Source organism: Citrobacter sp. Cpo069 (assembly GCF_030332785.1).
Taxonomy (GTDB): Bacteria; Pseudomonadota; Gammaproteobacteria; order Enterobacterales; family Enterobacteriaceae; genus Citrobacter; species Citrobacter portucalensis.
Genome location: NZ_JAOWHD010000059.1, coordinates 1 through 57,671, shown reverse-complemented (window position 1 = coordinate 57,671; position 57,671 = coordinate 1). Strand labels below are relative to the sequence as shown.

The following is a 57,671-nucleotide window of genomic DNA, read 5'->3' as shown; positions in this document are numbered from 1 at the left end:
TATCTGCCAGCGATTTACTTAACCGTGCGGGAATTTATTTTATGCAGGATGCCGCCACCGGTTCGGACGGGAGTTGGCGTCCGTTAATGGAAGAGGCGTATCGGGCGCTGGCGCAGTCAAAAAGTGCATGGGATGCCTGGCGGGATATGAAGCCGCAGTCGGATCCGGATCTAACGGAGAGCTATCAGCGTTTTTATAGCGGTATTCAGGAGCAGGCGGATGGGCTGACGCAGTCAGGTTCCATTGATGCGTTTTTTGCCGTACCCGTGCAGGCCTTTCAGACAGACTTTAACGGTAATTACGCGCGCTTTCAGCAGGACAGTGGGCGACATGCGGAAGCTGGGCGTCAGCAGCTGTTGACCAGTCTTGAGCGTTTACAGAATCTATTTTTGTTTTTTCCTCTGGTGCTGGTGGTTATCGCCTTTCTGGTCTGGCGTAGTATGTTCCGTTGGGTGATTATGCCGCTGCGACGGCTGATCGATCATATCGATATTTTAGCGGCGGGTGATCTTTCTCGGCCAGCCCCGCAGGTGAGTCAGTTTAATCGGGAAGTGACGCAATTAAGTTCGCGTATTGCTGCAATGCAGCAGGGGCTCTGCGCGCTGGTGCGGCAGGTGAATGATGCCACCACCGCAATGGTAGGAAATATCAACGAACTTGCGCAGAACAATAAACAACTATACCAGCAGTCGGCAAAACAAAGTGAAGAGTTGAGCACTGTGACATCGCATATTTCGGTTCTGGAAACGCATGTTGAGGATAACAGTGGCTTTGCTGAACTGGCGAATCAACGCGCAGTGCAGGCGCGTGATATTGCGGCAGGTGGAGACCGAATGATGGCGACGGTAAATGCGTCAATGCAGGCGATTGTGACTCGCTCGTCTGAAATGCGAGGGATTACAACGCTTATCGACAACATTGCATTTCAGACAAATATCCTGGCTCTCAACGCCGCAATCGAGGCAGCACATGCCGGGGAGCAAGGGCGCGGGTTTGCCGTAGTTGCGAAAGAAGTTGGGCTGCTGGCGCGGAAAAGCGGTCAGTCTACGCAAAACATTCAGACACTGATTAAACACTCCTTACAGGGCATTGAAGAGGGCTTTCACGCGGTTAACGGACTGGATAAGAATTTGCAGCAGGTTATCGCACTGGTGGAAAACCTCGGCGCGTTACTGAACGACATTTCGACTGCAACGTTAAATCAGGGGAACAGTATTCATCAGTTAACCCGTCAGCTCCATGTCCTGAACGGCGAAGCCCGACAAACCAGTGATCTGGTGAATGCTGCATCTGATTCTTCCTTACAGCTTCACCATGAATCTAACCAGCTTATGCAGGCCGTGGCCAGATTCCGCCTTCCGGCCTGACGCTGCGTATCCAGCTCTGTTATACTCGCAGGCCTTTCATACCTGCGAGCAAGGAGCATGTTGTGGCCAGGGCCATGGACAATTCAATTTTAGAGACCATTGTGCAGCAGGTTCGTCCGCTGATTGGTCAGGGTAAAGTCGCTGACTACATTCCGGCATTAGCCTCCGTCGACGGTTCAAAACTGGGTATTGCTATCTGTACCGTTGATGGACAGCACTATCAGGCGGGAGATGCGCAAGAACGTTTTTCTATTCAGTCGATTTCAAAGGTGCTCAGTCTGGTCGTGGCGATGCGTCACTATCAGGAAGAGGAGATCTGGCAGCGCGTCGGCAAAGATCCTTCCGGTCATCCTTTTAACTCCCTGGTGCAGCTGGAAATGGAGCAGGGTATCCCTCGCAACCCCTTTATTAATGCCGGGGCGCTGGTGGTTTGCGATATGCTGCAAGGGCGTCTAAGCGCACCGCGTCAACGGATGCTGGAAGTGGTGCGGGCATTAAGCGGCGTTTCGGATATCGCCTATGATGCGACGGTCGCGCGATCGGAGTTTGAGCACTCGGCGCGTAACGCCGCTATTGCATGGTTGATGAAATCCTTCGGCAATTTTCACCATGACGTGCCCACCGTTTTGCAGAACTACTTTCACTACTGCGCGCTGAAAATGAGCTGTGTGGAACTGGCGCGGACTTTTGTCTTTTTGGCAAATCAAGGGCATGCATTTCATCTTGCTGAGCCTGTGGTCACTCCGATGCAGGCCCGGCAGATCAATGCGCTGATGGCGACCAGCGGCATGTATCAGAACGCAGGGGAATTTGCCTGGCGGGTCGGGCTTCCGGCGAAATCTGGCGTGGGTGGCGGCATCGTGGCGATCGTGCCACACGAGATGGCGATTGCTGTCTGGAGTCCGGAACTGGATCCGGCGGGAAATTCACTGGCCGGTATCGCCGTGCTGGAGCAATTAACACAACAGCTGGGGCGCTCGGTTTACTGATGAAAACGCTCGATCCTCTTTTTGCCCGGCTGGCGAAATCAACGTTTCGCTCGCGGTTTCGTCTTGGTCAGAAAGAAAGGCAGTATTGTCTGGATAAAGGGGCGCCAGTTATCGAACAACATGCTGCGGATTTTATAGCTAAACGACTGGCACCTGCGTTTCCCGCCAATGATGGAAAACAGACTCCTATGCGTGGTCACCCGGTATTTATTGCTCAACATGCTACGGCGACGTGCTGTCGAGGGTGTCTGGCGAAATGGCATGATATACCTCAGGGTGTAGCGCTAAACGATGAACAGCAACGTTACGTTGTCACGGTTATTTACCACTGGCTAGTGCTCCAAATGAACAAGCCATAGATAACATTATCCTATGATATGCCCCCTTGTGTTGTTTAATTGTTAAAAGCAGTATGAAGGGGTCAATCTAAGGAGAAACCATGGCTTCCGGCAAACCCTGCTTTGTGCTGAGCGCGGCACAGATTCTGTCGCGAATCGACGAGCTCAGCGATGTTCTTGAACAGTGCGTCAATGACGGCGCCTCCATCAGTTTTATGCTGCCCTTTAATCGCGAAAAATCAGAGCCTTTCTGGATGAAGGTCGCGCAAAGTGTTTCTCGCGGAGAACGGATCGTTCTTGGTACGCAGAATGCGCTGGGGGTGCTTGTCGGTACCGTCCAACTCATTATCGATCAACCCGAAAATCAACCTCATCATGCTGATGTCGCCAAACTGCTGGTTCACCCCTCAGCGCGACGCGGTGGCCTGGCCCGTGAATTGATGAACGAACTGGAAAGTTGCGCGCGTCAACAAGGTAAAACGCTGCTGGTGCTTGATACGGCGACGGGCAGTGGTGCGGAGTTGTTCTACCACAATTGTGGGTGGAAAAAGGTAGGGGTGATACCTGACTATGCCCAAATGCCCGATGGTATGCTGACCGGAACCACACTTTTCTATAAAACGCTCTAATTTGTCGCCGGGGATTGATCAAAACAGGGTTTCAATGTATTAAAGTTTGCTAACCTATTGGACCAATTCAATCAGGTTGTATGACTAATCATAAAGGGAACCCATTGTGCAAACACTAAATCGTCGCGATTTCCCCGGTGCTCAGTATCCTGAACGTATTATTCAGTTTGGTGAAGGAAACTTCCTGCGCGCCTTTGTAGACTGGCAGGTAGATCTGCTGAACGAACATACCGATCTGAACGCTGGTGTGGTCATTGTTCGTCCTATCGAAAGTTCCTTCCCGCCATCGCTGAGTACGCAGGATGGCCTCTATACCACTATCATTCGTGGTTTGAATGAGAAGGGCGAGGCCGTCAGTGATGCCCGTCTAATTCGTTCAGTTAACCGTGAAATCAGCGTCTATAGCGAATACGATGAGTTCCTGAAGCTGGCGCATAATCCTGATATGCGTTTTGTGTTCTCTAACACCACGGAAGCAGGTATCAGTTACCACGCGGGCGATAAGTTTGACGACGCGCCAGCAGTTAGTTATCCGGCTAAACTGACGCGTCTGCTGTTCGAACGCTTCAGCTATTTTAACGGCGCATTGGATAAAGGCTGGATTATCATCCCTTGCGAACTGATTGATTATAACGGTGATGCACTGCGTGAACTGGTTCTGCGCTACGCTCAGGAGTGGGCGCTACCGGAAGCATTTATTCAGTGGTTGGATCAAGCCAACGCATTTTGTTCCACGCTGGTGGACCGCATTGTTACCGGTTATCCGCGTGACGAAGTAGCGCAACTTGAAGCTGAGCTTGGCTATCATGATGCATTCCTGGATACGGCTGAACACTTCTATCTGTTTGTCATTCAGGGGCCAAAGTCATTAGCCGCCGAACTAGGTCTGGATAAGTATCCGCTGAATGTCCTGATCGTGGATGACATCAAACCGTACAAAGAGCGCAAAGTGGCGATTCTCAACGGTGCTCACACCGCGCTGGTCCCTGTTGCCTGGCAGGCAGGGTTGGACACCGTGGGCGAGGCGATGAATGACGCTGAGATTTGTGCTTTCGTGGAGAAAGCGATCTATGAAGAGATCATTCCGGTACTGGATTTACCACGTGATGAGTTAGCTTCTTTCGCCAGCGCGGTAACCGGTCGATTCTGCAACCCGTATATAAAACATCAGCTGCTGTCGATTGCCCTGAATGGCATGACCAAGTTCCGCACCCGTATATTGCCGCAACTGCTGGCAGGGCAACAGGCCAGCGGTAAGCTGCCGGCGCGTTTGACGTTTGCACTTGCCGCGTTAATTGCTTTTTATCGTGGAGAGCGCAACGGTGAGTCTTATCCGGTTCAGGATGATGCGCACTGGATAGAACGTTTTCAACAGCTGTGGTCCCAGCATCGCGATCGCCAGATAAGTACCGAAGCGTTGGTCAAATCTGTACTGGGTGTCAAAGAACACTGGGAACAAGATCTGACGCAGGTTTCTGGACTGGTGGAACAGGTCTCTGCCGATCTGGATACCATTCTGGCAAAAGGTATGCGTGAAGCCGTTAAGCCACTGTGCTAAGACGACTACCGATAACCCGGCTCAGGCCGGGTTTTTTCTGGATATACATTAGTTACAACATACTGTGTGGTTTATATCATAAACCAGGTCTGTGACTTAGGTGCGGCTTCATTTTAAGCAGGGCCAAAGTTGTTGGGATAATGTTGCGATTAACTTGCAACATTGATCGCTATCGCGTCTAATGTGACGGATTTCACATTTTCCCGAAGATAACCATGATCGTTCGTCCCCAACAACACTGGCTGCGCCTGATATTCGTCTGGCATGGTTCCGTATTATCTAAAATATTTTCACGACTGCTGCTGAACTTCCTGCTCTCCATCGCCGTTATCATCATGTTGCCCTGGTATACGATGTTGGGTATCAAATTTACCCTGGCACCGTTCAGTATTCTGGGCGTGGCGATTGCTATCTTTTTAGGTTTTCGCAATAACGCCTGCTATTCACGTTATGTCGAAGCCCGACACCTGTGGGGGCAGTTGATGATTGCTTCCCGGTCACTACTTCGCGAGGTGAAAACCACCTTACCGGATGACGCCGAACTGGGGCAGTTTGTTCGTCTGCAAATCGCATTTGCCCACTGTTTACGCATGACATTACGTCGAAACCCACAGGCAGAGCCGTTGGCGAAATATCTCAGCGAGAAAGATCTGCAGACGGTATTTGCCGCACAATCGCCAGCAAACCGAATTTTGTTGCTGATGGGGGAGTGGTTGGCCGTGCGCAGACGTGATAGGCAGCTGTCCGATATATTATTTCATAGTTTAAACAACAGATTAAATGATATGTCGGCAGTACTGGCAGGTTGTGAGCGAATCGCGAATACACCCGTTCCGTTTGCTTATACTTTGATCCTTCATCGCACTGTTTATCTGTTTTGTATCATGCTGCCATTCGCGTTGGTGGTGGATCTTCACTACATGACGCCGTTTATTTCGGTGCTGATTTCCTATACTTTTATCTCGCTTGATGCGCTTGCGGAAGAGCTTGAAGATCCGTTTGGTACTGAGAACAATGACCTGCCGCTGGATGCGATTTGCAATGCAATCGAAATCGATTTACTGCAAATGAACGATGAAACCAATGTGCCAGCAAAACATATGCCGGATAAACATTACCAACTAACTTAGTTTCGTTCTGTTTCCCACCATGCTGGCCGCATATCAGAAAACGAATGAAACTCCGGCGCCAGATCTTCATCATTAGGATCGTCAAAAGCGCCGGCTAAAAGCGCAATGACCGGAGCGTCATCGATGGCGCCCACGGAACTACCGCACTGAGGGCAAAAAGCCCGACTGGTGGTTTCAGATGAGCGCCAGGTTGTCGGTTTTCCGGCTTTTCCCGTCCATTCTACATTTTCTGCATCAAACTCAATCCAGACGACGGTCGGGGCCCCCGTATGTTTCCGGCATATATCGCATGAGCAGGTATGGGAATTATTAGGACTGCTGGCAGTGAAGCGGATCGAGCCACACAGACACCCACCAATGTAGACTTTAGACATAACAACTCCCGTCAGAAACATGTGGCAAGACACTAGCAGATGCCAGACATAGTCACTAGATCCTTATGATAAAAAGGCGAGGGCGCGCATACTCGGTAGCCCAGTCCTGTGATCTGTCTGATGATAAACGCTTAACTATTGCGTCTGGCAACAATAAACAACCGCGGAAATGCCAGCAAAATATTGCCGTTTTCCTGCAACGGATATTGATCCTGAAGCAGTTCATGGTAGCGAGCCAGGTAATGACGCTGCTCGCTTTCGCTCAAATCCTGCAACCAGGGGCGTAGTCCCGTTGAGCTTACCCAGTCGATAATCGCCTGATGCGAATCCATAATGTGATAATACGTTGTACGCCAGATATCTACATCACAACCCGCTTCGGTCAAAATATCATAGTAGGCGTGAACGCCAGGAAGCGGAGCACGCCCCCGGTCGGGGTAATCTTGTTCATAAGCCACTTCGCGCATCAGTACATGCGTGGGCTCCAGCCAGTTATCCGGCATTTGCACGGCCAGAACACCGTTGTGACTCAGTTGTGAGACCAAATGTGGGAATAATTCATAGTGATCGGGCACCCACTGTAACGACGCATTTGCATAAAGCAGATCCACGGGATGCTCGGGCTGAAACTGGCTAATATCCGCTTCGATAAAATAGCAGTCAGGTAATGCGTTGCGCGCTTCATTCAGCATAGCAGGTGAAGAATCGACACCTGTTGTCTTTGCCGTGGGCCAGCGCTGATGCAGCAATGCCGTACTGTTTCCCGGACCACAACCAAGATCAACAACTGAGCGGACATTTTCTAACGCCACACGGCTGAGTAATTCTGCTGCGGGTCTTGAACGTTCAGTTGCATATTGCAGATAAAGCGAAGGGTTCCAGTCGGCCATGTATAAATCTCCAGTATGAGAGGAAAAGTCGGAAAAGGACGTTATAAGACCTTGCCGATGAGCCACTTATTTTAGAAGATTATATGAAAATGAATGATAAGGGCAGGAATATGCTGGAAACATCAAGGTTGATATTACGACAGTGGGAGGCTAAAGACCGAGCCCCTTTTGCTGCACTCAATGCCGATTCTGACGTGATGCGTTTTTTCCCCGCGCCGCTACAGAAAGCTGAAAGCGATAACCTGGCCGATAGATTTAGTGAAGGTATTGCAGAACGCGGCTGGGGATTTTGGGCCGTAGAGCTAAAAGAAACACACCAGTTTGTGGGCTGTGTGGGGTTGCATCCACAACCTGATAAATTTTATTTTTCACCCTGTACCGAAATTGGCTGGCGGCTTGCTAAAGCATACTGGCACCAGGGGCTGGCGTTAGAAGCCGCGCAAGCGAGTCTTGCATTTGCTTTTGACGTACTGGCGCTAAATGAAGTCGTTTCATTTACTTCTGTGCTGAATAAACCGTCAGAGAATCTGATGATACGACTTGGTATGAATAAAACAGAAGAGTTTACGCATCCCGCGTTGCCGCCAGATCATCGATTGGCACAACATGTTCTGTATCGTCTTTGCCGATAATTAATCAGTCTATTTTGCTCCTTTTCTCATATCAGAGAAAATAACTAAGCCAATTCCAGCCAAAATAATGATGCTTGCGAGAAGGATTCTGACGGTGAGCGTTTCGCCCAAAAATATGATCCCACCGAGAGTGGCCAGACAAGGTACGCTGAGTTGAATAGTACTGGCCGTTGTGGACCTGAGTAAGGGGAGCAATGAATACCAGAGCAGATATGCACCTCCCGATGTAATTGCACCAGAAAGCACGCCCAGAACTAATCCATATATATCAATATGAAGATGAGAGCGGAAGAACAGAGGAATAATCAATGCGACCGGGATTGCCAGGATGAAATTCCCCCCGGTAGAGGCAGCAGCATCCGTGATTTTTTTCCCTGTGATACTGTAGAACGCCCAGGCTAACCCAGCAATAACCATCATTATTGCAGCATACAGGGAAGGGCGTTCTGCACCAGGAAGCAGCAATATGGCTATTCCAGCCAATGCTCCGAGTATTCCTGTTATTTTTAAAATTACGAGCTTTTCTCCCTGAGCTATCCCCCATACTGTCATGACGAGCTGAACGGTACCAAAGAGCAGCAGGGCACCAGCGCCGGTGCTGAGAGAAACATAGGCAATGGAGAATGAAAAAACATAGATGCAAAGTAGCAGGGCATTTAACCACTTGAATTCAAATTTTCTGCTGTCAGATGTTATCGCAATAAATAAAAAAAGGGCAATTGCGCCACTTATCAACCGGAGGCTGCTGAATGAAATAGCATCAGCATGCATCCCCTTCAACGCGAGTCGGCAAAGTACGGAGTTGCCGGCAAATGCGACCATTGCGATGATGATTCTGATGAGCAAGATAACGTCCTTTAGTCGATACGATAATTAGTAAAAGATGCAGGTGTTGTCTTTAAAAACAGGTGTGTTGATTAACATAATTGCCAACATCAACGACTCTATTCGTGTTGGGATCGACATTAAGAACGACAAAACGCATTTGTGGGCAGAACAGCTCTGCACTTTTCTTGCTGCATTCAGTTTGTAGCCATCGATGCTCACCCTGTTCGGTTACAACCGTGTTCACGTTTCCGTATTCGCTGCACACAAAACCTTTTTCAGTTGCTCTTTGCCTTGCTGCCTCCAGGCTCAGACCAATAACATTCAGCTCATCGACCTCTTTGGCATGTGTGCTGTCGGAAACACGGGTTAATGTGCAGCTCGTCAGCGTAGAGGTAAATAGTAGCAAGAGCATGAAGCGTAGGATGGTTTTGCTTTTTTTGTTTCGCATTGTCCGATATGTACTCAATTTTATTATCGTATTTCTGAAAGTAAGTGAAGTCACCGGGTTCAGTATATAACGAACGATTACATACCATTGCTAAAAAATCACAGATGTGCGGCTTTATATTTTTAAATGAAAGCTTCCAAAGCCAAAATCTCATGACGTAATAATTGAGACTATGTACTTTTGGTCAGAGGTATGCGTTTCAAATTAGCGACGATGAAGATAAGAGCCTTCCCAGAGACATGTCATCTTTCACATCAAATGAAGATCTCATTCTCACTAACATTGCGTAAGTGAAAGGCTGGTCTATGCTAAAAAAAGCAATCAAATTTGCGTTGGCTTTTTGAATAATAACGATAATTCTCGCGTTTTCGGTGGCGAATATGAACAGGATTGTGATCGCTTTTTTAATGTGCTTTCTTTCCTCTTTGGTTGTTAACACATATGCGGCGGAACCTCGTCAGGAACCCACCGAAAAGGAACGCGCGCGAACGGTTTATATTTTTCATCAACCGATTGTCATGCTCCAGGCGAAATTCGGCCTTACCACGCCAGAAGAGCGGGTGCTGCGCATCCGCAATACGCTACGAAATTTCACTGAAGCCGATGTTCGCGAACCGTTACAGGTTGTGTCGGTCACGCGTTATAACCAGCCGGGAAGGCTTATCGTGATGAACGGTAAACCGGTGATGTTGCTGACACAAGGCGATCTCGACGAAGGAGACGATCTTACGCTCGACCAGGCGGCGCAGCGCGTACTGGCGCGCATGGAGGCGCAGCGGTCTGCATTGAACGATCAGTATAACAGCGGCTGGCTGGCGCTGTCGGCGGTGAAAACGGTGGCTGGTCTGGTGGGACTGGTGCTGTTTTGGTTCGGTGCATACCGTTCCTGGCGTTGGGTCAGACGTGTTTATCGTCGTCGCATTTTTGAGAACAAAAGCTGGATCCCCCAGAGTTGGCGGCGTTTTATCGGCGCTATCGAGACACGCCTGTACGCACTGTTGATGATCCTGCTGGGTATCGTTGCACTTTACGTTTGGCTGGGTTGGGTCTTTAGCCTGTTTCCCTGGACGCGCGTCTGGGGAGAGTCCCTCGGTGACTGGTCTGTACGCGTAGTGCGTGATATTGCATTGTCGATTGTCTCAGCGTTACCTGGCTTGATGATCGTCCTGATCATTTTTCTCATCACGGCGTTCATCCTGAAGTTGCTTAAAGTGGTTCTCAACCAGGTGGAAGCAGGGCGTTTGCAGTTGCCTGGAATTCACCCTGAAACCGTGGGCGCAACCCGGAAGTTGATCTCTGTGGTGGTGTGGCTCTTTGCGCTATCTGCAGCCTATCCCTTTTTGCCCGGTGCCAATTCACTGGCGTTTAAAGGTATCAGCGTTTTCTTTGGCCTGATGCTCACGCTGGGGTCGGCCGGGGTGATGAACCACGCAATGAGTGGACTGGTTTTGATCTATTCGCGCGCGCTGCGCAAAGGCGACATGATTCGGGTAGCGGACAACGAGGGATTGGTAAGCGAAATTGGTATGCTCGCGACCAAAATTATCACTCGTGAAAATTACGTGGTCACCGTGCCAAATGCGGTAGTGGTTAGTGGAAAAATTACTAACCTTAGCGCGCAAAGCACCAACGGCGGCGTCAACCTGACGGTCGGCGTTACCATTGGCTACGACACGCCCTGGCGCCAGGTCCACGCAATGCTGGAGTTGGCAGCCAAGCGTGCCAAAGGAATCGATCTTTCACAGCCGCCATTGGTGCGTCAGCTGAGTCTGATGGACTGGTATATTTCCTATGAATTGCAGGTGCGCCTGCTGCCGGATGTATCTCTGGCAGATGCCCGCAATGAACTGCACAGCAATATTCAGGACGTCTTCAACGAATTTAACGTGCAGATTATGTCTCCGAATTTTGTGCTACAGCCAGAAAACAGCGTGATGGTGGCCAAAGAGAATTGGTATACCGCACCCGCAACACCGCCAGAAGGCGGGAAATAATGCGTTGGTTTTTTCTGCTAATTCCTCTGCTGTGCTGGCGCGCTATGGCGACAGGGCTTATCGATCCTGAAGACGGCATGGTGGACATGAGCCGTTATTTACAAGAAAACCCGTACGGTTTTCTACCGATTCCGCTGGTTATTACCGAACCGGCCGTTGGTTATGGCGGCGGCCTGTTCGGTCTGTTTCTGCATGGCAAGGGACGACAGGTTGATGGGCAGTTTATTCCTCCGGCCATGAGCGCGTTTGGCGGTGGCGGAACGCAAAACGGTACCTGGTTTGTAGGTGGGGGGCATCGCCACACCTGGCAGGATGACCACATTCGCTATCTGGTTGCAGGAGGCTATGCCGATGTCAATCTGGATATATATTCCGGTGACGTATTGGGCTTTGGCAATAACCGGGCCGTGGAAACCGAAACTCGCGGTTATGGCGGTATGCAAAAGCTTCTCTTTCGCGCAGGGGATTCTCCCGTTTTTTTGGGAGCATCACAGTTCTGGGCAAAGATGGATATCTCTGCCCGCAATAATCCGCTCGTCAACCAGGTATGGCGGCAGCTATTGGGTGAAAGCAGCATCACCTCTGCATTGGGGCTGGTAGCGGAATACGACACAACCGATAACTTCTTTTGGCCCGGACGCGGGCTTTCTCTTAGCGGCGAGTATCAATTCTACGGCCATTATCTTGGGGGCGACTATCGCTACGACCTGCTGACGCTCGAAGGCAAGTTTTTCCTGCCACTGAACGCCGACTGGACGCTTTCACTTGCAGGGAACTATCAAACGCTGTCGCAGCAGGATAAACATCTGCCACCAATGGCGCGCCCTTATATCGAACTTCGTGGTATCTCTCGCTATCGCTACCAGGGGGATGACGTGAGTACCGTTCAGACGCAGTTAGCCTGGCAAATGTCGTCGCGTTGGATTGTTTTGGGTTTTGTCGGTGCTGGAAGTGCGGCAGACAGTACATCAGAGCTTTACCGTAGCGCAGAAGTGGCCTGGGGCAGCGGTATTCGATATTTGATTGCGCGCGAATACGGACTGCGTACCGGTGTAGATGTCGCTTTTAGCGATAACGAACAAGCAGTTTATTTTAATGTTGGCTCTGGCCTGTAGGGATGAGCGGAATGAATGAGGACAAATAATGAAATGGTTCCACGCGGTTGTTCCGTTGCTGTGGGTTTCCGGCGTGGCCAGCGCAGCTGAAACTGATGCCAGCACGTTTCCGATTTGGGGCGAGGAGGCCAGGGCGCGGGGATATGCCATTCCGCTACCGTTTGGCATCAACCTGAGCTATATGAACATGCGGCAAAATATTGATGTCGATAGCATCAGTTTTTCCGGACTGGCGCTTGGCAATCACCCGATTCCTGTCGATATGTTCAATATTGATGCCGGCCATACGCGTGAACAGAGCAAAACTGAAAACCTGCGTCTGGACATGTGGATCTTCCCGTTTTTGAACATTTACGGGCTGGTAGGGCACACACGCGGATCGTCGGTCTCGAATGTTTCAGTAGATGCAGACCCTTCGCGTTACACCGGTGTTGACCGCATTATCGCATCATCTGTGCATCAGCTTTATCAGAGCGGTGAGCTACAGGATATTGATTTTGTTCTCGATTTTAAAGGCACAACCTGGGGAACCGGTATTACTTTGGCAGGAGGTTACGAAAACTGGTTTGCCCTGGTGGATACCAACTATACCCGTACTGATTTTGACATTCTGGATGGCAAAATTTCAGCCCTTACCGTGTCTCCCCGTGTTGGATATCGCTTTAAATTTCAGGGGCCGGTGGGCGAATCTCATCTGAGCGTCTGGGTGGGGAGTATGTACCAGAACGTGCAGCAGGAGTTCAGGGGTAGCCTCTCCGATCTGCATATGCCCGCTGAGCTTCAGCCACTGATCCAGGCCGTAAACCAGGATGGCAACGGGCGATTTGATGTTAAACAGAATCTGACCTCTCCGTGGAACATGCTGCTGGGGACTCAGTTTGAAATTACACCACAATTTAACGTCCTGACGGAGTTTGGATTTAACGAACGCAATAGCTTCTTTATTGCCGGTGAATATCGCTTCTGATGAACGGTTATCGCGTCATGTTGACATCGCTATTGGCTCTGACGACCTGGTCTGCGGAGGCGTTAACATTGGATCAACCCTCAATTGACGCTTTCCTCGGGAAGCTGGGTGCGGATAACCAGTACGATCCGGCAAAAGGGGTGAACTGGAGCGTGTTGCCGGGGCCATTTTACACTCCAGAGCTGAAGCTGGGTCTTGGCATGGCGGTGGCGGGGATCTACCGGGTGGATGAGGCAGATAAAACAACTCAGAACTCTTCTGTTTCCTTGACGGGTTATGTCAGCGCCAGCGGGGCGTTGGGAATGGGGATCAGCAGTTATACCTTTTTTACCGACGACCGTTGGCGATTGTTTGTGGACGGCTCAGTGAACAAAGTGCCAACGGGTTTTTGGGGCATTGGCTACGACGCAGCCCAGGGTAATGAACAGGATTACACCAACAACTCCGTGAGTTTGCATCCTGTATTGATGCGAGAAATCGCTGAACGCGTTTATCTCGGCGCGGGTTGGGATTTTTCTTCTATGCAGGCGGACGTTGACGATCCGCATCAGGGGGACGTGTTCAGCCTAAATAATGCGCAGACATCGCCGTTATCGTCTGGACCCAGTGTAAGTATGAGTTACGACACGCGTGACGTTGTCACGCGCCCGCAGCATGGACACTATTTTAAGCTGGAGTACACCTGGTTTGATCCGTCTTTTGGTTCAGATACTCATTTTACGGCAGCACAGATTCAGTACGATCGTTACCTTTTACTTGATGACAGGACTGTGCTGGCGTTCGATTTATGGGGACGTTTCACTCGTGGAGACGTGCCGTGGAATCGTTTATCAATGGCCGGAGACGACCGCCGTCTGCGGGGGTATTACCAGGGGCGTTATCGGGATAAGGATGTGGTAAGTGGGCAGGTGGAATATCGAAAAAAACTCAACTGGCGACATGGTTACGTGTTGTGGTTGGGCGCAGGAGCTTTAGGCAGAAACATTGACGATATGGGACATCATCCGATCTTACCTAATGCGGGTGTCGGCTATCGCTTTGAAGTGAAGCCCGCCATGAATATCCGCCTGGATTTAGGATTTGGGAGAGAGAGTGCAGGATTCTATTTTCAAATTGCGGAGGCATTCTGAATGGCTAAAGGATTTCTGTTTTTACTGCTGGTAGCCGGATTCGCCTGCGCGGAAGTTCCTGGCCTCACTCTTAAACAAGCGCATAAGGCGTATCCCGTTGTCAGCCATTTAGCACCGCCGGAGTCACTACGCCCATGCTGCGCGTTTGGCTATGATCTTCATGTCAGGGCGATAGGTGTGCCGATCCCTGTCTACCAGATTGGCAATGTATTAACGTTAAATTCACTGGGGCGTCATCACTATAACGATAGTGCGTTGGGGGCCGTGAAAAATATCGTTGGACTGAGTGAGGAAAAAGACGGACTGCTTTATACCCACCGTGGGGGGTTTATCGACATAGCTCACGTTCGCGATACGGCGGATAACACCTTTTACCTCTTTTCTCGTATTTATCCAAAACTTGGTCAACAGTGGCGTTTTTTTTACAGCGAAGAATTGGGCGTCAGACGGATACAGCTACACGGTTTCACACCTCCTGCAGCAATGGCGCAGCGTTACACATTGGCCGCCTGGTTGGCGGGGAATCTGGCCTTTGAACTGGCTCAATGGCACGAAATTGCACAGTGGTATGGATTCGAGTCTGTTCCCGGTTTTTCTGAGCAGATTTCTGCATTTTCCCCGGAAGATCTCTATTCAAATCTACTGGGTGCTCGTATCGCCATCAACGTGATTTTACAGGGCAGGGTGGAATCCATTACGGAATACAACGCGGCGGTGGATCGCGAACTGCAGCGGGTTTTACTGCAACTTGGCGTCGCAACCCGGACTGAAACTGAGCGTAAGTTTCGCGAATTGGACGGTGACTGGTGGAACAGTAAACGTAGGGTTCCAGATAAATTTCTGGTGTTAAAGCGTAACTATAATCTTGAGCATAACCGGTTACCAACCCCAGTTTCGTACGAGAACGCCACGCCACTGCAACTGACTTTTCCCGCCGTGATCGAAGGATATCGGCTTGCGCGCCTGGGCGAGTTACAAATTTACCCGGGCACTTCCATGCAATCGCTTCCGCGACCGAAAACTTATTACGCACCAGATAGTTTTCAGTCCCTGGCTGACACAGCGAGTGAAGCAGACAAAATCCAGCTCGAACGTATGCACAAGTCGCGCTTTTAATCCGGTGATTTAGCCTGGCAACAGTCACCATCAATTTATCAGGGGAGTTACGATAATCCGTATCTGTGGTTTGCCAGTGTGAACTACAGTTATCAGTTTTAATGTTCAGTGAAGTGAGAGTCGCGGTGGAATTGTAGAAGACATAAACAGCTATTTGCATAACCAGCTGTAGTCGAGAGCCATCATCCAGAACTGTTAGCGCTGTTGAGGAAACTGTGCTTGAAAGGGTTTTGAGGCGTCATTATTGAGCAGCACAAGGATGACCATAAAACATCAGATTCAGCCTTTATCTACGTTAGTGCGCATAATGTATATTATGTTAAATGCAATTTGATACGTACTCAGTTGAGTCCCCATGTGGCCCACTTTTGGCCATTGACCTCCTCTGCTCATTACAATCATGAAAGCCCAAGGAACAGAGTTCGCTCCTGCAGTTGAGATGCTTTGAATCCGTGGTGAAGATAAAAACGTTTAGCTTCGTCTGTGAGCACATGCACCATAACGGCACGCACGCCAATATTTTCTGCCACTTTGTAACACCGCAGTACCGCATCGTGAAGCAGATCGGCCCCTAACTCTTTTCCACGAACAGAAAGATCTACGGCCAATCTGGCAAGGATAATTACGGGGATTGGATCTGGCATGTTACGCCGAAGATTGCCTGTTACTTCAGTGTGGTTGACGCTACCAGTGGCCAGTGAATAAAAGCCAGCGACTTGTCGCGTGTCTGTTTTGCAGACAACAAACGTCCTGGCTGCGCCGAGAGCCTGATTTTTTAGTCCTTTTTGCTTTAACCAATCATCGAGAACAATTTCTCCGCTGACAAATTCCGCCAATTGATGAATGTGAGTTAGTGGCTCAGGTGCGGTTACAAATCCCACTGTGGTTTCCTTACCAGTAGCTTCCTGATAGCGGGATCTTCGGCAACCGGAGCATCAAGCATCTCGATAAACTCAGCGTATTGTTCATCATTAAAATTAAACACTCGGCGATCGAGAATGACGTTCTCTGCCGCCTGGCAGGCCATTTCCAGAATAAAGTCTGTACGCGATTTATGTAGAATCTCTGCGGCCGCATCAATAAGCGCGCGTTGGGATTCTTTAGCTCTAAGGTTGAGCTGGACATCTGATTTCATTATTAAGCCTCTTGTATAGCAATTGCTTTACAAGCATACCATAAGGCTTATGTATAGCAACTGCTATACAGCATCGTTCAACTCAATACTCTGATAAGCAACAATATAAAACCCGCCAGTGCTGGCGGGTTATGGCATGGTTTGTCTCTAAAGTTAAGGCGTTACCATGTTAAACCAGAAATCAAAGCTATCTAAATACCCGAGGAACTCATCAAGCTTGGCATGATTGCCGGAAATTTGTACATCACCCTTCTCTTCTGCCTGTTTCAGCGATTCTTCCTTGAGAATGATTTTGTTCAACGTTGCACGGTTAAGCGTAATGGAGGCATCAGCGTTGCTGGCCTGTGCATCAGCGCTATGGTTAAGAACACCGTTTTCCAGTTCGAGTTTGTATTTACCGCCGTCAGCACCTAAATCGACGTTGAAGACTGCCTGCGCATTTGCTGCTTTTTCTCCGTTAATATGTACCGCGAGATAATCAAAGAACATCTCAGGTGACATGGCCTTAACGGTATCCGGGCTGGCGGTATTTGGTGTCGCGCCTTTTACCACACCGTTGCGTAATTCTTGTGCACCCGTCAGATAAAAATTACGCCATGGACCGGACTCAGCCTGGTAACCCATTTGTTCAAGGGCATCGGCTTCCAGATTACGGGCTTCTTTATTGCTCGGATCAGCAAAAACAATATTGTTAGTGACTTGCGCCACCCAACGGTAATTGCCCTGGGCGTAATCCGTTTTCGCTTTTTGCATGATTGCATCAGCGCCGCCCATATAATTGACATATTTCTTCGCGGCATCAACGGGCGGTAATTCATTCAGTGTTGCCGGATTACCATTGAACCAGCCGAGGTAAAAGACATACGTTGCTTTCACATCATGGCTGACAGAACCATAGTATCCACGGCTGGCCCATGATTTTTCCAGACCAGACGGCAGTTTGAAGTTAGCGGCGATTTCGTCACGGGTCAGCCCCTGGTTAGCCATGCGCAGCGTCTGATCGTTGATGTAACGGTACATATCACGCTGACTTTTCATTAACTTCACCACATTTTCATTACCCCAGGTCGGCCAGTGATGCTGAGCAATAATAATGTTTGCCTTTCCACCCCAGCGGCCAATAACGTCATTGATATATTTTGACCATGCCAGCGGATCGCGGATCTTCGCGCCACGTAATGAATAAGTGTTATGCAGCGTATGGGTGACATCCTCTGCAGCTTCGATCATTCCCTTCTCTTCTACATACCACAGCATTTCAGAAGGAGCTTCCGATCCCGGCGTCATCATGAAATCATAGGTAAGGCCGTCGATAACTTCTTTCTGTCCGGTGTGGGTAATATAGTTAGTGGGTTCAATCAGCGTCACCGTACCCGCGGAGGTTGTCGTTCCCAGACCCGCACCGACCTGACCTTTTGCATCCGGTTTCAACAGATTGCCATACATGTAACTGGCTCGGCGACTCATGGCGTTACCTGCCATAATATTTTCAGATACAGCTTCCTTCATAAAACCAGCCGGTGCATATACCTTCACTTTACCGGATTTTACATCAGCTTCATCAATCACGCCGCGAACGCCACCGTAGTGGTCAACATGGCTGTGCGTATAAATGACGGCAACAACGGGTCTTTTACCGCGATTCTTATAATAAAGGTCCATTCCTACTTTCGCGGTTTCTGCCGATACCAGCGGATCAATGACCGTAATACCCTCTTTCCCTTCCATAATTGTCATATTCGAGAGATCAAGATTACGGATTTGATACACGCCATCGGTGACCTGGAACAAACCGCCAATATTGATCAACTGCGACTGCCGCCACAGGCTTGGATTAACCGTGTCGGGGGCTTTTTCGCCCTCTTTGATAAAGGCATATTGCTGAGGGTCCCAAACAACATTTCCCTTCTTACCTTTAATCAATTCACTGGGAAGTGGAGCAATAAAACCTTTATGTGCGTTCATAAAATCGGTTTTATCAGTGAATGGCAATTGACCATATAAGGCGTCATTCGCACTTTTGGTCTGAGCAGTCGCATCTTTTGCCCCTTCCTGTGCCAATACAGGTAGTGATATTAATGATGTTGAACACACACCAGCTAAAGCCAGATAACTCACTAGTTTATTAAGTTTCATAAAACCTCGCTAATAATATATTATCAAGAAAAAAGAAACCCTGCTGCTCTGATTGTTGAGAAGCTTCCGTAATACTATATTTATCAGGTTTCCATGATCTAATGCTCGTAGGCTAACATGGTCTTATGAAACAATGTAATGCAATGACATTTATTTTTAAATTTCCTTTTGTTTTTATTTAAACAAAATAGCTGTAGACACCTGACTGTATAAAAAGATAATGGCTGGCATCCATTGTCTTTAGAACACTATATATGCGCACTCTCTATCTACTTCTCATTGTTGGGATGCTTTCTGGCTGTAATACTTCCCCCCCAGAGAAAGTTGTTAAAATCAATAAAATGGTGATCCCCGTTGTTCAGGCACAACCCGAGTCAAAATCAAGTAGTGACTCGGCATCTCTGTCCTTATATCAGGATAATAAACAGCAAATTGAAAACGTCGTGAGTTCGTTAAAAAATGAATATCTTCATGAGGTTAAGCCAAGAGAGATGTTTGACGTTCATAGCCAGGCATACCAGGTTTATGCTTCTTTAACCAAGCTCGAACAAATGCAGCAAATGAACAATTTTTATTATAAGGAGCATAATCAAACAGGACTGTTAAGCATTAATCAGTCCGTGAACTCTCTTATTGAATAACAAGAAATCCTCCTCAGAGAATGATGAGGAGGTTTTTTTACGATTGATATTTAGCATGCCACTACAATAGAATATTAAATTTAGATGATCGATTTGTAACTTGTTTTCGGGTTTATTTAAAATCGCTCAGGCAATTTATTGATGGAAGTAAGATACCCTCCGCGTTCAAAATCAATATACCCTCCTTTTTTTAACGCAGATACAACATTTAAAACACTGCTGCGCGATAAGTGGGTCCGATCCTGAATATAATCCAAAATAGAGACTCGCGTGCGCGTCTCTTCCGGCAACAAAATCATCTCTTCGAGGTGGTTACGTATCACCGAATAAGTACGCTGCTGTACGACTAAATCATCACGATAAAAAAGATAGCCCGTATGATATGAAAGCACTGCCGCCGCATCTTCCCACAGGCCTTGTTGATGAAAGAGTTCTCGTGCTTTATCGGCATCGACGCGTAATAAGGTTGATTCTGCTTCAGCGCGCAATAAATGGCCGTGTACCGGTTGGATCATTTCGGCAATACCGAACAGATGGGGTTCATAGACGGTCACGATTAACAGACCATCAGAAGAACGTAAAATGGACAGCTCCCCTTGCAAAAAAAGGTAGAGTTGAGGCTTATTCTTGTATTTCCACATGATACGCCGCCGCGGCACAACCTTCATCTTTTCTGCAATCGGTTCAAGTGCTTGCATTAAACGTTGTATGCTTTGTTCTGGGCGTACCGGAGGTGAAATTTGCATAATCAAACCTGTATTATTTAGATTGAAAACAATATGCTTTTACCTATATTCCATGAAGGTAGTACAGATTCATATTAAAACCATAAATTGCTAAATAATAAAAGTACAAATTTATTTTTATTTAAACGAGCGTGTGTGATACGACCACCAGCAGACGGTTACCAGACACTGTCGGATAGATAATCCGCTATGGTGACTATTAACAATGCGTGAGATATTTAATCGGGAATAACGGCGCTAGAATTGATAGCTGTAGTTGACACTGGCAAACCATAACCACGGGTTCTTATACTGGCCTGCAAAGATATCAGATTTGACGTTGGACGACTGCATGTGCAAATACTCAACGGCAACGCCAATATTGCTGGCTGGCGTAATCTGGTACTGTGCATCGGTGGCAAGTCGCCATTCATCGTCAGTTGGCATCGAAAGCGCTACATTTGTTTAATTAACCGATCCCCTGCCCAGTTGCCGAAGTCGATACCTAACCCATAGTTACCGTACAAACCCAAACCGGCAGAAACGGTATCACTCAGCCGTTGCGTATAAAACATGCTGGCATTGGGGAAAAGCGTCATTACATTACCGGGGCTTTGTCTGCCATCTGTCGTATTATTCAGCGTATAGGGTATATCTCCGCCCATCGCCTGTAATCCTCCGGTGACCATATGGTCAGGTAAACGAGTCATCCCCGCAGGGTTAGTTAACAGCGTAGAGGCATCCTGAGCACGAGCGGCCTGCCCTGCACCAGCCAGTGCGGTATCCTCCGTTCCGATTTCATAGAAATAGAGCGCACTGGCGTGACCGACCGATGAAAAGATCATCCCGGAGAGAAAAATTATATTTTTTTTCATTGTATTACCTGTTTGCAGAGGTCGTTCTTTACTAAACGTAGGGTCAGCTATCACACGGTATTGATTTATGCTAATAGCATAATCAGGCATCAGGAATGATGTCGTGTTAAATTTTATCCAATATTAAATTTTATAATTCAACACAACGACATCTTAAAATTCGACTTAATGAGAACTCTTCTTAATAAGTGATTTGACATAAATTCTAATGTAAAGAAATGAAAATTTAATCTTTTCATAAAAAAGTATGAGTGAAGTCGCCAACGGAAAAACCATAGTTATGATCATCACATAACTGTAATATGCGTTTTAAAAAGTAAAACCGTTACAGCCTTGAGGAGACCTTGTCTTCTCAAAACATCGTGTCTCAAATATGTCTTTGATTTCAATGGGACACGATGGTCATTACCCTCTAAAACCTAATATATAAGTGAGGTGAATATCTTATTGTGCTAACTAATCCTCAGGAGAATAACGCTAATCTGGTCATGGATACATCATTTTTAAAATATGGACTTTTAATCATGCAATAACAATCAGGTATCTGATACGACTCATTCTTCTGTCATTTTTTGTAAGCGGAAGAAAAGAGTGATGATAGCTAATACAGGTAAAGATAGGGGTAATGACTTATGGCCTCACAATATGACTTTACTGTCACCCTGCACGATCTTGCTTTTATTCTTAAGCAGATCAAAATATCCGAAGCGGCAACTAACCCAGATGGTAGCGTTAATGCTGAATTGCTTAGGGAATTAGTTTCCAGTCCGCTATTACCTTATGGACTTCGCACGGTAGATGGTTCATGGAATAATCTTCTACCGGGTCAGGAGTTATATGGCTCTGCCGACCAGACAATGCCGAGATTAACCGCGTTAAACTGGCAAGATGCGGACCAAATGACCAGTTATATCCAAATTGGTGGCACCGTTATTGATGCCGACCCACGTATTATTAGTAACTTAATTTCCGATCAAACGGCATCTAACCCAGCCGCACTGGAGGTATTTAACGCGTTAAAAGATGCTCCCGGCGGGGGGACTATTACAGGAGACGGAGAAACGTTATCCATTCCTAACCAGTCTCCCGATATCGGTCTCTCCCCTGCTTTTAACGGCTGGATGACCTTCTTTGGCCAGTTTTTTGACCACGGTCTGGATTTGATTCCCAAAGGAGGCAACGGTATCGTTTTCATTCCGCTACAGCCGGATGACCCTTTATATGTTGAAGGGTCGTCGACAAACTTTATGCTATTAACCCGGGCAACGGTGGATGAAAACCGAGAGACAGTAAACCTGACTACCCCCTTCATCGACCAAAACCAAACCTACACCTCCCATCCTTCACATCAGATTTTCATCCGCGAATACGTCATTATTGATGGGAAACCTGAGCCTACCGGGAATTTATTAGGCGGTGCGAACGGTGGACTGGCGACCTGGGCCGACGTTAAAAACCAGGCTGAAACTCTGCTTGGCATTAAACTCACCGATCAGGATGTGTTTAATGTTCCCCTGCTGGCTACGGATCGCTATGGTAATTTGATTTTAAGTGAAAATGGAAAGGTACAGATTGTTACCACCGGGGGACTGGTTGAAGCCAACGGCGGTCTGTTGCCTGAGGGAACATTCCGCACCGGCCATGCGTTTCTTGATGATATTGCGCATACTGCCGCGCCAAAAGCGGGTCTGCTGGCAGATGATGACACTGCGATTGGGGGCGAAGGAGCGCAACCGGCAGGAACCTATGATAACGAACTGCTCGATCGTCACTTTATTACCGGTGACGGGCGTGGGAACGAAAATATAGGTTTAACCGCGGTGCACGCCGTTTTTCACAGCGAGCATAACCGTCTGGTTGAGCAATATAAAACAACACTGCTGGAAACCGGTGATATCGACCTCATTAATCAGTGGTTGATGCCCAATCATCAAATCACGGAATTACCTGCCGATACCAGTACGCTGGTATGGAACGGTGAGTACCTATTCCAGGCAGGTCGTTTCTCCACGGAAATGCAATATCAGCACCTCGTCTTCGAGGAGTTTGCCCGTACCGTACAACCCGCCGTCGATCCGTTTGTTTTCTCCAACACGGCGGATATAAACCCGATGATCTTTGCCGAGTTTGCGCATGTGGTTTACCGTTTCGGGCATTCAATGCTGACAGAAACCGTGGCGCGCACCGACATTGATATGCAAAGCGGTGATATTGACCTGATTTCAGCATTCCTGAATCCGGTAGCATTTAATCAAATCAACGGGGCCACCGTCACGGACGATCAGGCTATTGGCGCAATTGTGCGTGGTATGACGCGTCAGGTGGGTAACGAAATTGATGAATTTATTACCGATGCTCTGCGTAATAATCTCATCGGCCTGCCTCTCGATTTAGGCGCGCTTAATATAGCCCGTGGCCGTGACACCGCAATGCCGACGCTGAACCAGGCCCGCGAGCAGTTTTTTGCATTAAGCGGTGATAGTCAACTGAAGCCTTATACCAGTTGGGCCGACTTCACTACCTACCTGAAAAATCCCGCTTCAATCATTAACTTTATGGCCGCCTATGGTCAGCATGAGCTGATCCTCAATGCCACCAGCCTTGAAGGTAAGCGTGCAGCGGTAAACTTCCTGTTGTTTGGTGATGCTAACAATGCCCCGCCTGCGGATGCGATGGATTTCTTTAACAGTACCGGAGCGTGGGCAACCAAAGAGACCGGCCTGAATATGGTCGATTTCTGGATTGGCGGGCTGGCAGAGCGCAAAAATGAATTTGGCGGCATGCTCGGCTCAACCTTCAACTTCGTCTTTGAAACACAAATGGAAATGCTTCAGGACGGCGATCGTTTCTACTATCTGAGCCGCGTTCAGGGACTGAACTTACTCAATGAACTGGAGGCCAACTCGTTTTCCGCGCTGGTAATGCGTAACAGCGATCTTGGTGATGAGGGATCCTCCCACCTGCCCGCAAATCTGTTCCAGACACCGGACCATATTTTTGAAGTGAACCGCGTGCTGCAAACGGAAATCGATCCGAAATGGGGTAATCCGCTGAAGGATCTGCTCTCGCCGTTGTTGGTGCGTCGTGACCCAGGTGTGGATGTTGACGGCGATAGTTTTGCCGATGGCGGGTATCTGAAATATACCGGCGATGGGCATGTGGTGCTTGGAGGGACGGCAGGCAATGATACGTTAATCGGCGGTAAAGGGATCGACAGTCTGTGGGGTGATGGCGGAGATGACCGACTGGACGGCGGCGACGAAGCAGACGTGGTCCATGGCGGTGACGGTGATGACATTATTACCGATACCGGTACGCCTGTTGGTGATGCGGACTTCCTGCACGGTGATGCCGGACATGACGTTATCTTCTCCGGTAACGGAAACGATCTGGTCTTTGGTGGCAGTGGTAGCGACTTCGTGGTGGTCGGCGAAGATGCGCAGGAGGTCTTCTCGGGTCAGGATAACGACTTTGCGCTTGGCGGCTCGGGTGGTGATTTCCTGATGGGCAACGAAGGCGATGACTGGCTGGAAGGCGGTGACGGGTTTGACACGCTGGCGGGTGACAACTCCGAGTTGTTCTTCAACAGTACCATTATCGGTCACGATGTCCTCAACGGTCAGGGTAACGACACCGACTACGATGGCGAAGCCGGTGACGACATCATGGTTCAGGGCGCGGGGATCCAGCGCAATAATGGCATGGCCGGTTTCGACTGGGCTATCCATAAAGGCGACCCAAATGGCGCTAACTCTGACCTTGGGATCCCTATTTTCGTCAACCAGCAGGAGTTTATTCTACGCGACCGTTTTGATCTTGTTGAAGGGCTGTCGGGCTGGAAATACGACGATATCCTGACCGGGACAGAACAGCCGATAGGTACTGCGCCTGTTCAGGGCGTTCCCCTCTCTAACAACCTGACCCAGGAAGGTGCGGATCGGATCACCGGTTTACAGGCTATTCTCGGCGTAGAGCGTTCTACAAATCCGGACGCGGTGCTCCTGAATCCTGATGATGGTAGCGATATTTTACTCGGCGGTGGCGGTAGCGACCGCATTATGGGTAAAGCCGGAAACGATATCATTGATGGTGATGCATGGCTCAACGTGCGTATTGCCGTTACGGGTATGGCAGGACTCACCAGCGCCGAAGGTATGGCTGAACTGAAATCGTACATGCTGGCCGGCACGCTGAAACCGAATCAGCTGTCGATTGTGCGAGAAATCCTGCATGAAGGTAACGGCACGGAAACTGACGTCGCGGTGTACCGTGATGTCAGCAGCAACTATGTCTTTACCCGTATGGCGGACGGTAGCCTGCGCGTCGATCACGCCACGCCGGATGCCGCGCTGAACCTGAATGATGGCATCGATCGCCTGTTGAACATCGAAAAGCTCGAGTTTGGCGATGGGAAGCAGCTGTGGGTGACGGGGCAACAAGCGACGGGCGATCTTACCATCAGTAACCCTAACCCTTCGGTGGGCGACCTGCTGCGCGTCAACGTGGCGAACTTGCTGGATGGTAACGGGCTGGCGGCGGATGTGGCCATCACCATGACCTGGCAGGCATTCGTCAACGGCCAATGGCGAGATCAGGCAACCGGCGTTGAGTTCAGAGTGCCTGGCACTATTCAGGGCGCACCGCTGCGTGTGGTAGCCAGCTTTAACGACCGCATGGGTGACGCTGAAACCCTTGTGTCGGCACAAACTCAGGCGATCCTACCGCGAAATCAGGCCACGACCGGTGTGCCGGTAATTAACGACCTCACCCCAACTGAAAGCCTGACGCTGACCGCAGTGGTTTCAGGCATTGCTGACGCCGATGGTCTGAGCGGCGGTAATTTCACTTATCAATGGAGAATGAGTTCGCCAACCGGATTCGTCAACATTAACGGTGCGACTTCCGCCACCTATACGCCGGGTCAGGCTATGGTTGGCAGAACGTTGCAGGTGGTCGTTACCGTCGTCGACGATGAAGGCAACCCCCCTGTTGTCCTGACGTCGACCACCACCCAGCCCGTGGGCGATCTGATTGTAGGTACCAACGGGGCTAACACCCTCGTCGGTACTGCCTGGAGCGATATCCTACGCGGTGAAGGCGGTAATGACACCTTACTCGGCGGTGCAGGTGACGATCTGCTCATTGGCGGTGCGGGAAACGACAACCTCTCTGGTCAGGCGGGGCAAGATATTCTGCAAGGTGATGCCGGTAATGACACGCTTGATGGCGGGCTTGGTGCCGACAGTATGACCGGCGGCACGGGCGATGATACCTACATCGTTGATGATTTCGGTGATGTAGTTATTGAAGGTGTGAATGGTGGCACGGACGTTGTCCGAACCAACCTCAGCAGCTACGACCTCACCGATAACGTGGAAGAGCTGGTATTTACCGGCAGCGGTAGTTTTATCGGTACCGGTAATGCCATTGCGAACACCATTACGGGAGGGACCGGTAACGACTATCTGTTCGGCATGGGCGGTAACGACCAGTTGTTTGGTGGTATCGGGAATGACTTCCTCGATGGCGGAGATGGCGCTGATAACCTGCAAGGCGGAGTTGGTAACGACGTCATGATTGGCGGTGCGGGCGCGGATACCCTTTCCGGCGGTAGCGGGGACGATATTCTTAATGGTCAGGAAGGTAACGACATTCTGGACGGTGGTGCCGGGAGCGATATCTTCGCCTTTGGCGCCAACTTTGGGCAGGACCGAATTACCGGTTTTGACAGTAACCCCAACGGCGGGCAGGACTTCCTTGATCTCGTCTTGTTAGGTATCAACGCGGGCAATTTTGCCAGCAGCGTGTCTATCACCGGAAACAATGGCAACACCATTGTGACTATCGGTACAGATACCATCACATTGGTGGGCGTCAATTCGACCACCGTGAATATTGGTGACTTTTATCTGGAAATGCCCACTACCCTTGCCAGCAACAATGGCAATAGTTCATTGATCGTATAAGGAGAAGACTATGTCGCGCCAGCATACGCCAACAGAACTGAATGATGCATTAAAGGGAACGAAACCCACTTTTCTGATGCTGTTGTTTTTTAGTTGTGTGATTAATATGCTTATGCTGGCGCCGGCAATTTATATGCTACAGGTTTACGACCGTGTGCTGGTCAGTAAAAATACCACCACGCTGTTAATGTTAACCTTATTGATTGTCGGCTTGTACATCGTTATTGCCATGATTGAATCTGCCCGCGCGCAGGTTATGGTCAGGCTTGGCAACCGGCTGGATATAAAGCTAAGCCAGTTGGTTTTTAACGCAGCCTTTAAAAGAAAGATGGTTACCGGCGATAACAACCCGGCGCAATCTTTAGCCGAGCTGGATCAGATTCGTCAGTTTCTTTCCGGGAATAGTCTATTCGCCTTACTGGATATTCCCTGGACGCCGATATATCTGTTCATCGCCTTTTTGGTCCATCCCCTGCTGGGATACCTTTCTCTCGGCGGAATAACGTTATTATTCATTCTGACGCTGGTATCTGAAATCTCTACCAAGCGCCCGATTCAGCAAGCGCACGCCTTAACCATTAACAATGCCAGCAAACTGAATAAACAGCTGCAAAACGCCGATGCCATTGAGGCGATGGGTATGCTCTCGACCCTGAAGTCCAACTGGCAGGAGCAACATAACAAAGTGCTGGCACTACAAACGCAGATTGCCGACAAAACGGCCGGGTTAAGTAGCCTCAGCCGCTTTGTGCGGGTGTTGCTGCAATCTATTGCGCTGGGTGCCGGGGCTTTACTGGTGATCGGCGGCCATATTACTCCGGGCTTGATGATCGCCGCCTCGATCATTCTTGGCCGCGTCCTCAACCCGGTAGAACAAGTTATTGGCAGCTGGAAGCAGTTCGTGCAGTTTCGTAGCGCGTGGCATCAGCTCTCAACCTTGCTGAAGGAGTATCCGGCACCGAAAGAGGTACTGACCCTGCCGCGTCCGAACGGCAACATCAGCGTCGAAAGCGTCTTCGCCGCTGCCCCCGGCCAGCCTTCCCCGCTACTGCGTAATATCTCATTCCAGCTGGAGCAAGGTGAAGTTCTGGGGATTATCGGCCCCTCAGCCTCAGGGAAAACCTCGCTGGCAAAGGTTCTGGTTGGCGTCTGGAAACCGATATCAGGGAAAGTCAGATTAGACGGCGCAGATATTTGTCAGTGGGATAAAGCGCTGCTGGGCCCGTCTATTGGCTATCTGCCGCAGGATGTGGAACTGTTTGACGGTACCATCGCGCAAAACATTGCCCGCTTCGCGCAGAATGACAGTGAGCTTATCGTCGCCGCCGCATTACTGGCAGGCGTTCATGAGATGATCCTGCGCTTGCCACAAGGTTATGACACGCTGTTGGGCGCAGGCGGATACCAGCTCTCCGGCGGGCAACGGCAGCGTATCGGGCTGGCACGCGCCGTGTATAACAATCCTGCGTTCATCGTGCTTGATGAACCGAATGCCAATCTTGACGACGCGGGCGAATTTGCACTCGTTAAAGCCATCAATACCCTGCGTACACAGGGACAAACTACCGTCATTATCTCACACCGCCCGACGCTGCTCGGCGTGGTCAATAAGGTTTTGCTGCTTAACGATGGCGCCATACAGGAGTTTGGTACCCGCGATCAGGTTTTCGCCCATTTGCGTCAGGCCAACGTACTGAAACCGGTGGCTACGCCTTCTCCATCAACGACTGAACAGCAACGTGAGGCCTGATGATGAAAAAGAATCCCCACAACACGGCATCTGCTGGCGTAGATACCAATATCTGGTCGCCGATTATCCGGGGCGTGATCGTCATTGTGCTTGGTGTCGGTAGTTTTATATTCTGGGCAGTGCAAGCTCCATTAGATGCGGGCGTGGTCGCTGATGGTACGGTAACCGTATCGAGTAACCGCAAAACTATTCAGCATCTGAGCGGCGGTCGGGTAACGGATATCTTTATCAAAGAAGGCGACTTCGTGAAGAAAAATCAGGTTCTCGTCCGGTTGGATAAAATGCAGCTCGAAATGCGTTTCAGCGCGTTAAATGCCCAGTATATTTCTGCAAAAAGTATCGAAGATCGCCTGTTGGCAGAACGCGATGGCCTGGAAGCGATCGTCTTTAATACGACGCTGACGCAGCAATTCTCTGGCAATAAACGGCTGACAGAAGTCAGAAATCTGCAGGCCAAGCTTTTCGATACGCGTCGCAAAACGATTCAGGACGAACTGTCGATGATTGAGGAGACGCTCGATGGTCTGGTTGGGCAAACGGATAATCTCAATAAAATAAAAGGCTATCGCGACCACCAGTTTTCCCTGATTAACCGGGAGTTGGGGGCTATTCGCGCGCTGAGCGAAAAGAACTATTACCCCAAAGCGCAATTACTGGTGCTGGAGCGCGAAGCGGCTGAAATATCTGGCAGCGTTTCAGAAGATATTCTTAATATTGCCAAACTGAAATCGCAGCAAAACGAATTAAAAATTAAAGCCTACCAGGTGCGTCATCAATATTTACGTGAAGTTGAGTCTGAACTGACGGAAAACCAAAAAGAAGTGGCAATGCTGGAGGATGAACTGGTGTCCACCCGTCACGAGCTGGATAACACCGAGATCCGCTCACCGATTAACGGTATCGTGCTGGATGTTAAAGTCAGTACCGTGGGCGGCGTCATTCAACCCGGCGAACATCTTATGGATATTGTCGCCGCCGGACAACCGATGCAAATTGATGCCAAAATACCCGTGCATGCCATTGATAAACTGGTCCCCGGCTTAACCGTTGATGTGCTTTTCCCTGCCCTTAACCATGCTCTGTTGCCGTCGGTTCCGGCCCGGGTTCTGACTATCTCGGCGGACCGCTTAATTGATGAAACCACTCAGCAGCCTTACTACCTTGCGGAAGTACAGGTTTCAGCAGAGGGCGCGCGTTTGCTGGGCGATTACAAAATTAAAGCGGGAATGCCTGCCAGCGTGACGATCAAGACCGGTGAACGAACCCTGATGAGTTACCTGTTTAAACCGTTGATTGCCCGTCTGGAACTGGCTTTTAAAGAGTATTGAGACATCCATTGCCGGTATGGCGTACGGCTTGTCGCGCCATACCGCTTTCTGCCGTTGCTGGCAGCTTTGCTTTCTTGTAACCTTCTTCCCGTCACACTACTGACAAAATCTGGAACCACTGAACTGGACTTCATATGAATGCTCATATTTCTAAAGACCCTTTACATGGCGTAACGCTTGAAATGCAGGTCAATGCCCTGGTTGAACGTTATGGTTGGGCTGAACTGGCGCAACGCATTAATATCAACTGCTTTAAAAATGAACCGAGCGTTAAATCCAGTCTGAAGTTTCTGCGCCGTACGCCGTGGGCGCGGGCAGAAGTTGAAGCGCTGTACCTTGATTCGCTGCATGACCTGGCCTCAAACAACCCCCCCGAACCGGCCTTCGATCCCTGGGCTAACAGCCGCAATAAAAAGAAATAAGAGCAAAATCAGATGGCAGCATCCGGTTTCTTTTCAGGAAATTATCAGAAAAAACTGGCGAATATTCTCGCCCGTTCTCGTGCCAGACTACCGCTGACCAACATGAAATGGTTTGCTGTACTTGTGGGCAGTATGTTGTTACTTGGCAGCTGTTCTTCACAACCGCCCGGCCCCAAAACCACTCCGCTACCTCCGGTGAGCAAACCACAGCAGAGCAAGGAGCCAGTGCGCGGGATCTGGCTGGCGACAGTTTCACGTCTAGACTGGCCACCTATCTCATCCGTGAACATCAGTTCGCCTGCCGTACGCATCAGCCTGCAGCAAAAAGCGCTGACGGATAAGCTGGACAACCTGAAACGGCTTGGTATTAACACCGTTTTTTTCCAGGTTAAGCCCGATGGGACCGCATTGTGGAAGTCAAAGATTCTACCGTGGTCAGATACCCTGACCGGTACGATTGGCCAGGATCCGGGTTACGATCCGCTGCAGTTTATGCTCGATGAAGCGCATAAACGCGGAATGAAAGTTCATGCCTGGCTTAACCCCTACCGCGTGTCCGTAAACACCAAACCTTCGACGGTCTCTGAATTAAACAGCACGCTGTCACAGACGCCGTCCAGCGTATACGTCCTGCATCGGGACTGGATCCGCACTGCGGGCGAGCGTTTTGTGTTAGACCCCGGTATTCCCGACGTGCGCGACTGGATCACCAGCATCGTGGCGGAAGTGGTTGAGAATTACCCGGTTGACGGCGTGCAGTTTGATGATTACTTCTATACCGAATCTCCCGGCTCTGCGCTCAACGACAGCCAGACCTTCAAAAGATACGGCCAGGGATTCGCTTCCAAGGCTGACTGGCGTCGCGATAACACGCAACGGCTGATTGCCCAGGTATCGCGGACCATCAAGAAACTTAAGCCTGAGGTTGAATTCGGCGTCAGTCCTGCGGGAGTGTGGCGCAACCGTTCGCACGATCCAGCGGGCTCCGACACGCGCGGCGCGGCAGCGTATGATGAGTCGTATGCAGACACCCGCCGTTGGGTGCAACTAGGTTTGCTGGATTACATTGCACCGCAACTCTACTGGCCTTTTGCCCGCGACGCAGCGCGTTACGATGTACTGGCAAAATGGTGGGCAGATGTCGTGAAATCAACCAACACCCGCCTCTACATTGGTGTAGCGCTGTATAAAGTTGGTGAACCATCGAGAAAAGAGCCAGACTGGACGGTAAAAGGCGGTGTGCCGGAACTGAAAAAGCAGCTCGATTTAAACGAATCCGAACCGTACATCAACGGCACGATCCTGTTTCGCGAAGATTATCTTAATCAACCGCAAACGCAGGAAGCCGTGACCTATATTCGTAATCGTTGGGGACGTTAATAGTTGTCCTGAGTGGGAAGTCTGAGCCAGACGCTCACGTAGCGGGTAAATTTCCCCACAAAAACGCCGGCGAACATGCCGCCTGTAATGATAGCCAGAGCGCTCATTGCGGGTTGACGTAAAACGTCGGGAGCAATGGCGTTAAGTACGCCAAGAACGTACTTAACGCCGAATGCCAGCAGCATAAATGGCAATGCGGAATAATCTGCCGGACGATGAATACTCCGCGGTGCGCTACTGCGGCTCAAACGGTCTGGGTTAATTAATATGTAGCCAATTATCGCGCCGCTGATAATACCTATCGTCCACTGGATATAGGTAATGAGGGTCGGGTCGCGATAAGTGATTAAATCGTAGATATCCCAGAACAGAAAAATAGCCGGGATCAGCGCCAGCTTTTCCAGCGTGACGGTGGCGGGTGTTCTGGCCTTAATCCCTCTGTAAAGTAGAAAGGCAAATAGCAGATACACCCAAACTGGCGTGTGTTCCAGCATACCCAAGACAAATTCAGCCATAACATTGCCCCGCTCAGATTTAATTATTCGCTAAGTGTAGCGGCTGTATCTGCGTTACCGGGACATTAACCGACGGACATTATCATCAATTTGTTTCTGAATCGTCTTCAGCGTGGATTGCGTTATCTGATCGGGGTATTTGTCCCTGGCGATGGCGCTCAATGCCGTGGCAAAGTGACAGACTTTTTCGATTATGCCGTTCACATGGTCAGCAGATAACTCAGCTTCCTGAACGCCAAGCGACTGAAGGTGCTTTCTTTCGATATCCAGCGCCTCTCCCAGCACGTCCATTTGGTGATACCCGCCAGGCCCTTCGCACCAGGTGACATCGTAAGCCGGAGCCAGAGTCCAGTCTCCATCAGCTGACATTAAATAGGCAAAATTCTTCGGATGATCGTCGCGGTTGTTAAATGCCACGTTGAAAACCACGCGTTCGAACGCTTTTGCCTTTTCTCTGACATCATTGGTACAAATCTGCGTGGCGCGCAGAAAATCCCGGTAGTCTAAAGCGCCGGGTATCTGGTAATTTGCCCCGGTAAGTGCCGCCAGGCTCTGCATAGGAATACGTATCGACTGGTCACGGTCGAAACGGCGAGTGGCAAATGCCGCCTGTCCACCGGGCAGATTGAAATACGCAGTATCGGGCGTGGTAATCCCACATTGGCGCAAGCATTCAGCATAAACCGCTTCGATGGCACATACCTCAGCATGCTCATGCCTGGCGGGAAATTTAATCAGCCAGCTTTCGCTCCCGGGTAGCGGCGCTGTGGTGAATTTAGACGTGACAGTGTCACGATAAAGTAACGCCTTAGGCCTTGCTCCCTGTGGCGAACCGCCCATCTGGAGTAGTTTTTGCAAGAATTCCCCGCCTTCGCCGCTCAGGACTTCCTGAACCTCAGCGGCCAGTTGTGCGAGAGGAACATTCTCTTTTGACAGCGTCTCGACATCTGACTGAACGGGCTGGAATGTCATGGCGCCCATCGCGTTGTTGCCGACCCAGGTTAAGCGCTCCAATGGACCTATGCGTGCTGCGTTGAGCCCGCGGCGTTTAAATAGTCGGTCCATCAACAGCATACCCCAGCCATCTGGAAGCGAATCATAGACTGGCCCAGGTAATCCCAACTGATGAGCCGGGAAATCCCTGCGTAAACGGGGGCCGTTCAGCGGTAACATCAGTCGGGACAGTTCCAGCCCCTTACGTAAGGCCTCTTCACTGTATTCAAAGGCGATCAACGGACGTCCGGTCAGGGCTGTGGAAGACACCAGTTTGCCCCACAGCCATTTCTCACCCCAGCCTTCATAGAAGACATCAACTTGCTCAGGCATCAGAATTTTTCCTTTTGATCCGCTGACGTGCCGCGCTCTTTTCGTAACGCAAAATATCATCCAGACTATCAATCCTGGGTTTGAATAACCCCTCCAGTGCATCGCCATAGCCTAACACCATCGCGACTTTGACCAGATTCTCAAATCCTACATTTTTCCCCGCTTCCAGATTCGACACGGTATTCACACCGACCCCTGAACGCGCGGCAACATCAGCCTGCGTCATTTGCCGGGCGAGTCGTTCTTTACGCAATCTGTCGCAAAGTAGTTTGACGATATCGGCTGCAGTATTTAGCGTTAAATCCATAATATTGGCTCTTATTGGGATAAAAACGACTTTACACCCAATATTATAGAGTTAAGTGGGGAATGATTCAAAGTCTTATAAGACACAATAAAAAGGAGTTAAACCGGAAAATCTTGCTTAAGGGATATTATACTGGAGTTATCCGGGCACAAGGTCTGCACCCGGAAATGATGCCGTTATCAGGCAACGGAAGGTTCAGGTAATCTGAAGGATGAGACCAGCAATGCCAGTTGTTCCGCCTCCTCTTTCAGCGCCTGCGTCCGTGCTGCGGCATCATCAATTAATGAGGCGTTTTGCTGAACGGTGCTGTCCATTTCGGTAACGGCCAGCGTAACTTCGGAAACGCCCTTACGTTGTTCTTCACCCGCAACGCGTATTTCCCCCATCAACTGGCGCACCTGACGCACATTGTTGACCAGTTCTCCCAGACGCTCACCTGCATTGTGAATTTGCTGACTTCCGCTACCAACATGAGAAACGGATTCATCAATCAACGTTTTAATTTCCTGGGCGGCGGTGGCACTGCGCTGAGCCAGCGTGCGCACTTCGGAGGCCACGACGGCAAACCCTCTGCCAGCATCGCCCGCTCTGGCTGCTTCAACCGCGGCATTCAGGGCGAGAATATTGGTCTGGAACGCAATGCTGTCGATGACCGCGACAATTTCCACCATTCTGCCGGATGAGGCGCTGACGTTATCCATTGTTGAGATCACGCCCTGCATCACATCGCCGCAGCGGTTGGCCGTTTGCGCGGTTCTATCGGATAGCTCATCCGCCAGTTGTGTATTACTGGCGTTTTGATGAACGGTCGCATTTAACTGCTCCATAGCCGCCGAACTCTCTTCCAGCGCAGCGGCCTGCTGCGTTACGCGAGATGAAAGCTCCATATTACTGTCAGCCAGGCTAACGGCGTTATTCGCTACCACTGTGCTACTGCTTCTGACGGTGATCAGGATGGCCGAGATTTTATCGACGAACAGGTTAAACGCCTCGGCGATAGCCGAAATCTCGTCTTTGCCACGAACATCCAGACGACGGGTAAGATCGCCTTCTCCCTGCGCGATGTCATCAAGTGCCTGACGAGTATCATCGAGACGTGAAATCAGTCGACGAACCACCAGCCATGATCCCACCAGCAACAGCGTCATGATAGGGATCAATACTTCCAGAACGTCCTGCATCATCACTTTGGCAAGACCGACAATACGAGATTCCGGGGTTGCAAGTCCTACGACCCAGCCGGTATCTGGCATCGGGAACAGCATTACCTGTGACGCTGTATTCAGGACGTTGTCGTTTGCCAGCGTGATAGTCTTCACCCCATCTGTCGGGCGCAAAGATTTCAGACCGTTTTGCACCGGGATAAGCCACTGCGCGCTTTGCGCCAAATCGTTAATGGTTTTATATTTTGCCAGGTCGGCCTGCGGGAAATAGAGAATTTGTCCCTGCTTGTCTACCACAAATGCGTAACCACCGGTGCTGTTTCCCTGCTGCTGCATGAAGGTAGCGACGTTATCCAGACGGATATCAGTGGTAGCGACACCGGCAAACTTGCCCGCCTGTTGATAAGGCACGCTGCATGTCACCATGTTGACGCCTGAACTGGCATCCTGGTAAACGTCAGACCATAAACAGCTGTTTTGTGAATGGCCTTTGGCCAGTTGATACCAGCTTTCATTGTGGTATCCACTCGATCCTTCGACGTTATAATCATTGGAATACACCAGCTTTCCTTCAGCATTACGCGCCCAGAAAAAGCTTCTTTTCTCCACACCTGCGGTGAAGGCGTCTGGTTCTGGCCAGATGCCGCCGCCGGTAATAATCGAGTCTTTACCTTCACCAATAAGATGCGGAACAACGCTTTGGTACAGAGATTCATCGTTAGGCAACACTTCAGCCAGTCGCGACAGGCTGACGGTCTCACCTTCAATTCGGGACAATACGGTACTCAACTGACGGGTTAAACCTTGCCCTGTTTCTTCGATCAGGGCGGTGTTGATTTCAACGACGCGCGGCTGACCGCGCCAGAGCATAATCACCACGATAACAAGGGTCGTTACTGCAAGCAGCAGAATGCCGCCGATGGTTAAACGCGTTGAAATACGAGTAGGATACCAGGCCATACAAACTCCTTCTGCAAAAGGCTAACTTTTATCCAGTATCGGCACAGGCGTTTATATCTTTATAAAGTTTTCTTAAGTATCACAAAACAAATTAGTGACAGCGTCACAAATAACAAAACCCAGCACTTTGGCTGGGTTTTAATAACGGTTTAATCTTATTTAGATAATTCTTTTTTGATTTCGTCTTTTATTTTACTTAATTCACTCTGCGGATGTTTCTTACAAAGTTCAACGGTCAGAGGAACTGCAGTCGTAACGGTTTCGTTATAGTCGACGTAGTCACCACCTTTGAAGTCTTCGTCTTCATTGAGCACCCAGAAGGCCACCGGAGCCATAGTTTGTGGGTTCAAATCAATAAACTCCTGGCAGTTCATACCTTTCGGAGTCACTTCAGTTTTAGCGTTATCTGTTGCTGCATTGACGCTGACACTGGTTAACAGCGCTGCGACCAGAATACCTGCTGTAGAAAGGGAGAATTTATTCATTGTAGTACTCCATTTATAATATAAATAATATCTACACTTGCGCTTAACACCGTTAATGTAGCTCGCGAAAAATAATACCCCTACCGTCATAAGAATAAAGATTGCTGTTATTGATATGGCTGAAATTTATATTTCCCATTACTGATTCTTATGTCTGAGGGATAAATGTTGCCCACAATGTGATCGTTCCGACGAAATCAGCAGATTCATACCCCTCTTCCTCTACCGTTGCACCAAAACTGAACTACGCTGCACAAATGTTGATCATTGGTTAATGAATATCGGTTGGCTTTTAACAAAAACAGCCGGCGTGCCGCTGTTACGCACATGGCACGCGTCCTGCATTGTTAATTCGCTAACAGAAATACGGTATCTGACAGGCAACTAACAGCGAGAAGGTAATGACAGCCAAACCAGAGTTATTTACCCGCATAGAGCAAACCTTTAGCCAGCTGACGCCCAGCGAAAAGCGCGTGGCCGGGTGGCTGTTAGCCCATGCTGTGCAGATCCCATTTGAAACCGCAGATGGCATCGCCAAAGCAACCGGAACCAGCGGCATTACCGTCGGACGTTATCTGCGTAAACTGGGTTTTCGTAACCTGGAGGATGCAAAAGCCAGTCTGCGTGAACTGCCCGTTGTTCCGTATCAGCCCTGGGGAATGAATGAACGACTGGACTCCTGGCACCAGCAACAAAGCCTGCCGGATCGGGCACAGCAGTCGCTGTTGCTGGAGATCGACGCTATTACCCACGTCTATCAACTTGCCCAGGGTGAGACGTTTCAACGCATTGCGCAGCAGTTGGCGCATGCGGAAGCCGTGTACATCCTCGGGATCCAGTCCACCCGCGGGATCGCCAACGCCTTTTTTAGTCACCTGGAATACCTGCGACCTAAAGTCAGCTACTCCGAAGGCCTGTCCGGCAGTTGGGTTGAGTCGCTGAACTCGGGATTCAGCCAGCCTTACGTGGTTATTACCGATATGCGCGCCTACTCCGCTATTTCGCGACAATATTGCCGCGTCGCCACAGAACGCTGTATTCCGCTGGCGCTCATTACCGATGTGTGGTGCCCATGGGCCAGGGATTATTCCATTGATTTACTTCAGGTAAAAACTGACACCGGGCATTTCTGGGACTCACTGGCACCGGTGAGCTGTCTGTTCAACTTATTACTTTCTGCGGTGGTGGCGCAACTGGGTGACGCCCTCGCAGGACGCCTGCAAACCAATCGCCAGTTACAACAACAATTTGGTCAATTCGAACAATAAACAGGAAACGTGCTATGTCAGAACTCCCAGAACTGGTCGATCTGTCGGTGATATTTCCGTCGCTGCATATCGATCTTAAATACGCTACTGCCGATAACATTACCGGCGCACCTATCTACCGGGAAGCGCGTTGTCTGTTGCATACTGAGGCGGTAACCGCGCTGGCTAAAAGCATCAGCATTGCGCAACTGGCCGGCCTGCAGCTTGTGGTGTACGACGCGTATCGCCCCCAGCAGGCGCAGGCGATACTGTGGAATGCCTGTCCCGACCCGCAGTATGTTGTCGATGTCGCAATTGGTTCCAATCACAGTCGGGGTACGGCCATTGACGTCACGTTGATGGACGATCGCGGCCATCTCCTTGATATGGGGGCCGGTTTTGATGAAATGCACGACCGTTCCCATGCCTGGCACCCGTCTGTACCTCCGGCAGCGCAGCGTAACCGCCTGCTGCTCAATGCCATTATGTTTGGCGGTGGTTTTGTCGGTATTAACAGTGAATGGTGGCATTTTGAATTACCTGATGCCGCTCGCTATCCGCTGCTTGACGATCAAATAGATTGTTACACTGTCACGCCTATAACAACACAACATCCCCTTTAATTCTGGAGCCTGGTTATGAAGACTACACCTGCGTTAAACGCTTTTTTCCGCCCCGCTCTGATAGCCGTTGCGTTAGCGTTTGCCCTGCCCGCCGCACAGGCTGCCGTTCCCAAAGATATGTTGGTGATTGGTAAAGCCGCCGATCCGCAGACGCTCGACCCCGCCGTGACCATCGATAACAATGACTGGACGGTTACCTATCCCTCTTACCAGCGGTTGGTTCAATACAAAACCGACGGAGGTAAAGGCTCCACGGAAGTTGAAGGTGATTTAGCCAGCGGCTGGAAAGCCTCTGACGATCAGAAAGAGTGGACGTTTACCCTGAAAAACGATGCCAAATTCGCCGACGGAACGCCGGTAACGGCAGATGCGGTAAAGCAATCCTTTGAACGTTTGCTCAAGATTGGTCAGGGACCTGCGGAGGCTTTCCCAAAAGATCTGAAGGTCGACGTCATTGATAACAACACGGTGAAATTTACCCTCAGCCAGCCGTTTGCCCCGTTTCTGTATACGCTGGCAAATGACGGTGCCTCAATCATTAACCCGGCCATCTTAAAAGAGCATGCCGCAGACGATGCCCGCGGATTCCTGGCGCAGAACACGGCTGGCTCTGGTCCCTTCATGCTGAAGAGCTGGCAAAAGGGACAACAACTGGTGCTGGTGCCTAACCCGCATTATCCCGGTACAAAACCGACATTTAAGCGTGTCTCAGTCAAAATCATTGGTGAAAGCGCCTCCCGTCGCCTGCAATTGTCGCGTGGCGATATCGACATTGCCGATGCGCTGCCTGTTGACCAGCTTGCCGCTTTGAAACAGGAAGGCAAAGTGAACGTGGCGGATTATCCCTCGCTGCGCGTGACCTATCTGTATCTCAACAACAGTAAAGCCCCGCTCAATCAGGTGGATTTACGCCGTGCCATCTCGTGGGCCACTGATTATAAAGGCATGGTTAACGGGATCCTGAGCGGCAATGGAAAGCAAATGCGTGGCCCGATCCCTGAAGGCATGTGGGGTTTTGACGATAAGGCCATGCAGTACAGCTTCGATGAAGCCAAAGCCAAAGCCGCGTGGGACAAAGTTGCTAGCAAACCTGAAAGCCTGAGCTTCCTGTACTCTGATAATGACCCTAACTGGGAACCTATCGCGCTCGCCACCCAGGCAAGCCTTGGCAAACTGGGTATTAAGGTGAAACTGGAAAAACTGGCAAACGCCACCATGCGCGACCGCGTGGGCAAAGGCGATTACGACATTGCCATTGGCAACTGGAGTCCGGATTTTGCCGACCCGTACATGTTTATGAACTACTGGTTTGAGTCAGATAAGAAAGGCTTGCCGGGTAACCGTTCGTTCTATGAAAACGGTGAGGTCGATAAACTGCTGCGCAGCGCGCTGGCCACAACCGATCAGGTGGCCAGAACCAATGACTACCAGCAGGCGCAAACCATCGTGATTGATGAGGCGGCCTACGTCTATTTATTCCAGAAAAACTATCAGCTGGCGATGAACAAAGACGTCAAAGGATTTGTATTCAACCCCATGCTGGAACAGGTCTTCAATATCTCCACCATGAGTAAATAAGCCACGTTTATGCGGAGCCGCTCTGGCTCCGCAAGGGGAAGCTAATGACGTTCTGGAGTATTTTACGCCAGCGATGCTGGGGACTTATTCTGGTGGTTATCGGTGTTTGCGTAATCACCTTTATTATTTCACACCTGATACCTGGCGACCCCGCGCGGCTGCTGGCGGGCGATCGCGCCAGTGATGAAATTGTCGAAAATATTCGCCAACAGTTGGGGCTGAATCAACCGCTGTATGTCCAGTTTTTTCGCTATGTCAGCGATATTTTTCACGGCGATTTAGGTACCTCCATTCGCACCGGGCGTCCGGTACTGGATGAGCTGCGCATTTTTTTCCCCGCGACCCTTGAATTGGCTTTCTGTTCTTTGTTGCTGGCGCTGGTGATAGGTATCCCGCTGGGTATTTTATCTGCGGTCTGGCGTAACCGCTGGCTTGATCACCTTGTTCGGCTAATGGCAATTACCGGTATCTCCACGCCTGCATTCTGGCTGGGGCTGGGGGTTATCGTGCTGTTTTACGGTCATCTGCAAATTTTACCCGGCGGTGGGCGTTTAGACGACTGGCTGGATCCACCAGCTCACGTCACCGGTTTCTACCTGATTGATGCTCTGCTGGAAGGCAACGGCGAAGTCTTTTTCAATGCGCTTCAGCACCTGATTTTGCCATCGCTGACATTGGCTTTTGTACATCTTGGGATCGTTGCCCGTCAGATTCGTTCCGCCATGCTGGAGCAACTGAGTGAAGATTACATACGTACCGCCCGCGCCAGCGGGCTCCCGGGCTGGTACATCGTGCTGTGCTATGCATTGCCTAACGCACTTATCCCATCAATCACCGTCCTGGGCCTGGCGCTGGGCGATCTGCTATACGGTGCGGTATTGACCGAAACGGTCTTTGCCTGGCCTGGCATGGGCGCCTGGGTGGTGACCTCAATTCAGGCACTCGACTTCCCGGCGGTAATGGGATTTGCGGTGGTGGTCTCGTTCGCCTATGTGCTGGTCAACCTGGTGGTGGATTTACTCTATCTGTGGGTAGACCCTCGAATTGGACGTGGAGGTGCTGAATGATGCTCACACAAGAAACACCGACCGCCCCTCAGACTGCACGCCGCCGCACGGACTGGGCCAAACTGTTCTGGATGATGAAAAGTAGCCCGCTGACGCTGGTTGGCGGGGTCATCATCGTATTGATACTGCTGCTGATGGTGCTGTCGCCGTGGATAACACCCCACGATCCGAATGCCATCAATTTGAGTGCGCGCCTGCTGCCCCCGTCAGCCGCTCACTGGTTTGGAACCGATGAAGTCGGTCGCGATCTGTTCAGCCGCGTTCTGGTAGGAAGTCAGCAATCTGTCGTTGCGGGTCTGGTGGTAGTGGGTATCGCCGGGGGATTGGGCTCACTGCTGGGTTGCTTGTCGGGTGTCATGGGTGGGCGTGCCGACGCGATAATTATGCGGATGATGGACATTATGCTGTCCATTCCTTCGCTGGTGTTGACGATGGCGTTAGCCGCCGCGCTGGGCCCCAGCCTGTTTAACGCCATGCTGGCGATTGCAATCGTCCGTATCCCTTTCTATGTACGCCTCGCCCGTGGTCAGACGTTAGTGGTACGCCAGTTTACTTTTGTACAGGCTGCCCGGACCTACGGCGCTTCACGCTGGCATCTGATTAGCTGGCACATTTTACGCAATTCTCTGCCGCCGCTCATTGTGCAGGCATCACTGGATATCGGCAGCGCGATCCTGATGGCCGCCACGCTCGGGTTTATCGGTCTGGGCGCCCAGCAGCCCAGCGCTGAATGGGGGGCGATGGTCGCAATTGGCCGCAATTACGTGCTTGATCAGTGGTGGTATTGTGCTTTTCCCGGCGCCGCCATTCTGATTACCGCCGTGGGCTTTAATCTCTTTGGCGATGGTATTCGCGATCTGCTGGATCCGAAAGCCGGAGGAAAACAGTCATGACACAACCCGTACTGGAAATCGAAGATTTGCATCTGAGTTTCCCCGGCTATAAAGCTGACGTGCATGCGCTGAACCATGTATCACTGCACATCAACCGCGGAGAAATCGTTGGTGTGGTGGGTGAATCCGGTTCCGGTAAGTCCGTGACCGCCATGCTCACCATGCGTCTGCTACCGGAGGGAAGCTATCGTATTCACCAGGGACGCGTTTCGCTGCTGGGTGAAGATGTGCTCAACGCCAGTGAGAAACAAATGCGCCAATGGCGCGGCGCACGCGTCGCGATGATCTTTCAGGAGCCCATGACGGCACTGAATCCGACCCGCCGTATCGGCCAGCAAATGGTGGAGGTGATCCGCCATCATCAGGCGTTAAGCCGCACGGATGCCCGCCAGAAAGCCGTCGCTCTACTCGAAGAGATGCAAATTCCGGACGCGCCGGAGGTCATGAAACGATTTCCGTTTGAGCTTTCCGGCGGTATGCGCCAACGCGTGATGATTGCGCTGGCCTTTTCGTGCGAGCCGGAGCTTATCATTGCCGATGAACCGACCACTGCTCTGGACGTCACGGTGCAACTGCAGGTGCTGCGTTTGCTGAAGTTAAAAGCGCGCGCCAGTGGAACAGCCGTGTTATTTATCAGCCATGATATGGCGGTGGTTTCACAGTTATGCGACCGGTTGTACGTCATGTATGCCGGGAGCGTGATTGAGAGTGGCCCGACGCAAACCGTTATTCAACGCCCGACACACCCCTATTCCATCGGCTTGCTGAAATGTGCGCCGGAACACGGCGAACCGCGCGCATTGCTGCCCGCCATTCCCGGCACCGTGCCGAACCTAACCTGCTTACCTGCCGGATGCGCGTTTCGCGACCGCTGCTTTGCCGCTGGTCCTCGTTGTGAAGAAACGCCGGTGTTAAGTAGTCAGGGAGGTGCAGATCAACAATCTGCCTGCTGGTATCCGCAACTGGAGACAACACATGTCTGATTTTTTACTGGCGCTGCAGGATGTACATGTCAACTTTCCTGCGCGTAAAAACTGGCTTGGCAAGGTTACGGAACGGGTGCATGCGCTCAACGGTCTGGATTTACAGATTCGCCAGGGTGAAACGCTGGGGATTGTTGGCGAATCCGGCTGTGGAAAAAGTACGCTGGCGCAACTGTTGATGGGCATGTTGAAACCCAGTCAGGGAAGCTATTCTCGCCGTGGTGATAAGCAGCATAACGGTATGCAAATGGTCTTTCAGGACCCTCTTTCATCACTGGACCCGCGCTTACCGGTGTGGCGGATAATTACCGAACCGGTGTGGATCCAAAAACGGAGCCCGGAGCGTGAACGACGCATGCTTGCCGAGGATTTGGCACGGCAGGTGGGGATTCGTCCTGAATATCTCGACCGCTTGCCGCACGCGTTTTCCGGTGGACAGCGCCAACGTATTGCTATTGCCCGGGCGCTATCGTCAGAGCCGGATGTTATCGTCCTCGATGAGCCCACTTCAGCGCTGGATATCTCCGTGCAGGCGCAAATTCTCAACCTGCTGGTGTCGCTACAGGCGCGCAGAAACCTGACCTACGTATTGATATCGCATAACGTGTCGGTGGTCCGCCATATGAGCGACCGTGTGGCGGTGATGTACCTCGGGCAAATTGTTGAGCTGGGTGATGCCCAACAGGTTCTCACTCATCCCGCCCATCCGTACACACGATTATTACTGGACTCGGTACCTAAAACGGGCACACCGCTGGCGGAAGATTTAGTGTTACGTAAAACCGAGCTACCGGGAAACCGAACGTTGCCCCAGGGCTGCTTTTTCCGTGACAGATGTCCATTGGCAACCCACGGTTGTGAGAAAAAACAGGCATTGCTGAAGAGTGATACCGGATGTGACGTTCGCTGCTGGCGGGCGGTTACATGACCTGAGCCGTTGAGAAAAGTCAGGTGCGATACGCCTTTTTCAGTGAATCCACCAGCACCTCGGAAGCGGTAGATAATTTATGATGCGCCGAACGCAAAACCCCGATCCGACGCTGGATCACCGGCGTATCCAGATCGATACAGGTTGCGCCTAACTCTGTCATTTGCGTGCGGCATAGTGCAGGTACGGCGCTACCGCCCAGACCGTTAGCCACCAGACGGCCAACGGTTACCAGCTGATGGCTCTCCAGCGCTACTTCCAGCGTATGTCCGCTTTGCACCAGTTGTTCTTCCAGCATCAGCCGCACGGCGGACGGGCGTTGCAGGGTGATAAAATCCAGCGTCAGCAGTTCGCGCCACGCAATACGATCCCTGTCTGCCAGTCGACAGGTTGGCGGCACAATCGCGATAAAACGATCCACGCCGAGCGGCGTGAAATGCAGATGTCCCGAATAGTCCGGCTCGAAGGCTATGCCCATCTCGACCCGCCCTTCACTAACCATTTCAATCACGTGTTCATTGATCACATCATGAACCGTTACGTTGATACCGGAATAAGAATCACGAAATGTTTTCAGTACCGATGGCAGGACGTTAGCGGCAAATGAGGGCATGGCGGCGATCGATATTTTACCGCGCTGCAGCGTAAAGCGCTGGCGCATGGCTTCTTCCGTATTCTCCCAGTCCGCCAGCAGCTGTCGCCCCATATTCAGCAGCGTTTCTCCCTCCTGCGTCAGGGTCACTTTGCGGGTCGTTCTTAATAGTAACGCCCCGCCCAGCGAATCTTCCAGTCCTTTAATCGCCAGGCTTAACGCGGGTTGCGACATATTCAGTCTTTCGCTGGCATGAGCAAAATTCAGAGTGTGAGCTACCGCTAAAAACGCGCGTAACTGTTTGATGCTCATTCCCACTTCGCATTCCTTTAACTTGTTGAATACCTTTAATTAACATTAAATTGATAAAAAAACCCAATGAGTGAGTCACAAATTTAAAATTAACAAATCATTTTTCACCCCCAATGATGTCGGCAAGGACAACTGGGGAGGCAAGTGTATGGCTGGACTGGATAAACGTGTTGCCACTTATCAAGAGGCGCTGGAAGGACTGACCGACAACATGACGCTGCTGGCAGGTGGTTTTGGTCTATGTGGGATCCCTGAAAACCTGATTACCGAAGTACGCCGTCGGGAGGTTCAGGGACTTACCGTTGTATCAAACAACTGCGGCGTGGATGGCTTTGGCCTTGGCGTGCTGCTGGAAACGCGTCAGGTGCGCAAAGTGGTCGCGTCCTATGTGGGGGAAAACGCCCTGTTTGAGAAACAGGTGCTTAGCGGCGAACTGGAAGCCATCCTGACGCCACAGGGTACGCTGGCAGAGCAGTTGCGCGCGGGCGGCGCGGGGATCCCGGCATTTTTTACCGCGACCGGATATGGAACCCCCGTGGCGGAAGGGAAAGAGGTTCGCGAATTTGCCGGACGCCCTTACATCCTTGAGCAGGCGATAACCGGTGATTTTGCGTTGATTAAAGGCTGGAAAGCCGACTGGTACGGCAACGTCATCTATCGCCACACTGCACAGAATTTTAATCCGCTGATGGCCGCCGCCGGGCGCATTACCGTCGTGGAAGTCGAAGAGATTGTCCCTCCCGGAGAACTGGACCCTGCTGCGATTCACACTCCCGGAATTTTCGTTAACCGCATTATTCAGGGTCAGTTTGAAAAACGTATTGAACAACGCACCCTGCGCCAGAAAGGAGCCTGACCATGTTAACGCGTGAACAAATGGCGATGCGCGTCGCCCGCGAGCTGCGCGACGGATATTACGTCAACCTTGGGATCGGCATTCCCACGCTGGTGGCAAATTACATCCCTGATGGCATGGATGTGATGCTGCAATCAGAAAACGGTTTGCTGGGTATGGGGCCGTTTCCCACAGAAGACGAAATTGATGCCGACATGATCAACGCCGGGAAACAGACAGTGACGGCGCGCAAAGGCGCGGCGATTTTCGACTCGGCGCAATCCTTCGCCATGATCCGCGGCGGCCACGTTGATCTGACGGTGCTCGGTGCGTTTGAAGTCGATGTTAACGGCAATATCGCCTCATGGATGATCCCCGGAAAAATGGTGAAAGGCATGGGCGGCGCGATGGACCTGGTTGCCGGAGCTGACAATATCATTGTGGTAATGACCCATGCTTCCAAAAACGGTGAGTCCAAACTGCTTCCCGCCTGCACCTTGCCGCTGACCGGCGTGGCCTGCATCAAACTCGTGCTTACCGACCTGGCTCTGCTGGAAATTGCCGACGGTGCGTTCATTCTGCGTGAGCGTGCACCGGGCATCAGCGTGGATGAAATTGTCGCCAGAACCGCCGGCAAGCTGATCGTTCCCGAAATTGTCCCCGAAATGCACTTTAGCTGAGGAGCTGACCATGCAGGATGTTGTAATTGTCGCGGCAACGCGCACCCCGATTGGCAGTTTTCATGGCGCGCTGGCACCACTTTCCGCGGTTGAGCTTGGTTCAGTGGTGATCCGTTCGCTGCTGGAAAAAACGGCTGTGGTGCCTGAGCAAATTGATGAGGTGATTTTAGGTCAGGTTCTGACTGCGGGCTGCGGTCAGAATCCGGCCAGACAAACGGCGTTACGGGCAGGACTGCCGGTCACCACGCCCGCGTTAACTATCAACTTGGTGTGTGGTTCGGGTCTGAAGGCGGTGCATCAGGCGGTACAGGCGATTCGCTGTGGCGATGCGCAAATCGTGATTGCCGGGGGCCAGGAGAGCATGAGCAATGCGCCCTATTATCTCGACGGCGCGCGGGCCGGTCTGCGGTTGGGTCATGCCAGTATGAAAGACAGCGTGGTGCATGACGGCCTGTGGGATGCGTTCAACGACTATCACATGGGTATTACTGCCGAAAATCTGGCGGATAAGTTCGTAATCAGTCGTGAGCAGCAGGACGCTTTTGCCCTGCACTCCCAGCAAAAAGCTGCCGCCGCCATTGAAGCGGGTCGTTTTAACGCGGAAATCACGCCGGTCAGCGTCCCACAGGGCAAAAAGCCGCCACGTGTGGTGGACCGTGACGAACAACCTCGCCCGGATACTCAGGCCGACAAGCTGGCGCAACTTAAACCGGCGTTTCGTCCGGGTAACGGCACGGTGACCGCCGGAAATGCATCATCCATCAATGATGGTGCCGCCGCGGTGATGTTGATGAGCGCCGCCAAAGCGGCGGAACTCAATCTGCCAGTGCTTGCCCAGGTGGCGGGCTACGCGGTTTCTGGCGTCGATCCCGCCATTATGGGCATTGGGCCGGTAGAAGCGTCACTCCAGTGCCTGAAGCGTGCTGGCTGGACGCTAAATGACGTGGATCTTATCGAAGCCAACGAAGCCTTTGCTGCGCAAGCGCTGGCGGTTGGCGAATCCCTGAACTGGGACAGCAACCGGGTAAACGTGAACGGCGGTGCGATTGCGCTGGGGCACCCGATTGGCGCATCAGGTTGCCGAATTTTGGTAACACTGCTGCACGAAATGGCTCGCAGCAATGCAGCTAAAGGGCTGGCTACGCTGTGCGTAGGTGGCGGTCAAGGTGTGGCGCTGGCGGTAGAACGTCCGCAGGGGGTAGCTCATGCAAAGTAAGCCTATCTGCATTTTGGGCGCGGGGTTAATGGGTGTCGGCATTGCTACCCACTTCGCCCGTTTTGGTTACGATGTCTGGTTATACGATACCGATAGCAGCCGAATTGCAGAAATAAGCGGAGTTGCTGGCGGTATCCTGGATGAGCTGATTGTCACCGATCAATTTGCAATTGGTGAAAAAGCGACGGTCGTGGCTCGCCTGCACGGCACAACCTCGCTACAGGATATTGCCGCATGCCGGTTACTGATTGAAGCGATCCCGGAGCGGCTCGAACTCAAACACGCACTGTATGCGCAACTGGAAGAGCTGATCGCGCCGGAGGCCGTTATTGCCAGTAATACCAGCGGCCTGCCGCCGGATGCGCTGGCAGAAAAACTCGCCCATCCCGAACGGTTGCTGATCGCCCATTTCTGGCACCCGCCACATTTTATTCCGCTGGTCGAAATTGTACCTGGCACCGCAACGAAGCCGGAATATCTCCATGAATTGCAACAACAACTGATCGCGATGCAACTTGAGGCGGTGGTGCTCGACCGCGCCGCTCCAGGGTTTGTTGGCAATCGACTGCAGTTTGCCCTGCTACGTGAAGCGCTACATATCGTTAAAAGCGGCATCGCCAGCGCAGAAGTGGTTGATCAGGTGATGCGCGCCTCGCTCGGACGTCGCTATGCAATGGTCGGTCCGCTGGAGGCTGCTGATATGACCGGACTTTCTACGGTGCAGGACATTTGTCGGCATCTGCTTCCGGAACTGGCAACCGGCAGCGACATGATGACGCTGGTCGCTGACAAGGTCGCCAACGGTAATACCGGTGTACGCAGTGGTCAGGGTTTTTATCATTGGGATGATTCGCGCAAGGAATACATCCAGCAACGCAGGGAGCATCAGCTGCGATTTGCCCTGAAGCCATAACGTCTCTTTCTGTACCCCAATATAATAATAAGGAGTCATGATGAGTGTATTAATCGCCCTGGCAGCGCTGGGCCTGCTGATGCTGGCAGCCTATCGCGGATACAGCGTCATTCTGTTTGCCCCCATCGCAGCATTAGGTGCTGTATTGCTTACCGAACCCAGCGCCGTCGGCCCTGCCTTCACCGGCCTGTTTATGGAAAAAATGGTCGGTTTTGTGAAGCTGTACTTCCCGGTGTTCTTGCTGGGGGCCGTGTTTGGCAAGTTAATCGAGTTATCTGGATTTTCACGTTCCATTGTTGCCGCCGCTATCAACATCCTCGGTCGTCGTCATGCCATCCCGGTGATTGTGCTGGTATGTGCGTTGTTGACCTACGGCGGCGTATCGCTGTTTGTGGTGGCCTTTGCGGTGTATCCGTTCGCGGCTGAACTGTTCCGTCAGAGCAATATTCCTAAACGCCTGATCCCGGCAACCGTTGCGCTGGGTGCCTTCTCCTTCACCATGGATGCCCTGCCAGGCACACCGCAGATCCAGAACATTATTCCGACCAGTTTCTTCGGTACCAACGCCTGGGCCGCGCCGTGGCTGGGTTTGATAGGTTCCGTATTTATCATCGTTGTTGGTCTGGTTTATCTCGAACGTCAGCGTCGTAAAGCGCAGGCTAAGAATGAGGGTTATGGGACTGAACTGTTAAACGAGCCGGAAACGCCGGATAACATTAATCTGCCGAACCCGATCATCGCGATCTCTCCGCTGATCCTGGTTGGGGTATTTAACCTGCTGTTTACCCGCTGGATCCCGCAATGGTATGGCGCCACGCATCAACTGGAGCTTCCGGGTCTCGCCAAACCGATTACCACCGAAGTCGGTAAAATCACTGCTATCTGGGCAGTGGAAGCGGCGCTGATTTCTGGGATCCTGCTGGTGGTGCTCTTCGGCTATCGCAACATTAAAGGTCGCCTGGCGGAAGGCAGCAGAACGGCGGTTGGCGGCGCGATCCTCGCGGCGATGAACACCGCGTCAGAGTACGGTTTTGGCGCAGTGATCGCCGCCCTGCCAGGTTTCCTTGTACTGTCAAAAGCACTGGCGGCTATTCCTGACCCGCTGCTCAATGAAGCTATCAGTATCACTACGCTCGCCGGGATCACCGGTTCGGCGTCTGGCGGGATGAGTATTGCCCTTGCCGCCATGTCTGACACCTTTATCGCGGCCGCTCACGCTGCCAATATCCCACTTGAAGTCTTTCACCGCGTGGCGTCTATGGCCAGCGGCGGTATGGACACCCTGCCGCATAACGGCGCAGTCATTACCTTATTAGCTATCACCGGTCTCAGCCACCGTCAGGCGTATGGCGGAATTTTTGCTATTACCGTCATTAAAAGTCTGGCCGTACTGTTTGTCATCGGCGTCTTCTACACCACCGGAATTGTTTAAGGAGAATCATCATGAACTTAACGGGAAAAACCGCCCTGGTTACCGGCTCGACCAGCGGTATCGGATTAGGTATCGCACAGGTGCTGGCGCAATCGGGCGCCACCCTGATCCTCAACGGGTTTGGTGATGTGGATGCCGCCAAAGACGCTGTTGCGCAATATGGCAAAACGCCAGGTTATCATGGAGCGGATCTGAGCGATGAAGCGCAAATTGCCGACATGATGCGCTATGCCGAGAGCGAATTCGGCGGTGTTGATATCCTGGTCAACAACGCGGGGATCCAGCATGTATCCCCGGTGGAAACCTTCCCGGTTGATAAATGGAACGCGATTATCGCCATTAATCTCTCTTCCGTTTTTCACACCACGCGTCTGGCGCTTCCTGGTATGCGCGCGCGAAACTGGGGGCGCATCATTAATATCGCTTCTGTTCACGGCCTGGTGGCCTCAAAAGAGAAATCTGCCTACGTAGCGGCGAAGCACGGCGTGGTGGGATTCACCAAGACCATCGCACTGGAAACCGCGCAGACGGGTGTCACCAGCAATGCGCTGTGTCCCGGCTGGGTGCTCACGCCGCTGGTTCAGCAGCAGATCGATAAGCGTATTGCCGAAGGCGCAGAGCCTGAGGCTGCGCGTGACGCCCTGCTGGCGGAAAAGCAGCCGTCGCGCGAATTCGTTACGCCGGAACAGTTAGGTGAGCTGGCACTATTTCTGTGTTCAGACGGTGCGGCGCAGGTGCGCGGCGTGGCGTGGAATATGGATGGCGGTTGGGTAGCGCAATAACATCATCAGGTGCCGGATAAGACTGACTTACATCCGGCACAGTCGTAGGCCGGATAAGACGCAGTCGCATCCGGCACGCCACGATTAAGACTTCAGCTGATAATCCAGCGTAATTTCCGCGTTCAGTACCTGCGATACCGGGCATCCGGCTTTTGCTTTCTGGATGATGCCGTCAAACGTGGCGGCGTCTATCCCCGGCACGCTCACCTGGCTATGCAACGCGACTTTAGTGATCGCAAACCCGGCATCTACTTTATCCAGAGAAACATCGGCAGTGGTATCAATGGCATCTGGGGTAAACCCCGCTTCACCCAGCATCAGCGAAAGTGCCATCGAGAAGCAGGCTGCATGGGCCGCGCCAATCAACTCTTCAGGATTGGTGCCTTTCTCACCTTCAAATCGTGTATTAAACCCATACGGTTGCTGATTCAACACGCCACTTTCGGTCGACACAGTGCCTTTGCCGCGCTTAATGTCGCCTTCCCAGTGTGCCTGACCTTTCTTATGGATAGTCATTACCGCTCTCCTGTGTTGTCGTCGGAGTTACTAGTATAGGACGGCTGAGAAAAAGCATGTTACATACGGGATAGTTCTCATTTGCCGCTTAAGCATTGACCTTTCAGATAAAATGACCGACCATCCAGAAAGCCGTTATGTTGAACATCGGCTTTATATCAGGTTGTATTTCGTCCGTTCTCATACGGGCTCGCCCTTGAAACCAGTAACAGGATTAAGGAGTTAGAATGAAATCGAACCGTCAGGCCCGTCATATTCTCGGACTGGACCACAAAATCTCAAATCAACGTAAAATCGTGACCGAAGGTGACAAAACCAACGAGGTCAATAATCCTACTGGAAGAAAGCGCCGCACTGACGGCAAGTAGCCTTTCGCACGTCTGACTGAGTAACGAGATAAACACCATTGCAACCGCAGTGGTGTTTTTGCTTATAAAACCCCTTAACCCATTCACAATGCTTTATACTTCGCCCGTTTCCCTGGCGGACAGGCTACATACGATCATAAAGAGCGCCAGGGACGGTTATTCAAAAAAGAGTGAGTGACATGGAAAACGAAACCAAAAAATTGCGTTCCCTTTACATCCCCTACGCTGGCCCGGTACTGCTGGAATTCCCTTTACTGAATAAAGGGAGCGCCTTCAGTGTGGAAGAACGCCGTAACTTCAACCTGCTGGGGTTACTGCCGGAAGTGGTCGAGACGATTGAGGAACAGGCTGAACGCGCCTGGATCCAATATCAGGGATTCAAAACCGAAATCGACAAACATATTTACCTGCGCAACATCCAGGACACCAACGAAACCCTGTTTTACCGACTGGTGCATAATCACCTGGATGAGATGATGCCAGTTATCTATACCCCAACGGTCGGCGCGGCCTGTGAGCGTTTCTCTGAGATTTATCGTCGCGCACGCGGCGTGTTTATCTCATATCAGAACCGCCACAATATGGACGATATCCTGCAAAACGTCCCTAACCACAATATCAAGGTCATCGTTGTCACCGATGGCGAACGTATTTTAGGTCTTGGCGATCAGGGGATCGGCGGGATGGGTATTCCAATCGGTAAACTGTCGCTGTATACCGCATGTGGCGGAATTAGCCCGGCCTATACTCTTCCGGTGGTACTGGACGTGGGGACCAACAATCAGCAACTGCTGAACGATCCGCTGTATATGGGCTGGCGCAATCCGCGTATCACTGATGATGAATACTACGAATTCGTTGATGAATTCATCCAGGCCGTGAAGCATCGCTGGCCGGATGTGCTGTTGCAGTTTGAAGATTTCGCCCAGAAAAACGCTATGCCACTGCTGACCCGTTATCGTGATGAAATTTGCTCGTTTAACGACGATATTCAGGGCACCGCGGCGGTTACTGTCGGTACGCTGATTGCGGCTAGCCGCGCGGCCGGTAGCCAGTTGAGTGAACAGAACATCGTCTTCCTCGGCGCAGGTTCCGCCGGTTGCGGGATCGCCGAGCAGATCATTGCGCAGATCCAGCGTGAAGGTTTAAGTGAAGAAGCGGCGCGTCAACGCGTATTCATGGTCGATCGCTTCGGCCTGTTAACAGACAAAATGCCGAACCTGCTCTCCTTCCAAACCAAACTGGTGCAAAAACGCGAAAATCTCCAGCATTGGGATACCCAAGAAGATGTGCTGTCGTTGCTCGATGTGGTCCGCAACGTTAAGCCGGATATCCTGATTGGCGTTTCCGGACAAACCGGCCTGTTTACCGAAGAGATCATCCGCGAAATGCACAAGCATTGTCCGCGTCCGATCGTCATGCCGTTGTCCAACCCCACTTCCCGTGTTGAAGCTACACCACAGGATATTATCGCCTGGACCGAAGGTAACGCGCTGGTTGCGACCGGTAGTCCGTTCGCACCGGTACTGTGGAAAGATAAAATTTACCCAATCGCCCAGTGTAACAACGCCTATATCTTCCCGGGTATCGGCCTGGGTGTGATTGCGTCTGGCGCATCGCGCATCACTGATGAAATGCTGATGTCGGCGAGTGAAACGCTGGCGCAGTATTCACCGCTGGTGCTCAACGGTGAAGGTCTGGTGCTACCGGAACTGAAAGATATTCAGACCGTTTCTCGCGCCATTGCCTTTGCCGTCGGTAAAATGGCTCAGCAGCAAGGTGTGGCAGTGAAAACCTCCGCCGAAGCGCTGCAACAGGCTATTGACGATAATTTCTGGCAGGCAGAATATCGCGACTACCGTCGTACCTCTATTTGACGGTTTGCCCGGCGGCACACTGCTGCCGGGCGTTCAACACTTGCGCTTTTGCGTAACTTACGATTACACTTTCACCACCGATTAACATTCTGAAAAACAAAAGGAGGATACTTATGCTGTACTGTGAACGTTTTATCGTTTCACATGCTTTTGGCGATCGCCAGTGCTCAAGCGTTATCGGTATCGTGCTGCGATAACTTCTGCTTGAGCGAAGCTAACTTCTAAATCCCCTTCTCTCGGGCTTACCGGGTTATCGTCAGCGATGTTTGACGAGGCGTTTTCACGCCTGTAACTCTTGAGTAAGCAACAATGAGCACATTACTAACCGCACAATCCTTACACGTTGATACGGCATTCGGCACGCTATTCGACGATCTTTCCTTTACCCTGAAAAAAGGCGACCGCATCGGGCTTATCGGTTACAACGGCTGCGGTAAAAGCACACTGTTAAAACTGCTCGATGGCACGATCTCGCCCACCAGTGGGGCAATCGCGCAGGCGAATCACTGCCATCTCGCGCGTGTAGAACAACATCTACCTGACGATATACTGCCGCTTACGCTGCAGGAAGCCGTTCTCGCTCAACTTCCCGAGCATGAACGCGCAGCTCAGCAGTGGCGGGTTGAAGCACTGCTTGCCGAAATGGGTTTTACACCAGAGAATTTATCTCTGACTGCGCAAACATTGAGCGGTGGCCAGCACACGCGCTTGCTATTAGCGCGGGCACTGATGCGTAATCCTGACTTGCTGCTGCTGGATGAACCGGGTAACCACCTGGATTTGCCTACATTACTGTGGCTTGAGCAGTTCTTACAGAACTGGTCTGGCAGTTTTGTGGTGGTCTCCCACGACCCGCAACTGCTGGACGCGGTGACTCATGGAACCTGGATCTTGCGCGATCGCACTCTCCATGCGTTTGATCTACCCTGTAGCGCGGCGCGTCAGGCTCTGGCAGAAAGAGATGTCAGCGATGCTCTGCGCCACAAGGCTGAGCAAAAAGAGATAGACCGGGTGACTGCCAGCGCCAAACGGCTGGCAACCTGGGGGCGGGTCTACGACAACGAAGATCTCTCCCGCAAGGCAAAGCAGATGGAAAAACAGGTACAGCGCCTGAAAGAGGTGCAAACAGAAGTAACGTCAGGAAGTAAGTGGACACTAACATTGCAGGGTGATGCCCTGCGTGCAGATCGTTTGCTGGAGATGACCAATCTGTCTGTAGCCCCTGCTCCCGGTGCAGATACACTGTTTTCCATTGCCGGTATCCGGTTAAAAAGCGGCGATCGCGTGGCGATTGTCGGGCGTAACGGTTGCGGGAAATCATCGCTGTTAAGGCTTATCTGGCAACAGTTTCAGTCACAGCTGGCATCACCTTCACTGGTGTTACACCCGCGCGTTACCCTGGGTTATTACGACCAGACGCTGCATCAGCTTGCCGATAACGATTCATTGTTTGACGCGCTGGAAGCGTTTGCCCCGCAGCCAGAGATTCGCAAGATGGCGTTGATTAGCGCGGGATTTCCGTGGGTTCGCCATGCGCAGCGAGTCAGCACGTTAAGCGGCGGTGAGCGCTCCCGGTTACTGTTTGTTGGGTTGACGCTTGCGCGCTACAGTCTGCTGATGCTCGATGAACCGACCAACCATCTGGATATGGAAGGCAAAGAGGCGCTGGCAGAAACGCTACAAAGCTATAACGGCGGCGTGTTGCTGGTCAGTCACGACCGGCAGCTTATCAGCCAAAGCTGCAACCGGTTCTGGTTAATCGACAATGGCGAACTCAGTGAATGGCACGATCTGGATGCGGTCAATGCGCGTATTCGGGAAACGTCCGCGGAGATAACCGTTCCCAAAACGGTGGCTGAAGCGAAAACTGAAATAAGCGGTGACAGCGATAGATTGCTGGAACAACTTCTCGATCTTGAGCAGCGTCTGGCCGACGATCTCGCCCGCAAGCCGAAACATCAAAAACCGTTGTTACAGGCGCAATGGCGTAAAGAGATTGAACGTCTGAACGCACAACTGGAGTAACCTTTATTGCCGGATGGCGCAAGCTTATCCGGCCTACATCAGCAAAATGTGCGTGTAGGCCAGCCATCCGGCAATTCTTGCGTGACGCTTTCCAGTTATTCCCCTTCTCCCTTTTTCTTTTTGCACATTCGCCGCACAATTTTAAATATCGCAATCTTGGTGTTGCGTTTAACGGAACATTGATGGTAGTGTTCCTCTTGAAGGAACAAGGATGATACGGATGATCATGAACTTCAGGCACAAGGGATTGCGCGATTTGTTTCTTCATGGACGAACATCAGGCGTTATGGCGAAACATGTCCGACGATTACGACACAGACTTGCCGTTATTGATGCGGCAAGCAAGGTTACAGATATCAATATGCCCGGTTATAAGCTACATCCTCTGGTGGGTGAACGCGACGGCATATGGGCAATTTCTGTTTCAGGTAACTGGCGTATTACGTTTGAATTCGTCAATGGCGACGCGTACATACTGGATTACGAGGACTATCATTGATGAAGATGGCAAATCATCCCCGTCCTGGGGATATCATTCAGGAAGCGCTGGAAGAACTCAATGTCAGCCTGCGCGAGTTTGCCAGAGCTATGGAGATTGCACCGTCAACGGCAAGTCGACTATTAACCGGGAAAGCGGCTCTGACGCCTGAGATGGCGATTAAACTCTCCGTAGTGATTGGCAGTTCACCCGAAATGTGGTTAAACCTGCAAAATACCTGGAGTCTGGCAGAGGCCCAAAAAAGCGTGGATATTTCACGTCTGCGTAAGCTGGCGGTACAGTGATATAAATGCCGGATATACTTTTGTCATCCGGCATACCATTTATTGCTGCGGTTTTTTCTCTTTCCAGGCATCCCAGGCCTGTTTGATCTCTTGCTTTGCCGTAGCGGCGTCATTGAAACCGTTTAATTCGACCTTCTTGCGCCCTTCCGGCAGATCTTTGTACACGCGGAAGAAAGATTCCAGACGTTGAACTTCAATCTTGGGCAGATCGCTTAACTCTTTGATGTCGTCATAAGTGGGGTCAATTTTACTGGCCGGAACGGCGACAATTTTGTCGTCCTTTTCACCGCCGTCGATCATCTTCAGGACGCCAATAGCGCGCAGCTTAATCAACGTTCCCGGAGCAAGCGGCGCACGGGTATAAAAAATGACGTCCAGCGGGTCACCGTCACCGGCTAAAGACTGGGTGAGTGAACCGTAGTTGGCGGGATAGGCAACCGGCATTGACTGGAAGCGATCGGCAACGATAAAACCGGTTTTGGCGTCGGTTTCATATTTAATCATTCCACCTGCAGGAATTTCGGTTACGGCATAAAACTCTTCCGGGTTGTTCTCCGGCTGAGGAAATTCGAGGATGTTCTGTGCCTGAGCTGAAGCACAAAGAAACACGCTGACTGCGAGTAATTTTTTCACCAGATGCATTGTCTTTTAACTCTTCTATTATCGGAAAGACAACACCTTACGTTCAGCAGATGACAGAAACATGACGTTTTTTTGGCAAATAAATATCCTCCGGCATAGCCGGAGGTTTTTCTGATGCGCCTATAAGGCTCTGTTACCAGCCGCGCCCTAACAGGCGCATACGATCTGACATTTGCATCAGACTTCGTTACTTACGGCCCGTAAACGGGCTACCCGGATAAGGGATCGATAACTGCTCGCCCATTTTATCCTCTGCAAGCTGGTGCTTTATGTATTCCTGTATCCTTGCTGTGTTCTTACCCACCGTATCTACGTAATACCCACGACACCAGAACTCCCTGTTCCTGTATTTAAACTTCATATCACCAAACTGCTCATACAACATCAGACTGCTTTTACCTTTCAGATAACCCATAAAACCGGATACGCTCATTTTGGGCGGGATTTCCACAAGCATATGGATATGATCTGCACAGCATTCCGCTTCCAGGATCCGCACGTTTTTCCACTCACACAGCTTTCTTAAGATGCTGCCTATCGCCCTACGTTTCTCCCCGTAGAATGCTTGTCTTCGGTATTTGGGCGCAAAAACTATGTGATATTTACAGTTCCATCGGGTGTGCGCTAAGCTCTTTTCGTCCCCCATTGGGACCCCCTTTTGATTTCTTGTTTAACCCTTGCAGTTGCCAGACCGCAAGGTGTTTTAACAAATCAAAAGGGGTTTTAATAACTGGCCCAAAGCTGAAAGCTTTCCGGAACC

The 57,671-nt window shown here is 51.1% G+C and carries 52 protein-coding genes and 2 pseudogenes (1 of these 54 running past the window's edge); 36 read left to right on the top strand and 18 right to left on the bottom strand.

Annotation, left to right across the window (positions count from 1 at the left end; translation table 11 throughout):
- The 6 genes from OGY08_RS16250 to OGY08_RS16225 form a co-directional block, all read left to right on the top strand.
- Positions 1–1,367 carry the 3' portion of a methyl-accepting chemotaxis protein gene (locus OGY08_RS16250; protein ID WP_100272483.1) on the top strand. It extends 211 nt beyond the left edge of the window, so the window shows 1,367 of its 1,578 coding nt (coding positions 212–1,578); its start codon lies off the left edge, out of view; its stop codon occupies positions 1,365–1,367.
- 62 nt (positions 1,368–1,429) lie between these two features.
- A complete protein-coding gene (glsB, locus tag OGY08_RS16245) occupies positions 1,430–2,356 on the top strand; it encodes a glutaminase B (protein ID WP_003832944.1) in 927 nt (308 codons plus the stop codon).
- Entirely contained in the window at positions 2,356–2,715 is a 360-nt protein-coding gene (locus tag OGY08_RS16240; RefSeq protein WP_008784753.1) for a DUF4186 domain-containing protein, read from the top strand. Before glsB ends, OGY08_RS16240 begins: the two co-directional genes overlap by 1 nt.
- Positions 2,716–2,795: 80 nt before the next feature.
- Positions 2,796–3,323, top strand: coding sequence for a GNAT family N-acetyltransferase (locus OGY08_RS16235; protein ID WP_125363453.1), 528 nt, complete (start codon positions 2,796–2,798; stop codon positions 3,321–3,323).
- Positions 3,324–3,429: 106 nt separating this feature from the next.
- The gene (locus OGY08_RS16230) at positions 3,430–4,881 is read left to right on the top strand and encodes a tagaturonate reductase (RefSeq protein ID WP_125363452.1); all 1,452 of its coding nucleotides are present in this window, start codon (positions 3,430–3,432) and stop codon (positions 4,879–4,881) included.
- 215 nt (positions 4,882–5,096) lie between these two features.
- Positions 5,097–6,011: a bestrophin family protein gene (locus tag OGY08_RS16225; protein WP_125363451.1), complete on the top strand. Its 915-nt coding sequence runs from the start codon at positions 5,097–5,099 to the stop codon at positions 6,009–6,011.
- Here OGY08_RS16225 and OGY08_RS16220 read toward each other — a convergent pair.
- Entirely contained in the window at positions 6,008–6,385 is a 378-nt protein-coding gene (locus OGY08_RS16220) for a GFA family protein (protein ID WP_003832953.1), read from the bottom strand. The genes OGY08_RS16225 and OGY08_RS16220 overlap by 4 nt on opposite strands.
- A 131-nt stretch (positions 6,386–6,516) precedes the next feature.
- Positions 6,517–7,275, bottom strand: coding sequence for a trans-aconitate 2-methyltransferase (gene tam, locus OGY08_RS16215; RefSeq protein WP_048226509.1), 759 nt, complete (start codon positions 7,273–7,275; stop codon positions 6,517–6,519).
- Between the two features lie 110 nt (positions 7,276–7,385).
- On the opposite strand from tam, the gene OGY08_RS16210 reads away from it, so the two are divergent.
- Complete coding sequence (locus OGY08_RS16210) at positions 7,386–7,907, top strand: GNAT family N-acetyltransferase (protein ID WP_103014886.1); 522 nt, start codon at positions 7,386–7,388, stop codon at positions 7,905–7,907.
- A 9-nt stretch (positions 7,908–7,916) separates the two neighbouring features.
- Here the strand turns inward: OGY08_RS16210 and OGY08_RS16205 are convergent, their stop codons facing one another.
- A complete protein-coding gene (locus OGY08_RS16205; protein WP_125363450.1) occupies positions 7,917–8,753 on the bottom strand; it encodes a DMT family transporter in 837 nt (278 codons plus the stop codon).
- A 52-nt stretch (positions 8,754–8,805) separates the two neighbouring features.
- The gene (locus tag OGY08_RS16200; protein WP_020996403.1) at positions 8,806–9,183 is read right to left on the bottom strand and encodes a hypothetical protein; all 378 of its coding nucleotides are present in this window, start codon (positions 9,181–9,183) and stop codon (positions 8,806–8,808) included.
- 380 nt (positions 9,184–9,563) lie between these two features.
- On the opposite strand from OGY08_RS16200, the gene OGY08_RS16195 reads away from it, so the two are divergent.
- The 5 genes from OGY08_RS16195 to OGY08_RS16175 are packed head-to-tail and all read left to right on the top strand — an operon-like array spanning position 9,564 to position 15,505.
- Complete coding sequence (locus OGY08_RS16195; protein WP_125363449.1) at positions 9,564–11,177, top strand: mechanosensitive ion channel family protein; 1,614 nt, start codon at positions 9,564–9,566, stop codon at positions 11,175–11,177.
- The gene (locus OGY08_RS16190; RefSeq protein WP_502873289.1) at positions 11,177–12,292 is read left to right on the top strand and encodes a BamA/TamA family outer membrane protein; all 1,116 of its coding nucleotides are present in this window, start codon (positions 11,177–11,179) and stop codon (positions 12,290–12,292) included. The genes OGY08_RS16195 and OGY08_RS16190 overlap by 1 nt, the downstream gene beginning before the upstream one ends.
- Positions 12,293–12,320: 28 nt before the next feature.
- A complete protein-coding gene (locus OGY08_RS16185) occupies positions 12,321–13,259 on the top strand; it encodes a hypothetical protein (RefSeq protein ID WP_241176453.1) in 939 nt (312 codons plus the stop codon).
- Positions 13,260–13,276: 17 nt separating this feature from the next.
- A complete protein-coding gene (locus tag OGY08_RS16180) occupies positions 13,277–14,389 on the top strand; it encodes a BamA/TamA family outer membrane protein (protein WP_241176454.1) in 1,113 nt (370 codons plus the stop codon).
- Positions 14,390–15,505 carry a DUF4056 domain-containing protein gene (locus tag OGY08_RS16175; RefSeq protein ID WP_057067514.1) on the top strand — a complete coding sequence of 372 codons (1,116 nt, stop codon included), beginning with the start codon at positions 14,390–14,392 and terminating at the stop codon, positions 15,503–15,505. It abuts the gene before it with no gap.
- A 398-nt stretch (positions 15,506–15,903) separates the two neighbouring features.
- Here OGY08_RS16175 and OGY08_RS16170 read toward each other — a convergent pair whose 3' ends face one another.
- The 3 genes from OGY08_RS16170 to OGY08_RS16160 form a co-directional block, all read right to left on the bottom strand.
- A complete protein-coding gene (locus OGY08_RS16170; RefSeq protein ID WP_125363861.1) occupies positions 15,904–16,386 on the bottom strand; it encodes a GNAT family N-acetyltransferase in 483 nt (160 codons plus the stop codon).
- A complete protein-coding gene (locus OGY08_RS16165; protein ID WP_125363860.1) occupies positions 16,374–16,640 on the bottom strand; it encodes a type II toxin-antitoxin system TacA family antitoxin in 267 nt (88 codons plus the stop codon). The genes OGY08_RS16170 and OGY08_RS16165 overlap by 13 nt, the downstream gene beginning before the upstream one ends.
- A gap of 153 nt (positions 16,641–16,793) precedes the next feature.
- Complete coding sequence (locus OGY08_RS16160; RefSeq protein ID WP_286566080.1) at positions 16,794–18,776, bottom strand: alkyl/aryl-sulfatase; 1,983 nt, start codon at positions 18,774–18,776, stop codon at positions 16,794–16,796.
- Positions 18,777–19,030: 254 nt separating this feature from the next.
- Here OGY08_RS16160 and OGY08_RS16155 point away from each other — a divergent pair, with 254 nt between their 5' ends.
- Positions 19,031–19,417 carry a KPN_03583 family lipoprotein gene (locus OGY08_RS16155; protein WP_125363858.1) on the top strand — a complete coding sequence of 129 codons (387 nt, stop codon included), beginning with the start codon at positions 19,031–19,033 and terminating at the stop codon, positions 19,415–19,417.
- Positions 19,418–19,533: 116 nt separating this feature from the next.
- Here the strand turns inward: OGY08_RS16155 and OGY08_RS16150 are convergent, their stop codons facing one another.
- Positions 19,534–20,163 carry a winged helix-turn-helix transcriptional regulator gene (locus tag OGY08_RS16150; RefSeq protein ID WP_003832974.1) on the bottom strand — a complete coding sequence of 210 codons (630 nt, stop codon included), beginning with the start codon at positions 20,161–20,163 and terminating at the stop codon, positions 19,534–19,536.
- Positions 20,164–20,400: 237 nt separating this feature from the next.
- A pseudogene (locus OGY08_RS16145) lies at positions 20,401–21,017 on the bottom strand (outer membrane protein transport protein).
- Between the two features lie 632 nt (positions 21,018–21,649).
- On the opposite strand from OGY08_RS16145, the gene OGY08_RS16140 reads away from it, so the two are divergent.
- The 5 genes from OGY08_RS16140 (at position 21,650) to OGY08_RS16120 (ending at position 31,863) form a co-directional block, all read left to right on the top strand.
- Positions 21,650–26,983: a peroxidase family protein gene (locus OGY08_RS16140; protein ID WP_125363639.1), complete on the top strand. Its 5,334-nt coding sequence runs from the start codon at positions 21,650–21,652 to the stop codon at positions 26,981–26,983.
- 10 nt (positions 26,984–26,993) lie between these two features.
- Positions 26,994–28,733: a type I secretion system permease/ATPase gene (locus tag OGY08_RS16135; RefSeq protein ID WP_008784775.1), complete on the top strand. Its 1,740-nt coding sequence runs from the start codon at positions 26,994–26,996 to the stop codon at positions 28,731–28,733.
- Complete coding sequence (locus OGY08_RS16130; protein ID WP_185757633.1) at positions 28,733–30,061, top strand: HlyD family type I secretion periplasmic adaptor subunit; 1,329 nt, start codon at positions 28,733–28,735, stop codon at positions 30,059–30,061. Before OGY08_RS16135 ends, OGY08_RS16130 begins: the two co-directional genes overlap by 1 nt.
- A gap of 134 nt (positions 30,062–30,195) precedes the next feature.
- Complete coding sequence (locus OGY08_RS16125; RefSeq protein WP_125363640.1) at positions 30,196–30,483, top strand: VF530 family protein; 288 nt, start codon at positions 30,196–30,198, stop codon at positions 30,481–30,483.
- Between the two features lie 12 nt (positions 30,484–30,495).
- The gene (locus tag OGY08_RS16120; protein WP_125363641.1) at positions 30,496–31,863 is read left to right on the top strand and encodes a glycoside hydrolase family 10-like protein; all 1,368 of its coding nucleotides are present in this window, start codon (positions 30,496–30,498) and stop codon (positions 31,861–31,863) included.
- Here the strand turns inward: OGY08_RS16120 and OGY08_RS16115 are convergent.
- From OGY08_RS16115 to hdeB, 5 genes are all read right to left on the bottom strand, one after another.
- Positions 31,860–32,378 carry a hypothetical protein gene (locus OGY08_RS16115; protein WP_071446395.1) on the bottom strand — a complete coding sequence of 173 codons (519 nt, stop codon included), beginning with the start codon at positions 32,376–32,378 and terminating at the stop codon, positions 31,860–31,862. The two genes, OGY08_RS16120 and OGY08_RS16115, sit on opposite strands and share 4 nt — an antisense overlap.
- Before the next feature lie 54 nt (positions 32,379–32,432).
- Entirely contained in the window at positions 32,433–33,704 is a 1,272-nt protein-coding gene (locus OGY08_RS16110) for a type II toxin-antitoxin system HipA family toxin (RefSeq protein WP_125363642.1), read from the bottom strand.
- Complete coding sequence (locus OGY08_RS16105) at positions 33,697–34,011, bottom strand: helix-turn-helix domain-containing protein (protein WP_032943458.1); 315 nt, start codon at positions 34,009–34,011, stop codon at positions 33,697–33,699. Before OGY08_RS16105 ends, OGY08_RS16110 begins: the two co-directional genes overlap by 8 nt.
- 179 nt (positions 34,012–34,190) lie before the next feature.
- Positions 34,191–36,134, bottom strand: coding sequence for a methyl-accepting chemotaxis protein (locus OGY08_RS16100; RefSeq protein WP_125363643.1), 1,944 nt, complete (start codon positions 36,132–36,134; stop codon positions 34,191–34,193).
- A gap of 155 nt (positions 36,135–36,289) precedes the next feature.
- A complete protein-coding gene (gene hdeB / locus OGY08_RS16095) occupies positions 36,290–36,619 on the bottom strand; it encodes an acid-activated periplasmic chaperone HdeB (RefSeq protein ID WP_003019999.1) in 330 nt (109 codons plus the stop codon).
- Positions 36,620–37,020: 401 nt separating this feature from the next.
- On the opposite strand from hdeB, the gene OGY08_RS16090 reads away from it, so the two are divergent.
- From OGY08_RS16090 to OGY08_RS16060, 7 genes are read left to right on the top strand one after another with little or no spacing between them, the layout of a single operon-like run.
- Positions 37,021–37,887 carry a MurR/RpiR family transcriptional regulator gene (locus OGY08_RS16090; RefSeq protein WP_003832990.1) on the top strand — a complete coding sequence of 289 codons (867 nt, stop codon included), beginning with the start codon at positions 37,021–37,023 and terminating at the stop codon, positions 37,885–37,887.
- Positions 37,888–37,901: 14 nt separating this feature from the next.
- Positions 37,902–38,489, top strand: a complete 588-nt coding sequence (gene ddpX / locus OGY08_RS16085) for a D-alanyl-D-alanine dipeptidase (protein ID WP_003832991.1) — start codon at positions 37,902–37,904, stop codon at positions 38,487–38,489.
- A 15-nt stretch (positions 38,490–38,504) separates the two neighbouring features.
- Positions 38,505–40,067 (top strand): ABC transporter substrate-binding protein, encoded by a 1,563-nt coding sequence (locus OGY08_RS16080; protein WP_057067750.1) that lies wholly within the window; start codon positions 38,505–38,507, stop codon positions 40,065–40,067.
- A 44-nt stretch (positions 40,068–40,111) separates the two neighbouring features.
- Positions 40,112–41,134 (top strand): ABC transporter permease, encoded by a 1,023-nt coding sequence (locus OGY08_RS16075; RefSeq protein WP_003020008.1) that lies wholly within the window; start codon positions 40,112–40,114, stop codon positions 41,132–41,134.
- Entirely contained in the window at positions 41,131–42,027 is an 897-nt protein-coding gene (gene ddpC / locus OGY08_RS16070; protein WP_008784785.1) for a D,D-dipeptide ABC transporter permease, read from the top strand. The genes OGY08_RS16075 and ddpC overlap by 4 nt, the downstream gene beginning before the upstream one ends.
- Entirely contained in the window at positions 42,024–43,010 is a 987-nt protein-coding gene (locus OGY08_RS16065; RefSeq protein WP_218659253.1) for an ABC transporter ATP-binding protein, read from the top strand. The genes ddpC and OGY08_RS16065 overlap by 4 nt, the downstream gene beginning before the upstream one ends.
- On the top strand, positions 43,003–43,938 hold the full coding sequence (locus OGY08_RS16060; protein ID WP_125363645.1) for an ABC transporter ATP-binding protein: 936 nt from the start codon (positions 43,003–43,005) through the stop codon (positions 43,936–43,938). Before OGY08_RS16065 ends, OGY08_RS16060 begins: the two co-directional genes overlap by 8 nt.
- Positions 43,939–43,957: 19 nt before the next feature.
- On the opposite strand, the gene OGY08_RS16055 is transcribed toward OGY08_RS16060, so the two are convergent.
- On the bottom strand, positions 43,958–44,848 hold the full coding sequence (locus tag OGY08_RS16055; RefSeq protein WP_003020016.1) for a LysR family transcriptional regulator: 891 nt from the start codon (positions 44,846–44,848) through the stop codon (positions 43,958–43,960).
- A gap of 142 nt (positions 44,849–44,990) precedes the next feature.
- Between OGY08_RS16055 and OGY08_RS16050 the strand changes: the two genes are divergently transcribed.
- The 6 genes from OGY08_RS16050 to OGY08_RS16025 are packed head-to-tail and all read left to right on the top strand — an operon-like array spanning position 44,991 to position 50,700.
- On the top strand, positions 44,991–45,698 hold the full coding sequence (locus OGY08_RS16050; RefSeq protein ID WP_125363646.1) for a CoA transferase subunit A: 708 nt from the start codon (positions 44,991–44,993) through the stop codon (positions 45,696–45,698).
- 2 nt (positions 45,699–45,700) lie between these two features.
- Positions 45,701–46,357: a CoA transferase subunit B gene (locus tag OGY08_RS16045; RefSeq protein ID WP_125363647.1), complete on the top strand. Its 657-nt coding sequence runs from the start codon at positions 45,701–45,703 to the stop codon at positions 46,355–46,357.
- 10 nt (positions 46,358–46,367) lie between these two features.
- Positions 46,368–47,573, top strand: a complete 1,206-nt coding sequence (locus tag OGY08_RS16040) for an acetyl-CoA C-acetyltransferase (RefSeq protein WP_060682196.1) — start codon at positions 46,368–46,370, stop codon at positions 47,571–47,573.
- Complete coding sequence (locus OGY08_RS16035) at positions 47,563–48,486, top strand: 3-hydroxyacyl-CoA dehydrogenase family protein (protein WP_111465569.1); 924 nt, start codon at positions 47,563–47,565, stop codon at positions 48,484–48,486. The genes OGY08_RS16040 and OGY08_RS16035 overlap by 11 nt, the downstream gene beginning before the upstream one ends.
- A 37-nt stretch (positions 48,487–48,523) precedes the next feature.
- The gene (locus OGY08_RS16030; protein WP_196776256.1) at positions 48,524–49,918 is read left to right on the top strand and encodes a GntP family permease; all 1,395 of its coding nucleotides are present in this window, start codon (positions 48,524–48,526) and stop codon (positions 49,916–49,918) included.
- 11 nt (positions 49,919–49,929) lie between these two features.
- Positions 49,930–50,700, top strand: coding sequence for a 3-hydroxybutyrate dehydrogenase (locus tag OGY08_RS16025; protein WP_125363648.1), 771 nt, complete (start codon positions 49,930–49,932; stop codon positions 50,698–50,700).
- Positions 50,701–50,784: 84 nt separating this feature from the next.
- Here the strand turns inward: OGY08_RS16025 and osmC are convergent, their stop codons facing one another.
- Positions 50,785–51,216: a peroxiredoxin OsmC gene (gene osmC / locus OGY08_RS16020; protein ID WP_003833007.1), complete on the bottom strand. Its 432-nt coding sequence runs from the start codon at positions 51,214–51,216 to the stop codon at positions 50,785–50,787.
- Between the two features lie 227 nt (positions 51,217–51,443).
- On the opposite strand from osmC, the gene sra reads away from it, so the two are divergent.
- From sra to OGY08_RS15995, 5 genes are all read left to right on the top strand, one after another.
- Complete coding sequence (gene sra / locus OGY08_RS16015) at positions 51,444–51,584, top strand: stationary-phase-induced ribosome-associated protein (RefSeq protein WP_125363649.1); 141 nt, start codon at positions 51,444–51,446, stop codon at positions 51,582–51,584.
- A gap of 179 nt (positions 51,585–51,763) precedes the next feature.
- The gene (gene maeA, locus OGY08_RS16010) at positions 51,764–53,461 is read left to right on the top strand and encodes a malate dehydrogenase (RefSeq protein WP_003833011.1); all 1,698 of its coding nucleotides are present in this window, start codon (positions 51,764–51,766) and stop codon (positions 53,459–53,461) included.
- Positions 53,462–53,770: 309 nt separating this feature from the next.
- On the top strand, positions 53,771–55,486 hold the full coding sequence (locus OGY08_RS16005; protein ID WP_286566066.1) for an ABC-F family ATP-binding cassette domain-containing protein: 1,716 nt from the start codon (positions 53,771–53,773) through the stop codon (positions 55,484–55,486).
- Between the two features lie 220 nt (positions 55,487–55,706).
- On the top strand, positions 55,707–55,985 hold the full coding sequence (locus OGY08_RS16000; protein WP_003833016.1) for a type II toxin-antitoxin system RelE/ParE family toxin: 279 nt from the start codon (positions 55,707–55,709) through the stop codon (positions 55,983–55,985).
- Complete coding sequence (locus OGY08_RS15995) at positions 55,985–56,269, top strand: HigA family addiction module antitoxin (RefSeq protein WP_003833018.1); 285 nt, start codon at positions 55,985–55,987, stop codon at positions 56,267–56,269. The genes OGY08_RS16000 and OGY08_RS15995 overlap by 1 nt, the downstream gene beginning before the upstream one ends.
- 41 nt (positions 56,270–56,310) lie before the next feature.
- Here OGY08_RS15995 and OGY08_RS15990 read toward each other — a convergent pair.
- Both OGY08_RS15990 and tnpA read right to left on the bottom strand, forming a co-directional pair.
- Positions 56,311–56,911: pseudogene (locus OGY08_RS15990) on the bottom strand (inorganic diphosphatase); the annotation flags it as partial.
- 187 nt (positions 56,912–57,098) lie between these two features.
- Complete coding sequence (tnpA, locus tag OGY08_RS15985; protein ID WP_057069660.1) at positions 57,099–57,557, bottom strand: IS200/IS605 family transposase; 459 nt, start codon at positions 57,555–57,557, stop codon at positions 57,099–57,101.
- Positions 57,558–57,671: the final 114 nt, after the last annotated feature.

Coding starts and splice junctions, on each gene's coding strand:
- OGY08_RS16240 (WP_008784753.1), top strand. CDS start 2,356: ATGAAAACGCTCGATCCTCTTTTTGCCCGGCTGGCGAAATCAACGTTT.
- OGY08_RS16235 (WP_125363453.1), top strand. CDS start 2,796: ATGGCTTCCGGCAAACCCTGCTTTGTGCTGAGCGCGGCACAGATTCTG.
- OGY08_RS16225 (WP_125363451.1), top strand. CDS start 5,097: ATGATCGTTCGTCCCCAACAACACTGGCTGCGCCTGATATTCGTCTGG.
- OGY08_RS16220 (WP_003832953.1), bottom strand. CDS start 6,385: ATGTCTAAAGTCTACATTGGTGGGTGTCTGTGTGGCTCGATCCGCTTC.
- tam (WP_048226509.1), bottom strand. CDS start 7,275: ATGGCCGACTGGAACCCTTCGCTTTATCTGCAATATGCAACTGAACGT.
- OGY08_RS16210 (WP_103014886.1), top strand. CDS start 7,386: ATGCTGGAAACATCAAGGTTGATATTACGACAGTGGGAGGCTAAAGAC.
- OGY08_RS16200 (WP_020996403.1), bottom strand. CDS start 9,183: ATGCGAAACAAAAAAAGCAAAACCATCCTACGCTTCATGCTCTTGCTA.
- OGY08_RS16195 (WP_125363449.1), top strand. CDS start 9,564: ATGAACAGGATTGTGATCGCTTTTTTAATGTGCTTTCTTTCCTCTTTG.
- OGY08_RS16190 (WP_502873289.1), top strand. CDS start 11,177: ATGCGTTGGTTTTTTCTGCTAATTCCTCTGCTGTGCTGGCGCGCTATG.
- OGY08_RS16185 (WP_241176453.1), top strand. CDS start 12,321: ATGAAATGGTTCCACGCGGTTGTTCCGTTGCTGTGGGTTTCCGGCGTG.
- OGY08_RS16180 (WP_241176454.1), top strand. CDS start 13,277: ATGTTGACATCGCTATTGGCTCTGACGACCTGGTCTGCGGAGGCGTTA.
- OGY08_RS16175 (WP_057067514.1), top strand. CDS start 14,390: ATGGCTAAAGGATTTCTGTTTTTACTGCTGGTAGCCGGATTCGCCTGC.
- OGY08_RS16165 (WP_125363860.1), bottom strand. CDS start 16,640: ATGAAATCAGATGTCCAGCTCAACCTTAGAGCTAAAGAATCCCAACGC.
- OGY08_RS16160 (WP_286566080.1), bottom strand. CDS start 18,776: ATGAAACTTAATAAACTAGTGAGTTATCTGGCTTTAGCTGGTGTGTGT.
- OGY08_RS16155 (WP_125363858.1), top strand. CDS start 19,031: ATGCGCACTCTCTATCTACTTCTCATTGTTGGGATGCTTTCTGGCTGT.
- OGY08_RS16150 (WP_003832974.1), bottom strand. CDS start 20,163: ATGCAAATTTCACCTCCGGTACGCCCAGAACAAAGCATACAACGTTTA.
- OGY08_RS16140 (WP_125363639.1), top strand. CDS start 21,650: ATGGCCTCACAATATGACTTTACTGTCACCCTGCACGATCTTGCTTTT.
- OGY08_RS16135 (WP_008784775.1), top strand. CDS start 26,994: ATGTCGCGCCAGCATACGCCAACAGAACTGAATGATGCATTAAAGGGA.
- OGY08_RS16130 (WP_185757633.1), top strand. CDS start 28,733: ATGATGAAAAAGAATCCCCACAACACGGCATCTGCTGGCGTAGATACC.
- OGY08_RS16125 (WP_125363640.1), top strand. CDS start 30,196: ATGAATGCTCATATTTCTAAAGACCCTTTACATGGCGTAACGCTTGAA.
- OGY08_RS16120 (WP_125363641.1), top strand. CDS start 30,496: ATGGCAGCATCCGGTTTCTTTTCAGGAAATTATCAGAAAAAACTGGCG.
- OGY08_RS16115 (WP_071446395.1), bottom strand. CDS start 32,378: ATGGCTGAATTTGTCTTGGGTATGCTGGAACACACGCCAGTTTGGGTG.
- OGY08_RS16110 (WP_125363642.1), bottom strand. CDS start 33,704: ATGCCTGAGCAAGTTGATGTCTTCTATGAAGGCTGGGGTGAGAAATGG.
- OGY08_RS16105 (WP_032943458.1), bottom strand. CDS start 34,011: ATGGATTTAACGCTAAATACTGCAGCCGATATCGTCAAACTACTTTGC.
- OGY08_RS16100 (WP_125363643.1), bottom strand. CDS start 36,134: ATGGCCTGGTATCCTACTCGTATTTCAACGCGTTTAACCATCGGCGGC.
- hdeB (WP_003019999.1), bottom strand. CDS start 36,619: ATGAATAAATTCTCCCTTTCTACAGCAGGTATTCTGGTCGCAGCGCTG.
- OGY08_RS16090 (WP_003832990.1), top strand. CDS start 37,021: ATGACAGCCAAACCAGAGTTATTTACCCGCATAGAGCAAACCTTTAGC.
- ddpX (WP_003832991.1), top strand. CDS start 37,902: ATGTCAGAACTCCCAGAACTGGTCGATCTGTCGGTGATATTTCCGTCG.
- OGY08_RS16080 (WP_057067750.1), top strand. CDS start 38,505: ATGAAGACTACACCTGCGTTAAACGCTTTTTTCCGCCCCGCTCTGATA.
- OGY08_RS16075 (WP_003020008.1), top strand. CDS start 40,112: ATGACGTTCTGGAGTATTTTACGCCAGCGATGCTGGGGACTTATTCTG.
- ddpC (WP_008784785.1), top strand. CDS start 41,131: ATGATGCTCACACAAGAAACACCGACCGCCCCTCAGACTGCACGCCGC.
- OGY08_RS16065 (WP_218659253.1), top strand. CDS start 42,024: ATGACACAACCCGTACTGGAAATCGAAGATTTGCATCTGAGTTTCCCC.
- OGY08_RS16060 (WP_125363645.1), top strand. CDS start 43,003: ATGTCTGATTTTTTACTGGCGCTGCAGGATGTACATGTCAACTTTCCT.
- OGY08_RS16050 (WP_125363646.1), top strand. CDS start 44,991: ATGGCTGGACTGGATAAACGTGTTGCCACTTATCAAGAGGCGCTGGAA.
- OGY08_RS16045 (WP_125363647.1), top strand. CDS start 45,701: ATGTTAACGCGTGAACAAATGGCGATGCGCGTCGCCCGCGAGCTGCGC.
- OGY08_RS16040 (WP_060682196.1), top strand. CDS start 46,368: ATGCAGGATGTTGTAATTGTCGCGGCAACGCGCACCCCGATTGGCAGT.
- OGY08_RS16035 (WP_111465569.1), top strand. CDS start 47,563: ATGCAAAGTAAGCCTATCTGCATTTTGGGCGCGGGGTTAATGGGTGTC.
- OGY08_RS16030 (WP_196776256.1), top strand. CDS start 48,524: ATGATGAGTGTATTAATCGCCCTGGCAGCGCTGGGCCTGCTGATGCTG.
- OGY08_RS16025 (WP_125363648.1), top strand. CDS start 49,930: ATGAACTTAACGGGAAAAACCGCCCTGGTTACCGGCTCGACCAGCGGT.
- osmC (WP_003833007.1), bottom strand. CDS start 51,216: ATGACTATCCATAAGAAAGGTCAGGCACACTGGGAAGGCGACATTAAG.
- sra (WP_125363649.1), top strand. CDS start 51,444: ATGAAATCGAACCGTCAGGCCCGTCATATTCTCGGACTGGACCACAAA.
- maeA (WP_003833011.1), top strand. CDS start 51,764: ATGGAAAACGAAACCAAAAAATTGCGTTCCCTTTACATCCCCTACGCT.
- OGY08_RS16005 (WP_286566066.1), top strand. CDS start 53,771: ATGAGCACATTACTAACCGCACAATCCTTACACGTTGATACGGCATTC.
- OGY08_RS16000 (WP_003833016.1), top strand. CDS start 55,707: ATGATCATGAACTTCAGGCACAAGGGATTGCGCGATTTGTTTCTTCAT.
- OGY08_RS15995 (WP_003833018.1), top strand. CDS start 55,985: ATGAAGATGGCAAATCATCCCCGTCCTGGGGATATCATTCAGGAAGCG.
- tnpA (WP_057069660.1), bottom strand. CDS start 57,557: ATGGGGGACGAAAAGAGCTTAGCGCACACCCGATGGAACTGTAAATAT.